Source organism: Parageobacillus thermantarcticus, assembly GCF_900111865.1.
Classification (GTDB): Bacteria; Bacillota; Bacilli; order Bacillales; family Anoxybacillaceae; genus Parageobacillus; species Parageobacillus thermantarcticus.
In genome coordinates, this window is the sequence record NZ_FOJS01000024.1 from 1 (window position 1) to 47722 (window position 47722).

A 47722-nucleotide genomic window follows, 5' to 3' on the forward strand; every position below is an offset into this window, starting at 1 on the left:
AACAACGTTGGACTGTTGAGGTCTTTTTCCGTTGGGTGAAGCAATATCTGAATGTCCCGACCTTGTTTGGCACGACGGAAAATGCGGTATACAACCAACTGTTTGCGGCGTTCATCGCGTATGTGTTGCTGCGATGGCTGTATGATCAAACCAAAAAACAGACGAACGTCTCTCTTTCCTTCATTTCGTTCGTTCGCCGTTTTTTCTCTGGGCAGCTTCCTCTCGATTGGAAATCCGGGATGGCCGCTGCTTTGTTTGAGTATGCCCAAATTTATGGAAGGCGTATGTATAATTTTGGATAATCAACACTCGTGTATCTCATTAAACGACTGATAGTAATGCTGGCGAATGCGCCCTTCTATTCCCATCAATTCTTGAATGTCCGTCGCTGTTCCCATTTTTTCCGCTTCTAATTCTATTTGCCTTACATATTCTTCCGTTTTCTCTTTATACCGGCGAATATTTCGCAGCATATGATGTACCGCGCTTTGCAAAAACATTTTTGCCAAATATAAGCGTTTGGCTGCATCAAGATAATGGGCGCTTTGCTGGACAACCGTAAAACCTGATACTTTTTTGTTTCTTGGGCAAAACGTTCCCGCATAAAAGCCATAGTAATTGAAAATATGCATATGGACATTATGCTGGCTCAGTAAATTCAATAACGACGAGTTTAAATCCACTTCCCCAAATACATACAAATTGTCCACTTGATGAACGGGAAGGGATCTTTTTGTCTCGTTTTCGTCCAAAAAATAAATTGTATTATCTTTTCTCTTTAAGCGTCCATTTGAAAAAATATAGTGATCCCGCAGCATTATTCATCACCTTCTAACGCATAGCAAAATTCATAATAAGCGCACTTCGGACAATACGTTAATTTCTTTAGCGGTGGAGGCGAAGGCAGTTGCAAAACCCGATATATTTCCTTGATTGCTTGTTCTATCTCTTTTTCATCATTCTCCGTTAAAACGACTTCTTCTGTTTTGCGTTCTTTTGTGTAGCTAATCAATCCTTTTTTGATGATTCCTCGCTTTTTTAACTCATATAAGTAGTACAGCATTTGAAAACGGTCAGCGTCCGCCATTTTGCTGGAAATTTTGATTTCCCGAATATACTCGCCATCTAACGCATCCAGTTTAAATGTGTGATCCACTAAAATTTCCCGTTCGTCTAAACGTGGGTAAGCGCGCTCGTGCAGAATTTTCCCTTCGACTACGCGGTCATGTTCTTCTTCCATCGCAATTCCTTTCGAAAATAACCACAATTTTCGCTTGCATACTTTGTAATAGTGCATTTGCACACCGCTTACCATAAACCCAACTCCTTTAGTAAATGGTGGACATCGGGGTATTTAACAAAATTCCTTTTCCTTTCCATGTTTCTCGCTGAAAATCGTATTCCACATCAATGATGTATATATGTTCAAACGGTTTCGGCAGCCGCTCTGATACGTATTTTTCAGCAACAAAACGAGGAACACTTACCGTTTTCTTTTCTATTTCCATCCGCAGGAGCAGCCGCTTCTTCACATCGCGGCAAGCGGCATACGCTTCTAACAAATCAATTATTCCATCATATATTCGTCGAGGAACGACTTGAATATTTTGAATATCCCGCAATTTTCTCTGTGCTTCCTTCTTGTTCATTCCATACGGATCAAGGTTGTCAAACATATATAAGGCATCCTCAAATTCTTGTAAAAACGCCGTTCCGATTAACCGTTTCCGCTCGTACAACTGCTTTACCATTTCTACTTTAGTGCGTTCATCGAGAATATGGCCGTCATACGGCTGCAACAGCTTTATGCTTTCATTGACGAGATGTTCGTTGTATACTCGCGGCACACCAGAAATGTTTTCAGTAAAAATATGTACATTGCATCGTTCCTCGTCTAATATGCGTTTGCGATAACAGCGCCCGAGCCGCTGAAATAAGCTGTCCAAGGTGGACATTTCGGTAAATAAATAATCAAAGTCAATGTCAATGCTTGCCTCCACTAGTTGTGTCGTAATCCAAATCCCGTTTATTTTTTCCTCATTAAATTCTTTTATTTTCCGCTCCAGCAATTGCCGATCCTCTTGGGTAAATTGTGAATGAAGCAAATAAACCGGAATATGTAATTCTTGTTCTAATAAGTTTTGATACAATTCAATGGCACGGCGCACCGTGTTGACAATGACAAGCACTTGCGATGTTTGCGCCTTACGGACGATATCCTCTAAACCTTCTGTTATTTCTTTTGCGTGCAATTGAATGCGATGGCGGTGCTTACTTGTATCGATAAATTCGCCAAATGCGCTATGTTCCTCAGCAATAATGTTTCTCTTCTTTAATTCATCGAGATATAACGTCGGCAATGTTGCGGTCATAATCATAAATTTACCGCCGACATTATGAATCATTTCCAACGCTTTAATAAGCATGGCGGCGATTTTCGGATCATACGCTTGAATTTCATCGATCACGATTTTGGCGTTCGCCATCGTCGCCAACTCTTTTTCAAACCCGCGATAATAAAACGGAAATTTCAAAATTTGATCAATCGTTGTCATCAGCAGCTTCGTCGACAACTGTTGGGACTGTTGTTTCAGCGCTTCCCAATTTTCTTCTCCTTTTTCTGCCAAATAATGAACACTCGTTGAATGCAATAATCCGACCGCATCATATCCCATTTTGTCCCGAATTCGTTCGTAAATGGCGTTAATGCTTACACGGAGCGGCAGTGTGAAAAACGCTTTATCCTCTCCGACCCATAATAAAGCCGCTTCTGTTTTCCCCATGCCTGTCTGTGCAACCACAACAACATTTTTGTCTTGGTTGGCCTCGGTAAACTGCTGCAAAGCGTTTTTGCGAAATCCTTGCTTTTTCATATAGTTGCGCACGCTTGCGCCAATGGACTGATCGATATCGATCTCTACAGGAAGATGCGCGGATGCTGCGTGGTCTATGCGATGAAGAAGCCCTTTTAACAACACGTAGTTCCAAAACTGATCGCCGTCATGAATGGTGTACCGTTTTAACAGACGGTCTACAAAGCGAAATGATAGTTTCTCGGCAAGCGGCAATTTCATGTGCTCGGAAATCGCGTTTCGTTGGTTCATCACATCCGTCTCAAGAATATGGCGTATCATCTCTTTATCGGGAAGCTTGTCCCGCTCATGATGGTAGCCGACGGCATGAATGAGAAGGCGGCTTTCTTCTTTCGTCAAATCAAGCTGTGAAAACGGAATCAACCCAACAGACAAATAGTTATGCGGCACATCTGCGTCGCAATCGGTTTCAAGCATCTCCTCATGAATCGCGCGGCGTATTTTATTTTGAAATACGGTGTTCGCTTTGCCAACGTCGTGATATTCCGCCGCGATCCGAAGCAATTCCCACATTCTTTCATCCATGCGGACGAATTTATGCCCATAACTGTCCTTTAATAATCGCAAATTATCAAGGAGACGATCCGTATGTTCACGGATCGTCTCTTTTGTTTCCGATTTCGCATAAAACGTCATCGCCATCTCCCCCTATACATGGTAAAACACCAGTTCTCCATCTTCATCCACCATTGCTCCTTCCGGGGCGGTCGTCCCTTTTAACACATAACCAACATGAACGGTTTCCCATTGGCGAATGCCGTTGATAATTTCATATTTCCAATTTACCTCGTAAGGAATATGCCTAATTTGTTCATCCAATAAATGTTTCGGAATATACGCGTTATACTGCAGTTCCTTCTCTTCATCTAGTTCATGGACGTGAACAAGCTTATATTCGTCGATTCGGACTAAATCTTCCCATCTTCCTAAACTGTAATGGCCGCTGCCGGCTTCGATCGCTTGAATGATGTTCTCGAGAACTTCGTCTTCCGCCTCGACATGAATCAGCAGATTCACCCGATATAAGAGATGGGTGTACATCGGCATCGTTGTCATTTCGCCTTTATCATAGGAAAAATCAATGCCCTGCACCCCGTCTAGAATCAGCGGAAAACTTTTCATTTCTTTTTTCTTGAAAAAATAGTATCTTTGATAGTCTAACAGCTTTGCTTCGTACTGTCCTTGGACGCTAAGGCGCATCGGGATAAATGCATCAGCGCGAATCAGCGCATGTAGCATTCCTTTGACCGTTGAATAAGGGGGCAATGGATACGTCTCTGCTACTTTTGACGCAAACGGTTTTTTATAACAAGCCGTTTCTTGGAATAATTTCATGCGCAACGCTTTCATCGTTATACACCGTAATATGCTTGAATTTGTTTAGAAATGTATTGGAAAAACTGTTCGATCGAACCGACTTTATCGGCAAACAAATCCGCAAACTCCCCTTCATTCGCGAAAATGCCGCGTAAAAACCCGATGCGCGTTTGCTCTCCGACGGTTTGTCCTGCAAAAGTTTGCTCCATTGTTTCGGCAATTGGTTGAGGTTGAATTTCCCATCCTTGCGAAGAAGAGAGGAAAATTTTCCCAAGAAAAAACGGATTCGCGACATCATAAACTCCGCCGATAATAAATAGCGGCGCTAAATTTTCGCGGCGGCCGCGAATATCGCGGTTTAATATTTTGACAATATCAAGCAGCTGCTGGACGCGTGCTGCTTTTTCCGCATTGGAAAGTTCGACGTCGCCGTCCACACCGACGCGCTTTAAATCAGCAGTTAACGTATAAGTGTAAAAGCTTTGATGCTGTTCGATATTGGCAATGTTCGCATCCTGCCCAATGCGGCTCGCCAGCCCCATATTGTTCAAAAATTCGAGATCGCTTTTGTACGGTTCGAGCGAAATGGCATGGCTTAATCTAACAACAGCAGCGCGTTTTTGCGAATTTTTGTCTGTTTTTAAATAGCCAAATAAATCCATTTCTACAGAATCCTTGATTGTTACGTCTTTTTTAAACTGCACTACCCCGCTTGCTTTATCGACCGTATTTAAATTCCAGCCGAATAGCTCATTTCCTAAACGAACAATGTCGTAGCGCAAGCTTTGCCGCGATGCGTACGTATACACTTCTCCATTGCCGCGATGAAATTTTTTCAGCTCAGAAATATTGGCAATTCCTTCCCCGTAGTTTAATGAACCTGCTTGAAATACCACTGTCATCGTTAATGATTTTGTCATGATACGACATCCTCCTGTTCTTCTTGTAATCCGCTAGATAACAATCCAGCAATAAAGGCGTTGGCTACTGTCGCAAAGTCCAAATCGCGTTCATGCAACGCATTCAAGAAAATAGGAGATATTGGCTTTTCCGCCGACATGTGCAGCCGGAACAATGTATCCATAAAGCTTTTTTGGTTTCCTGCTTTCGCTGCATTTAATAGACGGTACGCAACCGCATTCACTTTTTTATTCGAACTGGCGGAATATTGCTCCGATGCTTTCGACGCGGCCGCTTGCTCAAGTGCTTTGCGAATTTCCTGGCCGCTGCGAAACACCGCATATACGCGTTTATCCGTGCTTGACATCTCTTTCACTCCTTTTTTCAACTGCATAATTCGATTCCGCTCGCGAACGGCGATGTAAGGGCCGATGTGCGAATAGCCTTTTTCGATGTAATAACGCAAATAAGGATAAATAACAATGACGGGATCCGCCCCGCGAAGCACATACTGGACAAAATGCTCGCGGTATTCATAAGGTTGGATATAATCGAGTTTTCCCTTGTAGATTTTAAAATAATGCGCCAAATACATTGGCAAGTGGTAGTAGTGCAAATGCGTTTTTTTACTGTCATAGTCAGAAGAAAACTCTATAAAAAATAAGTGATCTGCCACATACTCCGCTTCTTTTGTGACACCTTGAATCAGTTTGCTGACAATGCGGTCAAACGGTTCTCTTTGTTGTTTTAACTGTTTGAAGTGATTATTTTTTTGCAATATTTCGGAAAAAGCGGCATCGGATTGGACAAACCCCGCATATGTACGATATTCTCCTTGGTCATTGAACCCTTCTTTTTTTAAATAAATAGCTGCACCAGCTGGAGCGAAAAACAATACTAGTTTTGCTAAAGAAGAAATTGGTTTAGGCTGATGATCTTCCAAGTTCCAGTTAAAATTAAACGCGTTGTTTTTTGCCACTCCAATTGGGGAAAATACCATTTCTTCAAAATTATAAAAAGCGAGGCGATTCTGTAAAAGCAAACATTTCGTTACCGTATTGTTCACATAATATCGAATATCCTCTAATGTTTTGTTTTTCCACGCTCTTTTCAATGACTTGAATGGCTGATAGTCTTTATGATTGTCTAAAAATGCGATGATTTCCTCTGAAGATTTGGCATTCGCTAATACATGTTCAAATTGTAAGTCGTATTGAACAGGAGCGATATAGTCTTTTTGAAATTCTTGGATATGCCCTTGTAAATCCAAATTATTTTTCGAAACGTTTAGAAAGGAAACTTGTCCAAAAAATGCTTTTAATATCGCCGCTTTAAAATAGTTAAGTGTCAATTTCTCATTAATCTTTGGTTCACGCAGCGCCGTTTCGAATGTATCGACGCAAGTCGCTAGAAGTTCAAAATTCTCCGGCTTTTTTACTTGTTTTAAAGTTTCTAAAGCATGTGCTAGCGGTTGATGGGAAAAATATTTAAGCACTTTTTTTCCTGTATCTGTCATCGTTTTTTTGATGGCTGATAAAGCATTGGGAAACTGCCCCTCTTTTTCCGCTTGCTTCATATAAAGCCGCAATTTTTCGCTATCGCGCTTCGCTACGCTGTATTCGTCGATTAAATACAAAAAATAGGCTTTTGGCAATTGCGGCAGCACGTCCACATCCAGTTCCAATCCCCACGGCCGAATGGAAATGCTTTGCCGGTATTGCTGGTCAATGATTTCGTTTTTCAGTCCATATTCAAACACGCGGTAAAGCCCGACAAGCCCCATCGTTATCATCCATTCTCCCATACGGAGTTGTACTTTCATCCCCTCACCTCCTCGATTTCTAGTTGCCCGAACCCTTGGTTTCGCCGTTTCGACAACCCGAGCTGGTACAATAGCTGCAAATCTTCCGGATGCCCTTTGACCGCAAATCGCCCATGATAAGCGGTGAAATATAAATATTCATCATCTCCGTAAGCTGCGGCAAATTCGTGATTTGACTCCTTCACTACGACTTTTCTAAAATATATTGGCTTAATAGAAAGAGGTGCATATAGCCCTTTGCCGCGATACTGAGATAAAATCATGTTTGCTATATAGTTCACATGCTCACCATAACTTGCATCATCTGGAGAAACCGGGTTTCCTTTTTCATCCTCGATCAGTATTGGAGAAAGGGTGCGAAAAACAACAGCCGGGCTCGTCACTTGCTTCTCATTGACAACCACTATTTTCTCTTTTACAAAATGATAATCTTTATAAGAGAAAGTCCGGTTTTTTTGCAAACCGTTATATAAATGCAACAAAAACTCGTGGTCAGGGGAACTGACGGTTAACGTAATCCCATCTAATTTAATCTCATGATCAATAATGCGAAAATTCTTTAAATATGTAGAAAAGACAAACGGCTTTGTCCATTGCCCCCTTTCATACAGACGGCGATAATACGCTTCATCAGATGTCCGTAACGCTTCTTTGACAATGGACACCATTGCCATTCGATAATGAATCGGAATTTTAGCAATATGAAAGGAACAAGAAATTCTCATAAGGCACCTCCTTTTTTCTACACTTATTTTAGCCTATAAATTTAGAAATTTTTGTCGAATTTTGTCAGTTTTTATGATAATCATTCAAACTTTGTCCCAAAATTGCCCTGGAATAGTGAGAATTTATTTAAAGAAAGGTTGCACGGTCATCGCACTTATGGTGGCAGATGCGGAAAACTTATTTGCGATGCCGTGAAAAGAAAGAGGCTAAGCCGTTTGCGAAAAATACAGCATAGTAGGCTCCTAATGTAGCGTGAATATGTCTCAACCATTTGACTGCGGAACAGAAAAGGTCGTTGTGGTTGTCTTTGATCCCTGTAATGAATAATCCCCTCATCTGCCTTGGTGCATATAAAGCCTACTTTCTTCGTTCGCGGAATGGGAGAAAGGTGCTGCAAACTAAGCATCTTTTTTCCAAACAGAAGCAGTCTCAGCGTGAGACTGCTTTTTTCTTGCTCCCTTTCTGCATTGCTGGAGAGAGATGAATTGCTTCCGCCTGCAATGATTCTACTGCTTCTAACAAACTTTCATTGCTACTCGGGTGCGGGTAAAAGGGAAATTTCATATCTTCCTCACGTGCGGCCATTTCCAATCCAATAATTCCGCTCGAAATAAGCTCAACCGCTCCAACACCGATCATATGAACGCCTAGTATCACATCATTTTTCGCATCACTGATGATTTTTACCAATCCATCTTTTTGACCAATAATACCGGCATATCCGTTTCCAGCCACCGGAAAACTTCCGACACGAATGTCCTCATACTGCGCTTTTGCTTCGTCTTCCGTCAATCCGACGCCCGCTATCGGCGGAATGGAATGCACAATCGTGGGAAGAAAGGTGAGATCGATTTCGGACTGTTTTCCAGCAATTGTTTCGGCGGCGACTTTTCCTTGTTTGATCGCTTTCACTGCAAGCATCGGCCCGCCTGTTACATCTCCCACAGCGAAAATATGGGGAAGCGATGTTTGCGCTTGATAGTTGATCTCAATAAATCCTTGCTCCGTACGCTGGATGCCAAGACGGTCGATGCCTAACCCATCAACGTTCGCTTTCGCTTCGCATGCTACAAATATATGCGACCCCTCCACCGTCACCGTTTCTCCTGTTGCAGTTTTTAATGTGGCGGCAACAGCATCTGGCGATGACGTGACGCTTTCTACTTTGCAATGCTGATAAAGTTTGATTTTCCTTTTTTTCCATATTCTCTGCAATTCCTTAGCGACCGCTTCGTCTAGCCCAAAAGTGCCGTCATTCGTAATGACGGATACTTGTGAGCCAAACATTTTAAAGCTCATTGCCACTTCAATCGCAATATAGTCGTCTCCATATACGAGCAAATGGCTCGGCAACGTTTCCAATCCATATATGGAATAAGCGTTTAAAATGCGTTCATGGTCAATGTTGATGGATGGCGGTGAAACGTACGATGCCCCGGTGGCAATGATGGCGTGCCGAAAGCGGTACACGTCAAACACTTCTCCCGATTCAACGCCGATTCGGTCTTCCGCTAAAAAGGACGCTTTGCCGCAGATGACCTCGATACGGTTTGCTTTACAAAGCGCTTCAACGCCTTGGCGAAGCTGAGTAACTACTTTTGTCTTATAGTTTTGTAGTTTGCCTAATTGAAACGAAGCATGCCCCAATTCAATCCCGATTTCCTTTATGTGAGGAAGCTCTGCCATTTTCTGTGCAGCATGAGCGAACACTTTTGACGGAATACAGCCTTTGTTCAGGCAAACACCGCCGAGCTCCGCTTTTTCGATGAGTGTGACAGACAGCCCAAGCTGGGCGGCGCGAATCGCGGCATTATATCCGCCTGGTCCTCCGCCGATGATAACGACATCCCGTTCATGGGCAAGTTCTCCGACTACCATTTATATCAACTCCATTAACATTAGCTTTGGATTTTCGATCAGTCTTACGAAATAGTTTGTAAACGCCACAGCCGTCGCGCCATCGGCGACGCGATGGTCAAATGACATCGAGATGTTCATCATTGAACGCACCGCGATTTCATCGTTTTCCATGACAACAGGACGTTTTTTTGTTTTATGGAACGCCATAAGCGCCACTTCCGGATAATTAATAATTGGTGTTGCGCCAATGCTGCCGCCGAGCGGACCTACGTTGCTGACGGTGAACGTGCTTCCCGTCATTTCTTGGAGCGTCAGTTTGTTTTCTTGCGCTTTTTTCGTGAGACGTTTCGCTTCTTCATGAATCTCCCGCAATGACTTGCTTTCGACATGTTTGATGACTGGCACGATTAATCCTTCTTCTGTGTCGACTGCAATGCCGATATGATGCTCTTGCTTAAGATGGATCACTTCGCGTTCTTCATCAAGCCTAGCATTAAATATTGGAAACTGCTTTAACGCGAGCGACAGCGCTTTAATGAAAAACGCCGTTGCGGAAATATGGAAATTTTGCTGCTTCAGCTCTTCACGGAACCGGATGAGCTCGGTGACATCGGCTTCTTCAAAATGTGTGCAATGAGGAATCGTATATAATGATTGCGCCATTTTTTTCGCGATTTGCTTGCGGCGGCCGCGGAACGGGATGACAGAAAACGATGGTGCATTGTCATCCGCTTTTTCGAATGATTGAGATTCCGTACCGCCGCCTGCAACCGACGAATGATTCGTTTGCTTCGCATTGTTAGTTTCGATAAAGCGGTACACGTCTTCGTCGGTAATTCGGCCGCCTCGTCCTGTGCCAACAACTTGTTCTAAATCCACCCCATGTTCGCGGGCAATTTTCCGTGTATATGGAGAGGCAAGCACGCGCCGTTCTATCATCCGCTTGGCGCAAACAGTCTCTTCTTTTTTAACAGCAAACAGGTGAACGGATTCCGCTGTCACATTTGGCTGATTGGACATCGTTTCCACAAGGGGCGGTGATTTTGCTTCTAACGTAAGAATCGTCGTGCCAACTGAAATCGTCTCTCCCTCGGGAACGAGAATATCTTGAATAATACCTGCGGCTGGCGCAGGTATTTCCGCTACCATTTTATCTGTCTGCACTTCGACTAGCGGCTGGTCTGCTTTTACATAGTCCCCTTTTTTAACGAAGTAACTTAATACGACAGCTTCGGTCATTCCTTCACCGATATCATGAAGCTTCACTTCCATCGTTTCTCCCCCTTCTGCTAGAAGTTCACTGCTTTTTCGATCGCGTGTAAAACTCGTTGCGGCGTTGGTAAATAATCATCTTCATAGGCGAAAAACGGCACGGGAACGTCAAATCCGGTCACCCGTTCTACTGGCGCTTTTTGATATAAAAATGACGTATCATTAATAACAGCGAGAATATCATTCGCCAATCCACCAGTGGCGTGTGCTTCCTGCACAATGACCGTTCGCCCCGTCTTTTGAACCGAATCAGCGATGATATCTTTGTCAAGCGGATAGAGTGTGCGCAAGTCGATAACATCAGCTTGAATTCCTTTCTTTTCGGCAGATTCGGCTGCTTTCACCGCTACTGGCACCATCGCCCCCCACGCGATGACGGTCACATCGCCTCCTTCGCGCAATTTTTTTCCTTTGCCGATTTCAACAGTATATTTTCCTTCTGGCACATCCTCGCGAAATGCGCGATAGCTGCGCATTGGCTCTAAAAACAGCACCGGGTCAGGATCTTCAATGGCGGCAATAAGTAACCCTTTTGCATCATATGGCGTGGATGGGCAGACGACTTTGATGCCCGGCATATGGGTAAACAGTGCTTCGGTGCTGTCGGAATGAATCTCCGGAGCGCGCACCCCCGCACCATATGGGGCGCGGATGACCATCGGCACAGTAAAATGCCCCATCGTCCGTGCGCGCATCCGTGCGGCATGCGTCATAATCTGCTCGTATGCTGGATAAATAAAGCCTAAAAACTGAATTTCCACGACAGGACGAAGTCCGTTGATCGCCATCCCGATCGCCGCACCAGTAAATCCTGCTTCGCTTAACGGTGTATCGATAACCCTATCCTCGCCGAATTCCTCCTGTAATCCTTCCGTGGCGCGGAATACACCTCCGTTTTTTCCGATGTCTTCTCCAAGCAAAATGACATCTTCTCTCTCCTTCAACATCGTGCGAAGCGCATCATTAACTGCTTGCACAAGCGTTAGCGTCTTGGTGTTTACCGCTGTCCTCATCCTTCGATCCCCCGCTTCCATTGAAAATACGCGTTTTTCTGTTCGGCAATCGTCCACGTTGGTTGAGCAAAAACATAATCAAACATGTCAGCTGGGTTCGCTTTTGGATATCGTTCCATTTCGGCTACCGCTTGCTCGATTTCCACACTCGCTTCCTCCTGTACTTGATTCGCCCATTTTTCATCCCACCAGCCTTCCTGCTGCATGAATCGTTCCATCCGCTTGATTGGATCGGCCGTTTCGCGTCTTCGCTTGCTTTCTTCTTGATCGCGGTATTTCGATGGGTCATCGGAAGTAGTATGGGCGCCATAACGCCATGTGACCGCTTCGATTAACGTCGGTCCTCTCCCGTTTCTTGCCCGCTCTAGCGCTTGCTGTGTTTCAAAATACACTACAAAAATATCGTTTCCATCGATGCGAATGCCAGGAATATCGTACGCCATTGCTTTTTGCGCAATCGTTTTTGACTTCATTTGTCGAGTAATCGGTACGGAAATCGCGTATTGATTGTTTTGATTGAAAAAGACCACAGGTACATTGAAAACGCTTGCAAAATTGAGCCCTTCGTGAAAATCTCCTTCCGATGTCGCCCCATCTCCAAAATAAACGATGACAGCATTTTTCGTTCCTTTCCGCTTCTCAGCGTATGCTGTCCCTGCTGCGTGCGGAATCTGCGTAGCAATCGGAACGCTCGGTGGAACGATTTTTCTCCCTTCAGGCGGAATACATCCTTCCGTTCGGCCTTTCCAATATAGAAGCGTTTGAGTTAAGGAACGACCAAACGTCATCATCGCTCCATGATCGCGGTATGTCGGAAACATCCAATCACCGTCACGCAATGCAAGAGCGCTTCCAACTTGACACGCTTCTTGGCCCTCGTACGGAACATACGTACCAATGCGACCTTGCCGCTGTAGACTGATACATTTTCGGTCAAACATTCTGGTGCGAATAAGATGACGGTACATCGTCATCACCAGTTCTTTTGTAATTTGTTCTCGATATTCACTTCGCACAATACACCCTTGTTCATTCATAATTTGTATAATAGGAAACTGAGATTCCATCGAACCCCTCCCTCACCATTATCTTCGAATATCCCATTTTGGTCGTTTATGATGCGTAAAAAAGTTATTGCGACGACTGCGCTGTTGTAATCGTTCTTCACAAAAACGATTCGCTGCTTCAATCGTTGTGATATGGTCCGCTTCCGCTCGGGAATAAATATGGAGGAGCGTTGAATAAATAGTTTTTGTTTTTTGTAGTACACGCTCTTTATTTGGTCCGTACAGTTCATCGGCTACTTGAATGAGTCCTCCAGCATTCACAATGTAATCTGGCGCGTACAAAATCCCTTTCTCTTTCAACATACGACCGTGACGCACATCAAGCAATTGATTGTTTGCGGAGCCGACAATCGCTTTTACTTTCAATACATTAATCGTATCATCATTCACGACATTTCCGAACGCACACGGAACAAATATATCCGCGTCCGTTCCGTAAATTTCCGTCCCTTGTACCACTTTTACGTTCGCTCCCAGTTTTTTTGCATACGATACAATGGCTTCAATTGCCGTTGGATTAATATCGCACACATATAAGTCCGCTCCTTCTTCCAATAAGCGTTCCGCTACTTTCCTACCTACTTTCCCTAATCCTTGGATGGCGTACGTTTTTCCATGAAGCGCATCGCTTCCCCAAATGACTTTGTTGGTCGCCTTAATGCCGTAAACGACACCTATTGCGGTCGACACCGAAGAATCGCCGCTACCTCCATATTCTTCCGGAACGCCAACGATGCAGTTTGTTTCTTTCATCGCGTGAACAAAATCATCCGGCGTTGTTCCCATATCAGTACCCGTGTAAAACCGACCATTCAACGATTCGACAAACTGGCCGAACGCACGGAACAATTCCGGTGTCTTGTCTTTGTGTGGATCACCGATAATAACCGCTTTGCCACCACCAAAATCGACGTCCGCTGCAAGACATTTATACGTCATTCCTTTGGAAAGACGAAGCACATCAAACAGTGCATCTTCGACCGTCGCATACAAGTGCATCCGACAACCACCAAGTGCTGGGCCTAGCGTTGTGTTATGAATGGCAATAATTGCTTTTAGTCCCGTTTTTTCATCATTACAAAACACAACTTGTTCATGTTCACGAATTTGCGTAAATATATCAACTGATTTCCGCTGACGTGTGACAGTACTCATATTCTTTCACCCCCTATGAATACAACTGTTTTTGTAACATTTGCGTGATTTTTCGCTTCGGTAAAATTACTTGTTTCACTTCGCCGATTCCAATTACTTGCGTCTCATTTTTTGCTTCCACTTTCGTGACGACAACATTGTCACGAATCTCGGTCACTGTCGCTGTCACCGTCACGGTCGACCCTTCCGCTGTCGGGGCAATATGTTTCACGGATACAGCCGCACCCATTCCTTCTTCGTGCTCTTCTAAATAAGGTAAAATAATTTTACGGGAAGCCCATTCCATGTGATACACCATCGATACGGTGGAATAAGCTGGATGGACGACATTCCCTTCAAACTGGGCAAACATATCAGGAGTCACGACTGCTTCCACCACAGCGGTGTCCCCCACTCTCATTCCCGGTTTCATCTTGTTTCACCTCTTTTTATCACTTATAAATATATATTCGTTTTAAAAACGTTATATTATTTTTTGTTTTAATTTAAAAAAAGGAGATAAGCTTGAAAACGCTTATCCGATTTTACTTATTGTTCAACTTAACACCGCTCGATCGCTCGCTAGTTGTGTGCCACGAATACGCTGAAATTCCGCCAATAATTTTTCTACCGTTAATCCTTTCTTTTCGTTTTCGTCCACTTCCAAAATGATTTGCCCTTTATCCATCATGATAAGACGATTTCCCAAATCAATGGCTTGCTGCATGTTATGGGTAACCATCAATGTCGTTAATCCATACTGCTTAACAATATCTTTCGTTAAATTGGTAATCAGTTCTGCTCTTGCCGGATCCAAAGCAGCCGTATGTTCATCCAGCAACAAAATCGATGGTTCTGTAAACGTCGCCATCAGCAAAGACAGCGCTTGCCGTTCTCCTCCCGAAAGCAAGCCGACTTTCGCTTGAAGACGGTTTTCTAAGCCGAGATGAAGCGTCGCAAGCACCTCACGAAAATAATCGCGCCGTTTTTTCGTTACTCCGCGGCGAAGCGTACGTTTTTGATTGCGCGCGTACGCCATCGAGAGATTCTCCTCAATCGTCATACTCGGTGCCGTTCCCGCCATCGGGTCTTGAAACACTCTTCCGATATAGCGGGAACGAGCATATTCTGGCATCATTGTCACATCCTGGCCGTCAATATAAATCGTTCCTTCATCAGGAAATAGTACACCTGAAATCAAGTTCATCAGCGTCGACTTTCCTGCACCGTTGCTGCCGATGATCGTGACAAAATCTCCTTTTCGAAGCGTCAAATTGACACCTTGAAGTGCGATTTTTTCATCAGACGTTCCTTCATTAAACACTTTATAAATCTGATTTAACTGCAACATCGCTTTCACCCTTTCCGCTTGTGGAGATCGCGATGATCTGCGCTCGCTTTCGTCTTTTTTCCTCTTTGCGCTTTTTCTCTTTTTGCTGGCGGACGATTTGCGGCATGACAAGCGCTAAAATGACAATGAATGCCGTGATTAACTTCACATCCCCTGTTTCTAAAAACTGCGCGCGCAAAGCAAGGCTAACAACAATGCGGTAAATGATCGATCCGCCGATGACCGCGAGTGTCGTTCTCGCAATCGTTTTTGTTCCAAATATCGCTTCTCCAATGATAACGGAAGCGAGACCGATAATAATCATGCCGATTCCCATACCGACATCAGCAAACGAACCGTACTGCGCAATAAGCGCTCCTGAGAACGCAACCATTGCATTTGAAATCCCCAGACCTAAAACGATGAGCAAATTCGTATTTGCCGACAAGCTACGAATCATACGCGGGTTATCGCCCGTGGCGCGAATCGCAAGCCCGATTTCCGTCTGTAAAAACCAGTCCGTGAAAAATTTAAACAAAAGAGTAAGAATCGCCATCGATACGAAGATTCCCCACGTTTTCGCCGCTGCTGAATCAAGGCCGAGCTTTGTCCCCCATTCTTGAATCATCGTAAATATTGTTTTTTGATTTAAAAGTGGTACGTTAGAACGTCCCATAACACGAAGATTGATAGAGTACAGGGCAATCATCATTAAAATCCCTGATAAAAGAGCGTTAATTTTTCCGACCGTGTGAAGAAGTCCAGTCATGCATCCAGCAGTAAACCCAATAAAGAGCGCTAGACATGTAGCAACAAACGGATTTACTCCGCCAACAATAAGCGTCGCCGCAACAGCAGCCCCCGTAACGAAGCTACCATCCACCGTTAAATCCGGAAAATCTAAAATACGAAACGACAAATATACTCCTAACGCCATAATGGCATAAATAATTCCTGATTCGATCGCACCTACCATCGCTGTTAACAAAGGCATTCATCCTTTCGAATTATTCGATGTACTCCGCCATTTGATCCCATTCAGGCTTCAGCTTTATTCCTTGCTTTTCTGCTGCTTGTTTATTGATAACAAGCTTTAATTTGCTCGGGTATTCTGGTTTAATTTCTGATGGCTTTTTCTCTCCTTTCAAAATTGCAACTGCCATTTCTCCAGCTTGATAGCCAATGTCATAGTAATCAAACCCATATGCCGCAAAACAGCCACGTTTTAATGAATCTAGCTCTCCAGCAAAAACGGGGATTTTTTTCTCATTAGCAACACTCACAACTGACTCGATTGCTGATACAACCGTATTATCGGTTACGATGTAAAAAACGTCTGCTTTACCAACTAACGACTCTGCTGCCTGTTTCACTTCTGCCGTTGTTGAAACGGACGTTTCAACCAACTTCAAATCAGTGTTCTTTGCAGCTTCCTTCACCTTTTCGATTTGTGCCACCGAGTTTTGTTCCCCTGCGTTATAAATGAGTCCAACCGTTTTGGCATCGGTTTGTTCATCAATAAATTGAATCGTTTTTCGAATCGCATCAGGATGGCTATCCGTTGTTCCGGTAATGTTTTCACCAGCTTGATCCATCGATGGAACTAAACCAGCACCGACTGGATCAGTAACAGACGTAAATACAATGGGAATTTCTTTCGTTGCGTTTAGCGCGCTTTGTGCACTCGGAGTAGAGTTGGCGAAAATAAGATCAACTCCATCAGACACAAGGTTGTTAGCAATCGTTTGACTGTTGTTCATGTCTCCTTGCGCGTTTTGTACATTGTACTTGACGTTTTCCCCTTCTTTAAATCCACCATCTTCCAGTGCTTTCTTAAACCCGTTGAAAGCAGCATCCAACGACGGGTGCTGGATAAATTGCGTGACGCCAATCGTTACAGTTTTTCCCTCCGTCTCATCCCCTTTAACACCGTTTGTCGCTGTCTCCTCTTTCGCACAACTTGAAAGCGCTAACATTCCAACAAGCATAGGCACTGCTAGTTGTTTGATTGTTCCTTTCATTCTTACTCCCCCTTGTTTTTTATCAAAATTGGCATAACGCCAATTTTTTAGCTGTTATGCATATTTCGCAAACGCTTACAAAAAACATCATAAAAATATTTAATAACGTTAAAATAACGTTATACTAAATAAATATTATCAATCACAAAGATAGAAAGTCAATAATTTTCTAAAAAATAATAAATTATAAAAATAGAACATCTTGGAGGAAGATGTTCTTTATTCATCAAATAAGATATTTATTTATGAACGGAAAAAAAGGGTATGTAGTTTATGCAGTTGTTGTTTCGCCTCTTTTACCATTTGTTCAAATAGCTCTGCTACCGTCGGCATGTCTTCGATGAGTCCGGCAATTTGCCCCGCATTGACAAATCCCTCATAAAAATCTCCTTGAAGAGCTCCGCGGCGATGACGATCTTCAGATGTATATTCATTGAACGTTTCAAGCGACACTCCTTCCTTTTCATATTGCAGCAATTTCTCTGCATACGGAGTGCGCATAATCCTCCGCACTCTTCCGACTGAGCGACCAACAATCACTGTTTCGTTTTCACCAGCATTGGTGACTAACTGTTTATACGCCTCATGAAACGGTGCATCTTTTGTAGCGATCAATCGCGTGCCTAGTTGTACTCCTTGAGCTCCAAGTGCGAACGCAGCAAGCAATCCCCGTCCATCTCCGATTCCTCCGGCAGCTACAACAGGAACACGGACAGCGCTTGTGATTTGTGGAATCAGCGTCATTGTCGTCAACTCTAACGTCGAATTGATTCCCGCTGCCTCATACCCTTCAGCAACAATAATATTCGCTCCTGCTGCTTCCGCTTTTTTCGCTTGTTTCACTGAAGCGGTCACGACAATTATTTTCACTCCTTGTTCCGCAAGACGTGGAATAAGCGGTGCCGGATTCCCCGCTGATAACGAAACGACAGGAACGCGATGTTTTAAGACTAACGATATCATTTCGTCTACATACGGGGTTACCTGAATAGGAATATTAACGGCAAATGGCTGACTTGTTCTTCGTTTTGTTTCAATGATGATTTCCTCCACTTCATCGGGCGGCATTGTACCAACACCAATTGTTCCAAGTCCTCCCGCTTCGGATACGGCACTGGCCAGCTGCGCGTTACTAATATTGCCCATTCCCCCTTGAATGATCGGATAACGAATATGCAACAAGCGGCAGACATCATTCATAAAATTCCCACCTCGTTAAAATTGTGTTATACTTATCATAACCTTACCATACTTTGAGGGGGGATGGGAATGATTTATTGTTACAATGGTAAAATGCCGAAAGTGGACGATACAGTATTTATCGCTCCTGGTGCTCATATTATCGGCGATGTTACGATTGGAAAAGAATCAACAATCTGGTTTAACGCCGTGTTGCGAGGCGATGAAGCACCAATTGTCATCGGAGAACGCTGCAGCATTCAAGACAACTCGACATGCCATTTATATGAAGGATCACCGCTTGTTGTAGAAGACGAGGTGACGGTCGGTCATAATGTCATTCTTCACGGCTGTACAATTCGAAAACGCTCTATTATCGGCATGGGTTCCACGATTTTAGACGGTGCCGAAATCGGCGAAGAATGCATTATCGGGGCAAACACGTTAATTCCTTCTGGCAAAAAAATTCCACCACGCTCTCTTGTCATGGGCTCTCCAGGAAAAGTTGTTCGTGAAATTACTGAAAAAGATTTAGCACTTATTCAATTGTCGATCGATACGTACGTTCAAAAAGGGAAAGAATATCGTCAACTGCTAGCAGACCGAAACAAATAAACAATAAAAGCACTGCTTTCCATCAGCAGTGCTTTTATGCTTTTCAGTAAAAAAGCGTTATTCCACAATAAAAGGATGATTATAGACATCATATTCCTCATCTTTTTTCTCCAATTCATTTCCATCCATAAACACGGATTCAAAAAAACGGTTAGCCGGAACAGCTAATTCCTTGTAATATTCACTAAATAACGCGGCAGCATGGCTTCCCATCCATCGTTTCGGAAGCAATTCTTCCGGTAGTCCCGGATCGATAAACAGAAACTTGCGATATTCGTGCACGAGCTTCGTTCTCTCGACAAAACACTCTGCATCCGACATTTCACCGCGCTGGATTTTATGTTTATCAATAATGTATTTTTGGCTATAAACAGAAATAAACTCCTCATACTTTTGGTTAATTTCATCCAAGTTCCAACATTTCTCTACTAATCGCTTGTTCGTGTGTGGTCCGTCATATTGCGCGATAAAAAAATCGACGTACGGTTCAATCTCATATTTATCGATTAAATCATACACCTGCTTTTCTAAATTATTCGGAGAAATCCAGCAACTGTTGGAAATCGTGCCAAAACCGCTCCAAACGAGCTCTTTGCGCAATTCGTCTCGCACATTCCGTATTTCTTCTGGAATTGTATACACCAAAATACGCCACTTGCCGTCCCATTTTTCTGGGCGAATTTTATAAATGCGTTTTGCTGCTTCTTCCATACGTTTGATTCCACGTTCAGTCAACGAATAATAGCTTTTATTTCCCTTTTTTTCAGCCTTTACCCATCCTTGCTTACTCATTCGCGAAATCGCAGCGCGAACCGCTTGGTCATTATGTCCAAACTCTTTTAATAAGCGGATTAGACTGCCAATCCAAATTTTGTTTCCGTAATGACGGATATAATCACCGTAAATGGTAAAAATCATCGATCGCGTATTCATACTCATTATGGACACCCTTTATCTCGTTTTCAAGACATAATCGTAGCAAATTATTATAACGTTGGCAAGACGAGCAAAAAAAAGCGTTAAGTTGTCATTCCAGATGAAAAGAGGGAGGACCATGAGTGAGTCACTCCCCTGTAAATTGTGGTTTGCGCTTTTCACTAAATGCAGCTAACGCTTCTAAACGATCTTTTGTCGGAATCGTTAACTCATACGCTTTCATTTCAATGGCAAGACCCGTCTGTAAATCAACATTCATTCCTTGTTGAATTGCGTACTTCGCTTGTTGCAAAGCAATTGGACCATTTTGCAACATTTCGTGTGCTAACGCTTCACAGCTAGGTATTAAATTAGCTTTTTCTACTACCTTTGTTAACAGACCGTATTCATACGCTTGTTCGGCGGTAATTTTACGTGCTGTTAAAATTAACTCTTTCGCCTTCGCTTCGCCAATTAACCTAGGAAGCCGTTGCGTTCCGCCAGCTCCTGGGATAATCGCCCAGCTCACTTCGGTTAAGCCCATGACTGCTCCTTTCACTGCAATTCTGAAATCACAAGCAAGCATTAGTTCAAATCCGCCACCAAATGCATAGCCATTTACGGCTGCAATCGTCGGCTGCGGCAAGTTAGCTACAGCATCGAAAACATCACGAATTTTTTTCACGTTGCGACGCACTTCCATTTCGTTTAACGTCTTTCGTTCTTTTAAATCCGCGCCTGCGCTGAACGCTTTGTCTCCCGCGCCAGTGAAAACCACAATGCGAATGTCGCGGTCAAGGTGAATGCGCTCAACCACTTCTCCAAGCTGGCACAACGTGGCGTAATCGAAACAATTCATCACTTCTGGACGGTTCAATGTCACGTAACCAATATGATTTTTCTTTTCCAGCAATACGTTTGACACTGTCATTCCCATTGTTCTTCCCCTCGTCATTCATCGGTATTTTCAACGATCGTTGCAATTCCTTGCCCTACGCCGACACACATCGTTGCAAGGCCATATTTTACGCCCCGTTTTTTCATTTCGTAAATGAGTGTCGTTAAAATACGTGCGCCGCTTGCCCCAAGCGGATGGCCAAGGGCGATCGCTCCGCCGTTGACGTTTACTTTTTCCCTGTCAATGCCAAGCTGTCTAATGCATTCGATCGCTTGGGATGCAAACGCTTCATTCAACTCTACTAAACCGATATCATCAATCATTAAGCCAGCGCGAGCAAGCGCTTTTCTCGTTGCGTAAATCGGACCGATCCCCATCACCGCAGGCTCGACTCCCGCAACCGCTGACGTTACGTATTTTGCGAGCGGTTTCATTCCAAGTTCCTTCGCTTTTTCCGCGCTCATTAATAAAAGCGCCGCCGCTCCGTCATTGATCCCTGAAGCATTTCCAGCTGTGACGGTGCCGTTTTCAAATAGCGGACGCAGTTTTGCGAGTTTTTCCAACGTCGTGTCTGGACGAGGATGTTCATCTTTGTCCACGACAACTCTGTTTCCGACGCGGTCATAGTATATGACCGGAACTAATTCGTCGGCAAATCGATTTGATTCGATCGCCTTTTTCGCTTTCATTTGGCTCTCATAGGCAAATTCATCTTGTTCTTCCCGGGAAATGCCGAACCGTTTTGCGACATTTTCCGCTGTTTGCGGCATGCTGTCAGTTCCATACATTTCCTCCATCTTTGGATTGATAAATCGCCAGCCAATCGTCGTATCAAACATTTCAATATTGCCGCGTGGAAAGTCGGCACTTGGTTTTGCCATGACAAATGGCGCGCGCGTCATGCTTTCCGTTCCGCCGGCTATGACTATTTCCGCTTCTCCTGTCATGATGGCGCGCGCCGCGTAGTTGACAGCATCAAGCCCTGAGCCACATAAGCGGTTCACCGTCGTCCCCGCCACTTCGACCGGCAACCCGGCCAATAACGCAGACATACGAGCGACATTCCGGTTATCCTCACCAGCTTGATTGGCGTTGCCGAGAACGACTTCTTCAATTTCATGGACCGGAAGATTTGGGTTGCGTTCAACGAGAGCGTGAATGACAGTTGCCCCGAGATCATCAGGACGGACGTCTTTTAGCGCTCCTTTATATTTTCCTATCGGCGTCCGCACGGCATCGACAATAACTACTTCTTTCATGAGATTATCGCCCCTTTTATTATTCTTTATCGGTGTAATCATACACACCTTTTCCTGTTTTTCTGCCGAGCCGCCCCGCTTTGACGTATTGCTCAAGCAATGGTGCTGGGCGATATTTTTCCCCTAATTTTTCATACAAATATTTCAAGTTATTGAGTCTTGTATCCAATCCGACTAAATCCGCTAGTTCAAACGGCCCCATCGGATAATTGAGACCGAGTTTAATTGCTTTATCAATCTCTTCTGGTGTACCAACTCCTTCTTGAAGCATATAAAATGCTTCGTTTCCAACTAAGGCGCTAATCCGACTTGTCACAAACCCTGGAAATTCATTAACAACAACAGTTTCTTTCCCCATCTGTTGCGCAACCTTTTGAATAACATCGGCTGTTTCATCGCTCGTCTCTAAACCACGGACTATTTCAACAAGCTTCATTTTATGAACTGGGTTGAAAAAGTGCATTGCAATCACTTTTTCTGGCCGCTGCGTAAAAGATGCGATTTCCGTTGGGCTCATCGTTGACGTATTCGTTGCGAAATAACAAGATGCCGGCGCATGATGATCAATCGTCTCAAACACTTGTTTTTTAATTTCCAATTTTTCTGGCACGGCTTCAATGACCAAATCCGCCTCTCTGACTGCTTCAATTAAATTTGTCGAGTAACGCAATCGCGCTTCGGCTTCCTGCTTCTCTGAATTTGTAATTTTACCGCGGTCTATTCCTTGTTCAAAAATAGACGAAATTTCGTTTTTCGCGCTTTTCAACTGTTCTTCTTTCACATCGATGAGCGTCGTTTCAAATCCGCCGACAGCGCTGACATAGGCAATTCCTCTTCCCATTACGCCTGAACCAACTACCACAATATGGCGAATCACAAAAATCCCTCCTTGCTACATTCTATATTGGCCAAACAAAATAAGCACTCCATCCGCAAGATAGAGTGCTTCACCAACAACTTTCACTTTACACACCGAAAGGATTGAGCGGACGGCTTCCGTAATAAGAAAGGATGCTTTTCGTTTCCGTATATAAATCAAGTGTTTCGATGCACAGTTCGCGTCCGAATCCGGACTGTTTATATCCACCAAACGGTGTTCCTGGGAACGCGGAGAACGGGCTATTAATCATGACAATACCAGCTTGAATTTGTTTCGCCACACGAATCGCGCGTGCATGATCTTTTGTCCAGATAGCCGATCCCAAACCATATTCACTGTCATTAGCCAATTTAATGACTTCTTTTTCATCGTTAAATTTCATCACGACAACGACTGGACCGAAAATTTCTTCTTTGACGACTTTCATTTGATGATTGACATCCGTAATAATGGTCGGTTCGTACCAAAAACCGTTTTCAAACCCTTCCACTTTCGCTTCTTTCCCACCAGTGACAATCGTAGCTCCCTCTTCGATGGCAGATTTAACATAGTCGTCAATAACTTCTAGTTGTTCGCGGCTAATGATGGCACCGACATGGGTATCTTGCTCAAACGGATTGCCAAGCTTTAATTTTTTTGTTTTTTCTACAAACTTTTCCATGAATTGATCGTAAATGCTCTCATGTACGTATAAACGGGAGCGTGCTTCACAGGATTGTCCAGTATTATAGAAAATTCCGAATAATGAGCCGCTAACAGCTGCATCAATGTCTGCATCCTCGAAGATGATGTTCGGCGATTTGCCGCCAAGTTCTAATGTTACTCGTTTTAACGTTTTCGACGCTTTTTCCATAATATTTTTTCCTACCGGAGTCGAACCAGTAAATGCAACTTTATCAACAAGCGGATGCTCAACTAAATAATTACCGACTTCAGAGCCAGACCCGGTAACCACGTTGACGACTCCTTCCGGGACACCAGCTTCATGACAAATTTCTGCAAGTACGATACATGTCAACGGCGTTAATGAAGCCGGTTTGACAACAACGGAGCACCCCGCTGCAATTGCTGGGGCAATTTTCCACGCTGCCATCATTAACGGATAATTCCATGGGATAATTTGCGCACATACCCCGACAGGCTCTTTTTCTGTAAAATTATGAAACGTTCCTGGCATATTGTTGACCGTACCGCGATGGCCGACAATGGCACTGGCGTAAAATTCAAAGTCTTCAATCGCCTGCATCACTTGCCCTTGTGCGGCGGAAAGTGCTTTTCCTGTATCTAAAATCTCTAATTCTACTAACTCATTAAAACGGGAACGCATAATCGAAGCAATTTTGTTTAAAATACGCGCCCGTTTGTTGACAGGAAAATGGCGCCATTTTCCATGATCAAATGCCTGACGTGCCGCTTGAATTGCGCGTTCCGCATCTTCTTTCGTTCCTTTCGCTACTTTCGCAATCGGCTCTCCTGTTGCAGGGTTGTATGTCGTAAACGTTTCTCCGGAAACGCTTTCGACGCGTTCTCCGTTAATAATCAGATGATACATTTCACGTTTTGTTTCGAGTTTCTCCATTTTTTGTTCTTTTACTGTTGCCATTTACTTTCCACTCCTTTTCCTTAACTTACTTTCCTTGAAATGATGGTGAGCGTTTTTCAAAGAAAGCGCGAATGCCTTCTCGGTGGTCTTCCGTCAGTCCGGCAATACGCTGGCCGTATGCCTCTTTTTCCAAATAGTCTTCGAAAGTACAATGCCAGCTTTCGCGCAAATAGCGTTTTATCAAACCAATCGCTTTCGTCGGCATGTTGGCAAGCCTACCAGCAAAGCGCTGTACTTCTTCTTCCCAAGATTGTTTAGGAATAACAGCAGTGGCAAGTCCGAGTTCAGTCGCTTTTTGCGCAGAAATTTTTTCGCCGAGAACCGCCAATTCAAGTGCTTTCGCATGACCAACTAGGCGCGGCAAATAATACAAATTTCCCGCATCCGGAATGAGACCAACGTGAATAAACGCTTCGACAAAACTCGCTTTCTCTGAAACAAGCCGAAAATCGCACGCGAGCGCCAAGCTCATTCCCGCGCCGGCCGCAACACCATTCACCGCAGCGACTACTGGTTTTTCAAAATGATAGAGCGCTTTCATCATCGGCGCGTAGCGCGTTCTTAGCACCTCCCCGTGATCCATTTCCTCCGTAACACCGCCGAGATCTTCACCGGAACAAAACGCCCGTCCTGCCCCAGTAATCACAAGGCAGCGAACGTTTTCATCATTAGCAGCTTGCTTCAGTGCTTTCGTAATTTCCTTGTTCATTTGTTCTGTAAACGCATTCAGCTTGTCAGGACGGTTTAGAGTAAGCCATGCTACACGGTCGCGCACTTCATAATGAATCGTTTCGTACAATCGACAGCACCACCTTTATCTTCCTTGAAAACGCGGCTTTCGTTTTTCGATAAATGCCGCCATTCCCTCTTTTTGATCCTCAGACGAAAAAAGGAGATAAAAATTTTTCCTCTCAAACTGCATTCCTTCATATAGTGAATAGTCTACCGCCTTATTAACGGCTTCTTTAATTAAGCGAACGGATAAAGGAGGCTGTTTCGCCAGTTTTTTCGCAAACCGCATTGTTTCTTCATACAATAACTCTGGCGCGATAACACGGTTGACAATCCCTAATTCATACGCTTCCTTTGCCGACATACGCTCGCCTGTCCAAAGCCACTCGAGCGCTTTTGTTTTGCCGATTAATTTGGTAAGACGTTGCGTTCCACCTGCACCTGGCATCACACCAATATTCACTTCTGGAAATCCGAATTCCGCCGTATCGGCCGCAAATAACAGGTCACAGCTAAGCGCGAGTTCAAATCCGCCGCCTAATGCAAAACCGTGTACAGCAGCAATCGTGGGCTTTTTAATAAGCGCAAGGCGATCCCATTCGGCAAATTGATTAAGCAATTCCAGCGTAATGGAATCATCGTTTGCCATTTCGTCGATATCCGCTCCTGCTGCAAATGCACGACCGCTTCCTGTCAAGACGATGACGCGCACTTGTTCATCGCGGTCGTAAATTTCCATTGCTGTGACGATTTCCGTTACCATTTTCCTGTTCAATGCGTTCAATACATCTGGGCGATGCAGTTCAATCACAGCAATATTCTCATCAATATGTGTACGAATGTTAGCAAACTCAGCCATTTTTCACTTCCTCGCCTACCATCAATGTTACGATATCGCCTGCAAACGACATTAAATCTTTTCCCGACGCTTTCGCTTCACTCGTTTTCATTGCTTCTTTGAACGCTTCATAACTGTCATAGTACATTTCGCATAATAAGTAATATTCACTTTCTCCTCCCATCGGCGTACCGGTAATTTTCGTTACCTCCATTTTGCGAAGCCCTGGAATTTTCGCGGTAATTGGGGCATGCGTACCAAAATAATGTTCATCAAATTTTTCTTTATCTTTTGGTTGTCTGTAAAGGGCAATCATTTTAATCATCGTTCTCTTCTCCTTTTTTATAAATTTTTTACATCCATGTTGAGATTGGTTTCATCACTTCAAACGGATTTTTGCATTGTTTACAGTAGAAAATGCTTCTGCAAGCGGTAGGTCCAAACAAGTTTTCTATTACCGTAAAGGAAGAGTGACAATAAGGACACTCGACGTGCCACTCGCCGTTTGAATCGATTTGCCGAGGCGGTGGCGCAATGCCAAATTCTTTTAACTTTTCCCGTCCTTTCTCTGTGATTCGGTCAGATGTCCATGGTGGATGGCGAATAAATTCTACAGTAACGCGCTCGATTCCTTCTAACCGTAAAAGAGTCTGTTCGACACGTTGTCGAATAATATCGAGCGCCGGGCAGCCGATAAATGTCGGAAGTAGTTTGACTGTGACTTCGCCGTGTTGAACCTGAACGTCTTCGACCATTCCTAAATCGATGACACTGACGGAATCAATTTCAGGATCTTTGACAGCATCTAATGTTTCTATAATTTTTTCTATCGCAAGATTGGAGTCCATCGTTACCCCTTCTTTCTGAAAAACTTATAGATTACCACGTTGCTAGTGGGTCGAGGCGATATACTTCCGACAATGTCATAATCGCTTCGTCTAAATCTGCCGTATGTTCCCCGTTTCGTCCGTTGCCTCGTTTCATACCGAACTCGCTTGGCAAATCGAGGTTTACCTCTGCAAAAACCGGTTTCATCGCTTGAACCCAACGCTGTTTTAATATCTTTTCGCTTTCAATAAGTCCAAATTCTACCATTCTATCTCCTTTCACTCCGAGCGTCAGCACGCCTCCAAAATCTTCAAATACTTTCGCAACCGCCTTTTTCATACGTTCACGAGCCTCTCCTTGAGCATTCGTAAGCTGAATGAACCATGTTCTCCAATGCATAAGGTGGTAATAAAGTTCCATGTTGATTTTAACAGCAACTTGAGCAAGCGGTTCATACGAACTATGTTTCAACGAATCAATACGCACTTTTTTCGCCTGTGTGTAAAAATAGTGGCGGACAACGGCAAACGCCCAATCATATCGAGGCTCGCTCAAATAATGACCAGGGCCGTTTACTTCCTCAAGCAAAACAGCATTTCGGCGTTCGGATGATGGTCGCTGATGCGCCAAATCATCTGCCTTTCCAATACCAATGTCTTCTAGCAATTGATAATACATTGCCGCATGTCCCATCGTATCTTGATTAATGGAAGAAAATGCGATATCCTCTTCAATGTGCGGCGCAAGCCCAAGCCATTCCGAACCGCGATAAGAGAGAATAAAATCATCATCCGCTAGCTGAAACAATAGTTCAACGAGCACTTCTTTATATTCGGGATGTTGCTGTAGTTCCTCAGGTTTCGTGATTTTCATCGTTGGATCTCGCCCTTCCATGAAAGAATCTCTTTTTCATCAAGCATTTGCTGTTCGTATTGACGCCATTTCTTTTTCAAGTATCCATACCCTTTTGTAGTGCGATAATCTTTGTTATCGAGCCTCTTTAACGATTCTTTTTCTTCTTCCGTCATCATGCGGATATCCGATCGTTTCACGACCCATATGTCAGAAACAGTTTCGCGCCGCATAAAATTTTCTTGCGCCATCACTAAAGCGATTTCATGGTTTGGGGCAAGCAGGCTAAATTGATGCTGAAGCGGTGCTGTGTCATTTTTCCTGCTAAATACCTCAAACACTTGATAAAATCCTTTTCCGCTATCACTCATTGCCATTCCTCCACTTCTCACACTGCTGCTGATTGACCGCTTAACGCTTCACGAACCCAAGCGTTATTGTGGTACGATAACTCACGAAGACGAAGCCGCTCTTTCGATTTCGGCCCATTGTTGCGAATAATTTCTTTAAACCTGTTCCAATCTGGCTGCTTGTAAACCCATTTCCCTTTCGATTCATCAAAATGCATCGTTTCATCTGGGAGCTTTAATCCTATCGACAAAATGCGCGGTACATATTTCGTAAAGAAATCTTGACGCAATTGTTCATTTGTTTTCGTCCGTATTCGGTATTTAATCGTAATATCTTGTTTCGACGTTCCAGTTGTTGCTGCACTACCAGGGCCAAAGAACATTAACAACGCTTCCCACCAGCGATTCAACGCGTCTTGCAACATCTCTTTTTGCTCTTTCGTTCCTTCCGCAAGCGCCAAAATAATCGATTCGCCGTGCTGGGCGTGGAACACTTCTTCCGCACAAATCCGCTTTAACGCCCGGGCATATGGCCCGTAAGAAGCATCAAGCATGTTTGTCTGCGTAATAATCGCTGCCCCGTCGACAAGCCAGCCGATTAAACCGGCGTCCGCCCAAGTAGGTGCAGGCATATGAAACACGTTATGAAACTTTAAATCTCCTTTGAATAAATCTTGCATAATTTCCTCGCGCGTTTTTCCAAGCGGCGCCATCAAATCTTCGGCAACGCGGAGAAGAAGCTGTCCATGCCCCATTTCATCCTGCACTTTCGCCATAATGCCAAGCTTTCTTCTTAGCGAAGGCGCTTTCGGGACCCATTCCTTCTCCGGAAGCGCTCCCATAATTTCGCTGATGCCATGCATCGCAATAAGTTTAATCAACGTCATTCGATAGTCTTCCGGCATCCAATCATCTGCTTCGATTTTTTCCCCCGCATTAATTCTCTCCATAAACCGCTCGTATTTTTCCTCTTCAGATAGCCATCTAAACGATGTTACTACAGGCATTTTCCTCCACCTCCTAGTTAAATATATAACGTTTATTTAACGTAATTATAAAATAACGTCATAAATATTGCAATAATAAAATCGCTAATTTTCTTACAATACTGCCTTTTCTTTGCGGTAATCCACGATGCGAATCGCTTTCCCTTCTGAACGCGGAATAGATTTTGGTGGATGAATATTGACATCGATAGACACAAGGCAGTGGTTTTTCAACAAATGCTGTATTCGCTTCATTAAATTGCGGACTCGTTCATCGTGAAGATCGCCTCTAATTTCTTGATAGAAGCGATCGCTTACCTCAACTTGCAATTCAACGACATCAAGCGTTCCTTTTCGTAAAATATGAACTTGATAATGTGGCGCAAGTTCTGGGACCGTCAATAAATAATGTTCTATTTCTGAAGGGAAAACGTTAACACCGCGTATAATGAGCATATCATCAACACGCCCTTTAATTCTCGACATTCTAGTTGTTGTTCGTCCACAGACGCACGGTTCTTTCGTAATCGAAGCGATATCACCTGTGCGATAGCGAATGACTGGAAACGCCTCTTTTGTCAAGCTAGTAAAGACAAGCTCTCCTTCTTCACCTTCACCCACTGGCTCGAGTGTATCTGGATTAATGACTTCTACAAAGAAATGGTCCTCGGCTACATGCAATCCGTTCTGTGCTTCATGACACTCCATGGCAACCCCAGGTCCGATGACCTCACTCAATCCATAAATATCACACGCTTTAATGTCGAGTTCCTCTTCTAACGTTCTCCGCATCTCCTCCGACCACGGTTCCGCTCCGAAAATCCCGTATTTTAGCGACGTTTTCCGAGGATCTTTGCCAAGTTCTTTCATTCGTTCAGCGATGTTCAATACGTAGGAAGGGGTACCACAAATAATATCTGGCTTAAAATCTTCAATAATCATAATTTGTCGATCCGTATTCCCCCCTGATACCGGCACAGTCACCGCACCTAACCGCTCGCTTCCATAATGGAGACCTAATCCTCCAGTAAATAATCCGTATCCATATGCATTATGCACAATATTTCCTGGAGCTCCACCCGCAATTGTAATAGCGCGTGCCACAATGTCTGCCCAATGGTTGATATCATTTTTTGTATACGCTACCACCGTTGGTTTTCCACTCGTTCCGCTGGAGGCGTGAACGCGGACACAATCTTGGATTCTGACAGCAAGCAGTCCAAACGGATAATGTTCCCGCAAATCTTTTTTCGTTGTAAACGGCAACTTCTTCACATCATCCAGCGTGCGAATATGCTCCGGTTTTACACCATGTTCATCCAGCTTTTGACGATAAAACGGCACATGCTCGTATACCCGCTTGACCGTTTGCTGTAGTCTCTCAAGCTGCAACGCTTCCATCTCTTCTCTGGAAGCGATTTCAATATGATGTAAAATCATACTCCCACCCTTTCTTTTTTAAGCGCTTTCATTAATAATTTAAAAAATAAATATATATTACGTTTATACAACGTAATATATATTTATCATCATACTTAAGTTTAAAATATATCTAATATTCAAAATTGTCAACTATTATTTTTATTACTTTTAAGTAAAAAAGAAATTATGTGCTGGGATGGTCACCTACAGTTAGACAGTAAAAAAGGACATTGGATAGAATGCTCTTAGACTTCTGCCTGGGAGGAGATTTTATATTACTGATAAAGAAAGGACAAACTTTTAGCGAGGAAAAGTTATTCATTTGAAATTGAATACCCCCAAACGCGACCAAACAAGACGTATAAGGCTATTCAAGAGTATATACATTTTTACAATCACAGCCGCTTTCAAGAAAAACTAAACGGCCTTTCTCCGATTGAATGCCGAGAAAAGGCCAGAACTTCGTCTTCTCATGAACATTTGATCCTGCTCGCTCCCCAAATAAAGTGACACTCTCCATAGTGCATCAAGCTGTTAGGGGGCGTCTGCTTATTGTCCCATTTGAAACCATCTCTGTTCACTTTTTACTAAGTATTTTCCACAGTCATTAGGCATCTTTTCTGTTCTAGACAAAATATTGACTGTTTTTAAACACTCCCTGGAACTGCTCTCCATCTCTCTTCCTTGAGGATCATGGAACAAATTTGTCTTTCTTACGATATACCATTCCTTCGGCCAAAGCGATCAACTCTTCTTTGTCATTTAACACCTCGATTCGATATACCCCAAGACGGTTTGGTTTCGTTTCTTCGCTTGCGATGGCCACTAACCTATCGCCCATTCCGCTGGCTTGCATATAATACATTGTCATCGCGATACCAACTGCCGCTTGATTATGAGAATTGCTAGCACAAGCAAAAGCCACATCAGCCAAAGAAAAAATAGCTCCTCCATTGGTACTGCCGTGAAAGTTCAGCAAATTTTTCTTTACTTCCATTGATACTTTTGCATATCCTTCTCCGACATCTTCTATAGTGATGCCTAAATAATTAGCAAAGGGATCTCTCTTCATTTTCCGAATAAAATCATCCATCTTCTCCACCCCTAATTGTTTTTGGGTATTGTCAAAAGTTTATCCTCCACACTCACTGTTTTTCGTTGAGTTTCAACGGTTGGAATAAAAAAAGCTTGCCACCCCCGTTGTTTTAGGCCATCATTGAGGTAACCCCACACCCAACACCCAAAACAAAGGAGTGACAAGCTTGTTACCTCAATTATTAGCCTATTTGCTTGAAATAATCAAGTCCCAACATCAAATCATTGTCTATTTAATTGGTGCCTTATTAGGAAAATCCTTAAGCCGCAAAGACATGGACGAACCGGTTCGAAAACCGTACCGAAAACTTCAAGTCGATGACCTTCCCATCATCGATGTCCCAGAAACACTTGACTATCGGCAGCTTTTAGCCGACTACGAAGCCCGGCACGGCCGTCCGTTGCCGCCGATCCAACGCCGGGCCAACGCTAAACACCGTGTCCCGGATTCGTTGACGTGTCCCCGTTGCCAGGCGCCGTCATCCTACCTGTACGCCAACAACGGCGGAAAAGGGCAGTACCAATGCAAAGTGTGCCAATGCCGGTTCAACCATCGAAATCGGTTCAAAAAGCAAGCGGTCTTTCGTTGCCCGCACTGCTTCCAAACGCTTGAGAAAATCAAAGAACGCAAGGACTACTACATCTACAAGTGCAAGAACAACGACTGCCCATTTTACCAAAAGAACCTTCGCCGGATGAGCCAAAAGGAACGCCAACAATTCCAGCAGAACCCTCAAGCCTTCAAGGTGCGGTATCTGTTCCGTGAGTTTTTGTTTGACTTTCCACCGTTGGCCCCATCGTCGCCGAAAAAGCCAAAGGTCGATTTGTCTCGTCTGGCGGTGTCGTCGCACACCCTCGGACTCGTGTTGACGTACTACGTTAACTATGGGATGTCCTCCAGACAGACAGCCGGAATCATGAAGGATGTGCATGGCGTGTCGATCTCCCATCAGACGGTGCTCAACTACGCCAATAGCGTCGCGCTCATGATTCAGCCGTTTGTCGACCGGTTCCCGTACGAGCTGTCCGGCTCGTTCTGTGGGGACGAGACGTATATTCGCGTGAAAGGACGCTGGCATTACCTGTTTTTTATGTTTGATGCCGTGAAAAAAGTGGTGTTGTCGTATCGCGTCTCGCCCCACCGGGATACGTTGTCGGCCATCCGCGCCATCGATGACGTCCTGCGAAAGCTGCCGTCCATCCCGGACGATTTGTCGTTCGTCGTCGACGGCAATCCCATTTACCTGCTGGCGCAGCACTTTTTTGCCCAGCACGGGATTCCGTTTGACGTCCGCCAAGTGATCGGACTGACCAATGAGGATCCGGTGTCCGAGGAGTTCCGCGCGATCAAACAAATCATCGAGCGATTCAACCGGACGTTTAAAGGCAACTATCGGCCGACTCACGGATTTGGAGCGGAAGAAGGCTCGGTCTCCTTTGTCACGCTGTTTGTGGCGTATTTCAACTTCCTGCGCCCGCACGGTGCACTCGAAGGCCGGGTTCCTGTCGTCATCCCGGAGCTCGCCGATCTGCCCCATATGCCGGCCCGGTGGACGAAGCTGATCGCCATGGCTCAAGATTTCCTCCAACAAGAGGCGGCCTAACTTTTTTGTCCACCGGAGCCCATGGATCAGAAGACCAGCCGGATTCGGCGAAGCGAACCCTTGACCAACCGAACCTCGTCAAAGGTAAAATTCGGTAAGGGCGAGGGCGGCTTTCCTATGCCCTCTTTTTTGTCCCCGTCGCCCTTGACGTCCCTTTCGCACCTTTGGCGGGTGTTGGTCAAGGGCGAATCCGGCTCCAAGGATGCCTTACGATGCTCCATGGGATGGCGGATGTGGAGTTTTCATAAAACTTTTGACGCTACCTGTTTTTGATAAATAGTTCTTTTAATTAGTGTGCTGCTTCACTTTCTCCTATTTCTAAAAGGAATAACTGCTTCGATATCTCTACTTTTCTTCTGATCAGCACGAAAAAATATCATCACATTAATTATAATATAACGATTCTATAACGATCCGGATATTATTTATTATATTGAAACCAAAAATATATAGAATATTATAAATTGTCAACTGTTATTTTATTGCTTGCACGTGAAAGAGAAAAACTTCAAAAATAATGATCTTTCCTAAACCGAAGTACGTGCAAATATCTTTATTAACCTAATATCCCTACTATATTTCTATCACATACAGTTTATGTTCGTTTTGTAGGTACTTTCTTTTTATCTTCCCAATATAAAAAAAGACCTGTTCGCTTCGGTCGCAAAACCGTTGAACAGGTCTTTTGGCAACATCTCTTAAATTTTCATAATCCCGCCCGTGCTCGCGGAAGTAACGAGCTTCGAGTAGCGCGCGAGGTAACCTGTTTTCACTTTTGGTTCAAACCCTTTCCAGTTCGCTTTTCGTCTTTCTAATTCTTCGTCAGAAAGCTTGACGTTAATCGTTCTGTTCTTAATATCGATTTCAATGATGTCACCGTTTTCGATAAAGGCAATCGGACCGCCTTCCGCCGCTTCCGGGGAAACGTGTCCAACCGATATGCCGCGCGATGCCCCCGAGAACCGTCCATCCGTCACGAGCGCGACTTTCGTGCCAAGCCCCATGCCGACAATTTGCGAAGTTGGCGCGAGCATTTCCGGCATTCCCGGTCCGCCTTTTGGCCCTTCATAGCGGATGACGACGACATGTCCTGGCTTGATTTTGCCGCTTGCGATTCCCTCGAGCGCCTCTTCTTGCGAATCAAACACGATCGCTGGCCCTTCATGACGCGTAATGCCATCTTGCACGCCGCCCGTTTTAATGATCGCGCCGTCCGGAGCGAGGTTTCCGAACAATACGGCAAGACCTCCCGTTTCGGAATACGGGCTATCGATTGGGCGAATGACGTTATAGTCTTTAACTTCACAGCCAGCGATGTTTTCTCCAAGCGTTTTTCCCGTCACAGTCAACGTATCGAGATGCAGCGTTCCTTCTTTTTTCGCTAACTCATGCAACACCGCGGATACGCCGCCCGCTTCATGCAAGTCTTCGATATGCACATCGGAAGCTGGCGCCAGTTTGGCAAGGTGCGGCACCTTTGCAGCGATTTCGTTAATTCGTTCGAGCGAATAATCGATGCCCGCTTCATTCGCAATCGCCAGCGTATGTAATACGGTGTTCGTCGAACCGCCAAGCGCCATGTCGAGCGCAAACGCGTTGTCGATCGCTTTTTCCGTGACAATATCGCGCGGCTTAATGTCATGCTCAATCAAATACATTAATTGTTTTGCCGATTGGCGCACTAATTCTTTCCGGGCCGGATCTACCGCCAAAATCGTTCCGTTACCCGGCAGCGCAAGCCCTAGCGCTTCCGCCAAACAGTTCATCGAGTTTGCCGTAAACATTCCTGAACAGGAGCCGCACGTCGGACAGCCGTATCGTTCTAATTCCATTAAGCCTTTTTCATCGATTTTTCCAGCTTGATAAGCGCCGACCCCTTCAAATACGGAAGAAAGCGAAATTTTTCTTCCATCGCTCGTCACGCCGGCTTTCATCGGCCCGCCGCTAACAAAAATCGTCGGAATGTTTAGACGCATCGCCGCCATCATCATCCCCGGCGTAATTTTGTCGCAGTTTGGAATACACACCATTCCGTCAAACCAATGTGCGGAAATGACCGTTTCGATCGAATCCGCGATAATTTCACGGCTTGGCAGCGAATAGCGCATACCGATATGCCCCATCGCAATTCCGTCGTCGACGCCGATCGTATTCATTTCAAACGGGACTCCGCCTGCTTCGCGAATCGCTTCTTTGACAATTTTTCCGAACTCCTGCAAATGAACGTGTCCCGGAATAATATCAATGTATGAGTTCACTACGGCGATAAACGGCTTGTCAAAATCTTCTTCCTTTACGCCCGCCGCGCGCAACAAACTGCGGTGCGGCGCCCGGTCAAATCCTTTTTTGATCATATCGCTGCGAAGCTTTCTCAATCTTAATCCCTCCATGAGTAGTTTTGTAATCTCGATGTTTTTAGTATTGTACCATTTTTTTAAATAAAATGACAATTATATTTATTTCGATAGCAATTATCATCCTCGCTATCAAAAACGATCAAGTCCTGATTATTGTGTAAATTTTCATTTCTTGGTCCAGCGAATGGACGTTTTGGAGAAATCAAACTGCTTTTTGCCGCTTCTTTTTACACAAATCCCCAGACTTGATCATCAAAAACAGGCAAGCCCCGCATGATTACACAAAATTTTCTCGCCGTCTCGTAAACTTAGTCATCGGAAAACAAAATCGCTTTTTGCATGATTTTTATGGCTATCTTTGAAGAAAACTACTTGACAATTTCCCAATTTGTATGGATAATTTCTAACAAATCGTTGATACGGAAAACGGCACGGGACTAGTAAATCGATGGAACGTGCAAGAGAGTGGAACCCGCAGGCTGGAAGGTTCCTCACGGGAAGTCGATTGAACCTGCCCTACCAAGGCCGCTTATGCAAACATAAGCCGTCCGCCCTCGTTACGGGCAAGAGGTGGGCGCACGATGCGCCAAAAAAGGTGGTACCGCGGAACGCTTTTTCCGTCCTTTTGCAAGGAGGGGAAAAAGCGTTTTTTGTTGTCAAGCAGAAAGGAGGAAGCGCGTGAAAAAGCAACGAATCGTCGTAAAAATCGGCAGCAGCTCATTAACGGATGCAAAAGGCGCGCTTTGCCACGAAAAACTGTTCGACCACGTCGAAGCGATCGCCTATATGAAACAACTGGGCCATGAAGTCATTTTAATTACATCAGGCGCGGTTGCCGCTGGATTTGGGCCGCTCGGCTATCCATCGCGGCCTACTACCACCGCGGGAAAGCAAGCAGCAGCGGCGGTCGGGCAAGGGCTGCTCATGCAAGGCTATATTTCCGCGTTCGAAAAGTTCGGCATTACGATAGGGCAAATTTTATTAACAAGAGAAGACTTCTACAGCCGCGAACGGTTTCATAATTTATTTTCCACGATCACCACATTGCTGGAATGCGGGGTTTTGCCGATCATCAACGAAAATGACTCCGTATCCGTCGAGGAATTGACGTTTGGCGACAACGATATGCTTTCTGCGCTCGTGAGCGGTTTTTTGCACGCGGATGCGCTCATTATCTTAACCGATATTAACGGGTTGTACGATGATAATCCGAAAACGAATCCAAACGCGAAAAAATATGTGTTTTTGCCGGAAATCACAAAGGAAATGATCGAGGCGGCGGGAGGCAGCGGCTCCGCGGTCGGAACAGGCGGCATGAAATCAAAGCTTCTCGCCGCGCAAAAAGCGCTATCTTTCGGCGTAAGCGTCTTTGTCGGAACGGGTAAAGGAAAAGAAAAGCTATATGACATTTTGGAAGGAAAAGGAGACGGGACGTATATCGGCGCGCCGTTTCACGGGCATATGCAAATGCGCAAACAATGGATTGCGTACCATGCGCCTGTAGCCGGGAAAATCGAAATTGACGAAGGCGCGGAAACCGCCTTGCTGCAGCGCGGAAAAAGTTTGCTTCCCGCCGGCGTCACCGCGGTGTACGGAAACTTTTCCGCCATGGATGTCGTCGAGGTCGTCAATCGAAAAGGAACCGTCATTGGCCGCGGGCAAGTGTATTACTCCTCTGACGATTTAGAAAAAGTAAAAGGACTTCCTAGCAATGAAGCGAAAAAATATTCGATTAACCATCGTCCGGAAGTGATCCACCGCGATAATTGGGTATCATTGCGAAAGGAGAGTGTTATCAAATGAACGAACTGCTTACAAAAGCCAAGCAGCTGCAACAAGCAGCGAAAGCGCTAGCCCTCCTGTCCACCGAAGAAAAGAATGAAGCGTTAACGCGCATCGCCGACGCCATTACGAAACAAAAAGACTGGATTTTGCAAGAAAACGAAAAAGACGTTGCGCTTGGAAAAGAACAAGGTCTTTCTCCTGCCTTAATCGACCGATTGCAGCTCACCGACGAACGAATTGAGCAAATGGTTGACGGCGTCCGGCAAGTCGCTGGGCTTCCTGACCCAATCGGCGAAATCGTCGAAGAATGGACGCGGCCGAACGGGCTGCGCATTCAAACGGTGCGCGTGCCGCTCGGCGTCATCGGCATGGTGTACGAAGCGCGCCCGAACGTCACCGTTGATGCCACAAGCCTTTGCTTAAAAACGGGAAACGCCGTCTTATTGCGGGGCAGTTCGTCCGCGCTTCATTCGAACAAAGCGCTCGTCCATATTATGCAAGAAGCGTTGCGCGATTCCGCCGTTCCTGCCGATGCCGTTCAGCTACTTGAAGACACGAGCCGCGAGACGGCCCAGCAAATGTTTCGTTTAAACGGATACTTAGACGTATTAATTCCGCGCGGCGGGGCAGGGTTGATCCGCTCCGTCATCGAAAACGCCACCGTTCCCGTTTTAGAAACGGGAGTCGGCAACTGCCATATTTTCATCGATGAATCGGCGCAAAAACAAATGGCGATCGATATCGTCTTAAACGCAAAATTGCAGCGCCCGTCCGTCTGCAACGCCGTGGAAACCGTGCTCATTCATCAAAACTGGCCGTATATCGGCGAACTACTTGAAACGCTGCACGCTCGCGGCGTCGAACTGCGCGGCGATTCGCAGCTTGCTTCATCGTATTCCTTTATCCAGCAGGCCACTGAAGCCGACTGGAGCACCGAGTATTTGGCGCCGATTTTAGCTGTTAAACTCGTGCAAGACGTCAAAGAAGCGGTCGACCATATTAACCGCTACGGCACGAAACATTCTGAAGCGATTATTTCCGAGCAAAACGACAACGTCCGTTTCTTCTTCCAAGCGATTGACGCCGCGGTGCTTTATCATAACGCCTCGACCCGCTTCACCGACGGCGAGCAGTTTGGCTACGGAGCGGAAATCGGCATCAGCACGCAGAAACTCCACGCCCGCGGCCCGATGGGGTTGCGCGCGATTACAACGACGAAATCGCTCGTCTACGGCACGGGGCAAATTCGCTCTTAGACAAAGAAAAAGCCGAATCCAACAAGACGGATTCGGCTTTTTTTTCGATTGAGTCCCGTGAATTGGATCAAAAGAAGCCGGCAAGCAAACAGTGATTCCAATTCACTTTAATGGTAAAGGAATAGGAATTTTTACCCAATAAACTGAGTATGATCTACCCAATAAACTGAGTATGATCTGTTACTCTGTCATTTGTGATGTTCGCGTAAACGGCAAGCGCTATATGCCCAATGTGGAATATCAAAGACTATCCAATCTAAATTCGTCGTATACCCATGTTAAGAATGGAACGGTTTCGAGGTAAATACCCAAAAGCGGCTGCCGGCAAAATTGACGGCAATCCCTCCTAACGTCGCGATCAGTTTTCCGACAAACAGCGGCCAATGCCAAACGTCCCGGCAGAGAAAGAGGAGAAGGAGCGTCATTGCCAGCGACATTACATTGACGATAAGAAAACGAAAAAACTCTCCGATGTTCGCTTTTCGTTTTACCTGAAACGTCCACATCCTGTTCCACACATAGCTATTGACCACGCCGGCAGTATAAGAGCATACTTGCGCCAATAGCACGGAAACGCCAAACGAGGTAAGAAGGAAAAAGACAATAAAGTCCACAAGCGTATTTCCGACCCCGACGAGGCAAAAGCGCCATAACGTTCGTATGTTTTCTCGCTCATTCCATATAAAACGGTGCTTTTTCATATTTCGTTCTGACTCCCCATGTCTCTTTGACAATATTACAGCAGACGCCGCTTTCCTTCATCAATAGATGCAGACAATAAAACGTCATAAACATAGCACCATTGCATAATAAGGTCGCCATTAAGGTTAAGTCCAAGATTTTGTGTAAAAAGAAACGGCAAAAAAGTAGTTTGATTTTTCCAAAACCTAAATTTGCTAGACCGAAAGCGAATTTTTACACAATAATCAGGACTTGATCGCCATTAACAGCGACGCTCAGCCTGCCACCATCGAATGCGTAAATAGCTTTAGATATGAAGTGATAATGCCAAGCAAGCTTGATGCCGAAAGAAAAAAGCCTAACAGACTGGCGAGTTTCAACGGCTTGTATGAAAACGAAGTGATTCCGTCGAGCGAAAAGCGAATCATTTTCTTGAGCGGATATTTGTTTTCCCAGCAAACCGCTAATATTTTCCCATACATCATAACGCCTATCCTTTATATTTGTAAAGCTTCACACCGCGCTCCATCGGCAACGTCATCCTCCACTGTTATCGCTCACTCTAAATACAACCCGCTTAACGTTTGAAACTATATGCGACAGGCGGCTTTTCAACGGTAAAAAACCTGCTAGATCAGCGATGCAAAGAAAGACACCTCCCAATTCGCCACTGTGTAATATGCACTTAAACCTGCATTGTCCATATGAATAAATGGATAAAAACAAATACAATTAACAATCGGCCAGTCCTCGTCTGTCCATTTCAGCTTCTTCCCGCTCTCTTTCTTGGTTCATCACCGCCTTTTGTCGTGTTTCCAATATACAAAAAACAGTGAAAATGGAAATAAATCTCATCCACTGCATACGCCAATTCGAATGACATACTAAAAATAAAAAATAGATTTTTCGTTTCTATTTTTTCTTTTATAATAGAAACGAAGGAGGTGAAAGGATGGAACAGGAAACGATGCTAAAAGAAATTTTGAAGGCATTGGAACTACATTCTGACCATATTCATATAGAAATGCAAAAAATAAGCAACCAGCTGAGAGCGGAAATGAAAGAGATGGGCAGCCAGCTGAGAACGGAAATGAAAGAGACAAACGACCAATTGAGGGCAGAAATGCAAAAGATGAGCGACCAGTTAAGAACAGAAATGAAAGAAATGAGCGACCGGCTGAGAGCAGAAATGAAAGAGATGAACGACCAACTGAGAGCAGAAATGAAAGAGGTGGTCGGAAAACTAGAAGAAAAAATGAATGAGCGATTTCATCGTTTAGAAACAAAAGTGGACGGCCTGCGCATCGAATTATCAGAAACACAGGAAACGGTCGATTTCCTCTCAAGCAAAACGCTCCAGCATGAACGGAAAATCCGCAAGTTGTATCGGCAGCAATAATCTTCTTACTTCCTCTCCCGTTGTCTGCCATATAAAAAAGCAAGCCTGCCATCGCAGACTCGCTATCTCATTTTACATCATAAATAAGCGATCAGCCGGTTGTCTGAACAATAGCTCCCCACATTCAGATCGTGGTTGAAACAAAGCTTGCTTTACTCATTCGGTTCGTACACTTCCCATGTCCACTTGATCGACTCGACAATTTCATTTGCGGCTGTTTCCGGATCAAGATTGTTGGTTAACACACGAGAATTATGGATGGAATAGACATTTCTCCGCTGGAAAAATAATTGTTCGACTTCTTCTAATGTTTTATTCTTTAGCACAGGACGATTATCAACAATTAATGGAAGGCGCTCTTTCCAACACTCCCACGATAAATCTAGGAAAAAGACGATGCAGTGGGATAAACAAACATTTCTAACTTCTTCTTGCAAGTACGCGCCTCCCCCAAGGGAAATAATCTTTAATCGAGTATTCGTGCAAAGATCCACAATCAATTCTCTCTCTATTTTGCGAAAATAATTTTCGCCCATTTGTTCGAAAATGTCTGGAATCGACATATGATGCCGCTTTTCTATCTCTTGGTCTACATCAATAAAATCACGATACAACTTTTTCGCTACAAGCTGACCGATCGTTGTCTTCCCTACTCCCATAAAACCGATTAGCACGATATTTCTTTCGCGCAGAGGAATGTTCGAATATGCCCCCATATTAGTGTCCTTCCTTTTAAAGCAATCTAAAAATTCAATGAACTTGATTCTCGTACGACAAGTTCCGGTTTTAAAATAAGGCGTTTCGGTTCACTTGTGTCACCGGTTATGCGCCGATGCAAAATATCCGCCGCATGAATACCAATCTGTTCCGGAAACGCCGAGACCGTCGTTAAAGGCGGGTGAAACAGGGCGGACTCTTGAATATTATCAAAACCGACAACCGCTATATCGCGTCCCGGAATCATTCCCGCTTCCTTTAAACCGAGCAATGCACCAAACGCAACCACATCGTTATAGCAAAACACTGCCGTTGGCGGATCGGGATGTTGCAAAACCCGTTTGATTGCCTCCATTCCTCCTTGCCTTGTCGCAAACGTCTGTATGAACAGTGACTCATCTATTTCGATGCCTGCTTGTTCCAAGGCTTCGCAATATCCTTGTTTTCGATCTCTCCATACGGATGAATTCGAAAAACCGCCTAGAAAAGCGACGCGACGATGTCCTTGCTGAATTAAATGTTCCGTGGCTAACCTACCGCCTTCTACATTATCAACTCCAATATAATCAAATTGTTCCCCAGATGGCAATTCCCTCGCTATTAATACAACTGGAATTTCCCACTGTTTTAGTCGCTCGACCATGTCCACCGAACAGCCAGGCACTGGACTTATGATGACACCGCCCACCCGATGTTCAAGCATTGTTGACAAAAGCGCATCTTGTTTCTCTGGAGAATCAAACGTCGTTCCCAAAATGACAGTATATCCTTCTTTATCTAGCGCCTCATGGACACCGACTAACAATTCAGAAAAAAATGGGTTGCCGATTTCCGTAATAATCAATCCCACCGTAGAAGAACGCTGCGACCGTAAATTTGCAGCCACCCGATCATACACATACCCTAATTCTTTCATTGCCTTTAATACTTTTTCCCGCGTTTCTTTGGAAATAGCTGTACTCCCACGAACAACAAGGGAAGCTGTCGCCCGCGACACACCGGCATGCTTAGCTACTTGCTCTAAAGTAACGCGAGAGCGCTTTTTTTTTGTCATCCATCAACACCTGCTTGCCAATTAGATGCGTCATTATCTTTCTTGCTTCACAATCTACTCCTTATGTATAAATTAGTCAAATAAGAGTATAAACTTTATTGACAAACGTTGTCAATTAGTAGTGAATGAAAACGAACTAAGTTCATTTCATTCATAAAACAAGCCCCTTCTATTTGGTCATTCCAATTTCTAAAGACGCATTTGATCGAGTGCCAACTTGCCAGGTGGGCTAATATACAATGTGCTATAAAACAACTATATACGTTCTTTTCTCAAGTTTTTGTATTTCTTCCTGTGACAATCCCATCATTTCTTGATTGTGCTCTCCTAAATCTGGGCCAATATAACGAATAGTCCATGGTGTTTTCCCAAATTTCGGAACAATCCAGGAACTTTTATTTCCCTAAGTCTCGGGTGTTTTACCTTGATGTTATTCTCACGATCCTGATAAGGGGGGATATTCAAAAATACCTTTAATATTCGAATCGGACTGGCAGGATATTCTCTCCCTATTCTCGATATCCTAACTTTTCTGAAATCACTTTAGCGCCTTCTTTGACCAATAGCTTATATTTTTCTACTACTTCAGGAGTGAATCGATTAGTAGGGCCTGAAACAGATAAGCATGCCCTAACTTCTCCATTGATATTGAAAATAGGCGCTGCAACCGCTGCAGAACCAACTTCTCGTTCATCTATACTTAAAGCACAACGTTGTAACTTAATCTTTTCAATTTCTTCTTTTAAACAATTTAATCGTTCTTTAGATGGAACTTGCTCAAAAATTTTCTGTTGAAAAGAAAGGGATTGATAAGCCAAAATCACCTTTCCTTCAGCACCTGTCCACAATGGCAATTGTTCTCCAATTTTAACGATATGTCGAATGGAATGAAGTCCTTCGCATTGTTCCACACAAACTCGTGAATTTTCCTCCAAAACATACAAATTTACCGTTTCGCGAGTCTTATCCCGTATTTCTTCCATGATTGGCCTGGCAATTTCTCTGATTTTCATCGACTTTCCAGCAACATATCCAAGGTAGTATATTCCTTCGCCAAGACGGTACTTTAAGGTAAGCGGATCTTTGACCACTAGATTATTTTGTTCCAAAGTAGATAACAATCTGGTAGTAGTAGATTTCGCAAGCGAAATTTTATTAGCGATTTCTGTTAAGGACAGTTCCTGTTCTTCCAAAGTAAAGCAGTACAAGATATCGATCGCCCTTTGTACGGTACGTAACCCTGTTTCTGTTTTTTTACTATCTTGCTCATTAGAATCTTTTATCATAAAAAACCTCCCTTTATAAAGGTTGATATATCAACGATTGTAGCCGTTTCAGGGGTGTCAAAAAATGTTTTTCGACAAAGTTCCTCCTTTTTGTTCCATTAACCGAAAATAAATTCCTTTATATGGAACTATTCAAGTACATTTTACATTCGTTCTTTTTTGTTTATCAAGAGCTTTCAGATATTTCCCTTGGCCTAAACTTAATAAAGTTGGAGTGCCGAAACATTATCGTATTCTTCATTATTCCGTTAGAAAGACGCAAACAGGAACTTCCCGTTTTATCAATTGAAATAATGCTGTTATCGTTGTGGAAGATCTCGCAATGCCATGCAAATCCAACAAATATGCATAAGCACGGATTGATTTAGAAAAGTTGAAAAATTCTTGTTTATATCTAGACAGATAGCAAAAAAATTGCTATAATTCAGTCAAAAGTTGTTCCGTATAACGGAATATAGTTACATATAACGGAATATACTGACGATCTTTCTTAGACATTTACGTATAGGAGGTGCCATAAAAGTATAGATTCATAAATACATACGCTTACAAATAACCATAAATTATTATGGATGGTGAATACGCAGTGAAAAAACGACGCTGGGCCATAGCTTGTTTAATTGCGGTTGGGGTCATTGTCAATTATTTTGACCGCATCAATATGTCTGTTGCGTTAAAGCCATTGTCAGAAGAATTCCATTTAACTCCTGGACAACTTGGGATTCTTTTATCCGCCTTCGCATGGTCTTATGCCATTCTTCAAATTCCTGCGGGCACTTTGCTAGATAAAATTGGTGTCAAATGGGTGGCGCGAATTGGTACCATTATTTGGTCAGCCGCTTGTTTTCTCACCGCGATCGCCAGCGGTCAGGGACTTGTCATTTTATCGCGAATTTTACTAGGAATCGGGGAAGCTCCATATTTTCCAGCTGCTACAAAAGCGATTGGTTACTGGTTTCCCCGTAACGAACGAGGGACAGCCATTGCACTTTTTGATGCCCAATCCAAACTGTCCAACGCAATCGGCACCCCTATTATCGCTTGGGTTGTATCCGAATGGGGATGGAGGACAGGTTTTTATGCCACTGCGATTCTCAGTCTGATTTATGCCGTTGCGTTTTGGATTTCATATCGGGATCCGCATGAAGACAAGCGACTTTCGAAAGAAGAGTACACATATATTGTAGAGGGCGGCTCTCAAAAAATCGGTGAACCACCAGGAAATGTATGGGAAAATCTTCGATACTTATTGACAAAGCGGAAAGTCTGGGGGGCGCTCATTGGTTTTGCCGCGTACGGTTACTCATGGTTTCTTTTTCTCACGTGGCTTCCTGGTTATCTTGTCACGGAAATGCATATGTCCATATTAAAATCTGGATGGTATTCGTCAATTCCTTGGATTGTAGGAACTATTTCAGAGCTTGTGATAGGAGGATGGCTAATTGACCGTTTAGTAAACAAAGGCTATAATCCGACACGTGTACGTAAAACATTCCTTGTAATCGGCATGCTTCTTGGTATGTCTGTCATCGGAGCAGCATTTACAAGCAACCCAAACATTGCGATACTCTGTATTTCCATTGCTCTTGGCGGTCTTGTCATCACTTCATCGATCGCTTACAGCATTCCAACCTTCATTGCTCCACAGGGAACGGTAGGTACACTTGTAGGAATTTTAACGTTTGGAAATAACTCTATGGCCATTCTTGCTCCTATTATCACTGGATTTATTGTACAGGCAACTGGATCATTTATGTACGCTTTTCTAGTAGCAGCGGTAATTTTGATTATTGGTATGTTCAGCTACGTATTTTTGCTTACTGATCTTGAGCCAATCGAACCGATGTTGGAGAATTCTACGAGATACGACAAGAAAAACATAAGTACTCAATAAAAAGACATTAATGAAGGTCGGCTTTCTCGATGAAAGATACGTGAAGCCGGCCATATTTTATGATTGCCTCAATCCTATTACATCTTGTTTCATAACGTTGTTCGGTTAATGCCTAATTTTTCCTTAACACTTTCACATTTCTCTCTAAAGCTGTAATACAGAGATGTTCGTATGACCACAAATCCTAAAATTATCTTCTACACCTCAATTTTCTAAATTTTAAACATTTTACTAATTTATAGGAAACAAGTTCTTTCATCCGTCATACCTTCTTAAAACTTAGAATGACCTTGCCGGCATTTCCCGAAGCCGCTAGTTCGTAAGCTTGTTGATAATCAGCGACTGGCAAAATTTTTGAAACAATAGGATCAATAGAAAAGGAAGGATCACGCAAATATTCGATAGCTTGTAAATAATCATCTGGGAACTGATAAATAATCGTTCCATGAATTGTCAATTCGCTGCGCACAATATGAATTACCGGAAAAGTAGCTTCTGTCGCTAATCCTATTAAAATGACATCACCGCCAGGATTCGTTATTCGAATCGCTTGTTCCACCGCGCTTTTTGTTCCCGCTGCTTCAAATACGACGTCAAACGTTTCATCTTGCAGTTCATAAGGGTAAAGTGTGCGAATATTCCCGACCTTTTTTATAAGTTCAAATTTGTTTGGGTTAATATCAATCGCAGTAACTTTTGCGCCTAAATGATGTGCCAACGCCGCTGCTAGCATTCCCTCATTGCCACAGCCAACAACTGCGACTGTCGTATCCTTCGCAATATTTACCTTTTTGAAAGCGTGAACAACAACGGCAAACGGCTCAATTAACACTGCTTTTTCATCCGGTAGATCATCAGGAACCGATAAAACATATTTAGAGGAAATGATAAACTCTTGAGAAAAACCACCGTCCACATTAACGCCCAACGATTTTTTGTTTCGGCATATATTCGTATAGCCTTTTACGCATAAGTCACACGTTCCGCAATACGTGTTAGGAAGAACAACAACGCGCGTTCCTACGTCATACGCTGCATTTTCTCCTTTTTCTATTACGACACCGAGCAGTTCGTGCCCGGGCCGTACAGGATATGTTGCGTGCGGAAGCTTCCCTTTGAAAACACTTAAATCAGAGCCGCAAATTCCGCCGTAAATAAGCTGAATTTTCACTTCATCATCCTTAGGAGCGCGTAGAGAATCTACATGACGCAATTCGAGTTCGTTTGGTTTCGTTACATATAGTTCAATCATTAAGTCCACCACCATGTTTTGACAAGACATATGAATCTGAAAGACAATCATCTTTAATTCCTGTTATCTCTCGATCGCATAGCGAAAACCTTCACGGCTAATTCCGCCCAGCAAGCTTATATATGTTTCGGCTTTCGACAATTCCGCTAGTAAACGAATTACGTTGACGCGGTCATCTTTTCGAATTTGCTGGCCAACTTCCGCCCTGCCAAGCACCATGTTCACGCCGCGTTCAGGAAATCCCGCTTCCAGCAATAATTTCAGCAATTCAACTGCGATCAACGGAGTCTGCGGAGCAGGTTTCAAAACGACGCTATTGCCCGCGGCAAACGCTGAACCAATTTCTAGATGCGCATTAAAGAGCAACCCTGTTTAAAACAATACATCGCCTTTTCTACCGCTCCTCCATGCACATCGCCAAGCAATAAATAGAAATCACGGATATGATTATTTTTCGTTCCAACATCTTGTTAGATCGATCTAGTAAATTTAGAAAGTTCAACCATTCACGAACATTATATGTTTTTTTGTAAACATTGTCAACTCCTACAAACATTTTGCTCACACTCGTTCGTTGTGTGAGTAAAATGTTTGTGGGAGAAATTCTTAGAATTCCCCGATGAGGGGGTTGGGAACGTAGGTTCGCAATC

Annotated in this window: 44 protein-coding genes and 3 pseudogenes; 8 read left to right on the plus strand and 39 right to left on the minus strand. The window is 44.0% G+C overall.

Features of this window, described 5'->3' with window-relative positions; all coding sequences use genetic code 11:
* Nucleotides 1–302: transposase (locus BM278_RS11655; protein ID WP_143093442.1), on the plus strand; the 302-nt coding region annotated here is incomplete at its 5' end.
* Here the strand turns inward: BM278_RS11655 and cas1 are convergent.
* From cas1 to BM278_RS11740, 17 genes are all read right to left on the minus strand, one after another.
* Nucleotides 303–818 (minus strand): CRISPR-associated endonuclease Cas1, encoded by a 516-nt coding sequence (gene cas1, locus BM278_RS11660; protein ID WP_244151152.1) that lies wholly within the window; start codon nucleotides 816–818, stop codon nucleotides 303–305.
* On the minus strand, nucleotides 818–1315 hold the full coding sequence (gene cas4, locus BM278_RS11665; RefSeq protein ID WP_090949905.1) for a CRISPR-associated protein Cas4: 498 nt from the start codon (nucleotides 1313–1315) through the stop codon (nucleotides 818–820). Before cas4 ends, cas1 begins: the two co-directional genes overlap by 1 nt.
* A gap of 13 nt (nucleotides 1316–1328) precedes the next feature.
* The gene (locus BM278_RS11670; RefSeq protein WP_090949907.1) at nucleotides 1329–3509 is read right to left on the minus strand and encodes a CRISPR-associated helicase/endonuclease Cas3; all 2181 of its coding nucleotides are present in this window, start codon (nucleotides 3507–3509) and stop codon (nucleotides 1329–1331) included.
* A 12-nt stretch (nucleotides 3510–3521) separates the two neighbouring features.
* Nucleotides 3522–4223 (minus strand): type I-B CRISPR-associated protein Cas5b, encoded by a 702-nt coding sequence (gene cas5b / locus BM278_RS11675; protein WP_090949909.1) that lies wholly within the window; start codon nucleotides 4221–4223, stop codon nucleotides 3522–3524.
* A 2-nt stretch (nucleotides 4224–4225) separates the two neighbouring features.
* Entirely contained in the window at nucleotides 4226–5110 is an 885-nt protein-coding gene (gene cas7i / locus BM278_RS11680) for a type I-B CRISPR-associated protein Cas7/Cst2/DevR (RefSeq protein ID WP_090949910.1), read from the minus strand.
* Nucleotides 5107–6912: a type I-B CRISPR-associated protein Cas8b1/Cst1 gene (locus BM278_RS11685; RefSeq protein WP_090949912.1), complete on the minus strand. Its 1806-nt coding sequence runs from the start codon at nucleotides 6910–6912 to the stop codon at nucleotides 5107–5109. The genes cas7i and BM278_RS11685 overlap by 4 nt, the downstream gene beginning before the upstream one ends.
* A complete protein-coding gene (gene cas6 / locus BM278_RS11690; protein ID WP_090949914.1) occupies nucleotides 6909–7637 on the minus strand; it encodes a CRISPR-associated endoribonuclease Cas6 in 729 nt (242 codons plus the stop codon). Before cas6 ends, BM278_RS11685 begins: the two co-directional genes overlap by 4 nt.
* 430 nt (nucleotides 7638–8067) lie before the next feature.
* Entirely contained in the window at nucleotides 8068–9516 is a 1449-nt protein-coding gene (gene lpdA / locus BM278_RS11695) for a dihydrolipoyl dehydrogenase (RefSeq protein WP_090949916.1), read from the minus strand.
* Entirely contained in the window at nucleotides 9517–10770 is a 1254-nt protein-coding gene (locus BM278_RS11700) for a dihydrolipoamide acetyltransferase family protein (protein WP_090949917.1), read from the minus strand.
* A gap of 17 nt (nucleotides 10771–10787) precedes the next feature.
* Entirely contained in the window at nucleotides 10788–11783 is a 996-nt protein-coding gene (locus BM278_RS11705; RefSeq protein ID WP_064551578.1) for an alpha-ketoacid dehydrogenase subunit beta, read from the minus strand.
* Nucleotides 11780–12850, minus strand: a complete 1071-nt coding sequence (pdhA, locus tag BM278_RS11710) for a pyruvate dehydrogenase (acetyl-transferring) E1 component subunit alpha (RefSeq protein ID WP_090949919.1) — start codon at nucleotides 12848–12850, stop codon at nucleotides 11780–11782. Before pdhA ends, BM278_RS11705 begins: the two co-directional genes overlap by 4 nt.
* Before the next feature lie 18 nt (nucleotides 12851–12868).
* Entirely contained in the window at nucleotides 12869–14005 is a 1137-nt protein-coding gene (locus BM278_RS11715) for a Leu/Phe/Val dehydrogenase (protein WP_090949921.1), read from the minus strand.
* Nucleotides 14006–14018: 13 nt separating this feature from the next.
* A complete protein-coding gene (locus BM278_RS11720; RefSeq protein ID WP_090949923.1) occupies nucleotides 14019–14417 on the minus strand; it encodes a thioesterase family protein in 399 nt (132 codons plus the stop codon).
* A gap of 123 nt (nucleotides 14418–14540) precedes the next feature.
* Nucleotides 14541–15335, minus strand: a complete 795-nt coding sequence (locus tag BM278_RS11725; RefSeq protein ID WP_090949924.1) for an ABC transporter ATP-binding protein — start codon at nucleotides 15333–15335, stop codon at nucleotides 14541–14543.
* The gene (locus tag BM278_RS11730) at nucleotides 15310–16302 is read right to left on the minus strand and encodes an ABC transporter permease (RefSeq protein WP_090949926.1); all 993 of its coding nucleotides are present in this window, start codon (nucleotides 16300–16302) and stop codon (nucleotides 15310–15312) included. Before BM278_RS11730 ends, BM278_RS11725 begins: the two co-directional genes overlap by 26 nt.
* Before the next feature lie 19 nt (nucleotides 16303–16321).
* The gene (locus BM278_RS11735) at nucleotides 16322–17335 is read right to left on the minus strand and encodes an ABC transporter substrate-binding protein (RefSeq protein ID WP_090949928.1); all 1014 of its coding nucleotides are present in this window, start codon (nucleotides 17333–17335) and stop codon (nucleotides 16322–16324) included.
* Between the two features lie 243 nt (nucleotides 17336–17578).
* A complete protein-coding gene (locus BM278_RS11740) occupies nucleotides 17579–18535 on the minus strand; it encodes an NAD(P)H-dependent flavin oxidoreductase (protein WP_090949930.1) in 957 nt (318 codons plus the stop codon).
* 69 nt (nucleotides 18536–18604) lie between these two features.
* On the opposite strand from BM278_RS11740, the gene BM278_RS11745 reads away from it, so the two are divergent.
* Nucleotides 18605–19129, plus strand: a complete 525-nt coding sequence (locus tag BM278_RS11745; RefSeq protein ID WP_090949932.1) for a gamma carbonic anhydrase family protein — start codon at nucleotides 18605–18607, stop codon at nucleotides 19127–19129.
* A gap of 57 nt (nucleotides 19130–19186) precedes the next feature.
* Here BM278_RS11745 and paaX read toward each other — a convergent pair whose 3' ends face one another.
* The 13 genes from paaX to paaK all read right to left on the minus strand — a co-directional run bounded on the left by paaX (nucleotide 19187) and on the right by paaK (nucleotide 30710).
* Nucleotides 19187–20062, minus strand: a complete 876-nt coding sequence (gene paaX, locus BM278_RS11750; protein WP_064551952.1) for a phenylacetic acid degradation operon negative regulatory protein PaaX — start codon at nucleotides 20060–20062, stop codon at nucleotides 19187–19189.
* 130 nt (nucleotides 20063–20192) lie between these two features.
* On the minus strand, nucleotides 20193–20981 hold the full coding sequence (locus BM278_RS11755) for an enoyl-CoA hydratase-related protein (protein ID WP_090949934.1): 789 nt from the start codon (nucleotides 20979–20981) through the stop codon (nucleotides 20193–20195).
* A gap of 14 nt (nucleotides 20982–20995) precedes the next feature.
* Entirely contained in the window at nucleotides 20996–22201 is a 1206-nt protein-coding gene (locus BM278_RS11760) for a thiolase family protein (RefSeq protein ID WP_090949937.1), read from the minus strand.
* Between the two features lie 19 nt (nucleotides 22202–22220).
* Complete coding sequence (locus BM278_RS11765; RefSeq protein ID WP_090949940.1) at nucleotides 22221–23078, minus strand: 3-hydroxyacyl-CoA dehydrogenase; 858 nt, start codon at nucleotides 23076–23078, stop codon at nucleotides 22221–22223.
* A gap of 88 nt (nucleotides 23079–23166) precedes the next feature.
* On the minus strand, nucleotides 23167–24684 hold the full coding sequence (locus BM278_RS11770) for an aldehyde dehydrogenase family protein (protein ID WP_090949942.1): 1518 nt from the start codon (nucleotides 24682–24684) through the stop codon (nucleotides 23167–23169).
* A gap of 25 nt (nucleotides 24685–24709) precedes the next feature.
* Complete coding sequence (locus BM278_RS11775) at nucleotides 24710–25483, minus strand: enoyl-CoA hydratase-related protein (protein WP_090949944.1); 774 nt, start codon at nucleotides 25481–25483, stop codon at nucleotides 24710–24712.
* A 15-nt stretch (nucleotides 25484–25498) separates the two neighbouring features.
* Nucleotides 25499–26275, minus strand: coding sequence for an enoyl-CoA hydratase/isomerase family protein (locus BM278_RS11780; RefSeq protein WP_090949946.1), 777 nt, complete (start codon nucleotides 26273–26275; stop codon nucleotides 25499–25501).
* A complete protein-coding gene (locus tag BM278_RS11785) occupies nucleotides 26268–26579 on the minus strand; it encodes an EthD family reductase (protein ID WP_090949948.1) in 312 nt (103 codons plus the stop codon). Before BM278_RS11785 ends, BM278_RS11780 begins: the two co-directional genes overlap by 8 nt.
* 28 nt (nucleotides 26580–26607) lie before the next feature.
* Entirely contained in the window at nucleotides 26608–27102 is a 495-nt protein-coding gene (gene paaD / locus BM278_RS11790) for a 1,2-phenylacetyl-CoA epoxidase subunit PaaD (RefSeq protein WP_090949950.1), read from the minus strand.
* A 31-nt stretch (nucleotides 27103–27133) separates the two neighbouring features.
* Nucleotides 27134–27976 (minus strand): 1,2-phenylacetyl-CoA epoxidase subunit PaaC, encoded by an 843-nt coding sequence (gene paaC, locus BM278_RS11795; RefSeq protein ID WP_090949952.1) that lies wholly within the window; start codon nucleotides 27974–27976, stop codon nucleotides 27134–27136.
* Nucleotides 27952–28305, minus strand: coding sequence for a 1,2-phenylacetyl-CoA epoxidase subunit PaaB (gene paaB, locus BM278_RS11800; RefSeq protein ID WP_003249807.1), 354 nt, complete (start codon nucleotides 28303–28305; stop codon nucleotides 27952–27954). Before paaB ends, paaC begins: the two co-directional genes overlap by 25 nt.
* 17 nt (nucleotides 28306–28322) lie before the next feature.
* Nucleotides 28323–29291 (minus strand): 1,2-phenylacetyl-CoA epoxidase subunit PaaA, encoded by a 969-nt coding sequence (gene paaA / locus BM278_RS11805; RefSeq protein WP_090949954.1) that lies wholly within the window; start codon nucleotides 29289–29291, stop codon nucleotides 28323–28325.
* A 93-nt stretch (nucleotides 29292–29384) separates the two neighbouring features.
* On the minus strand, nucleotides 29385–30710 hold the full coding sequence (gene paaK, locus BM278_RS11810) for a phenylacetate--CoA ligase PaaK (protein ID WP_090949955.1): 1326 nt from the start codon (nucleotides 30708–30710) through the stop codon (nucleotides 29385–29387).
* 342 nt (nucleotides 30711–31052) lie between these two features.
* On the opposite strand from paaK, the pseudogene BM278_RS11815 reads away from it, so the two are divergent.
* A pseudogene (locus BM278_RS11815) lies at nucleotides 31053–31202 on the plus strand (IS3 family transposase); the annotation flags it as partial.
* Nucleotides 31203–31383: 181 nt separating this feature from the next.
* Here the strand turns inward: BM278_RS11815 and paaI are convergent.
* A complete protein-coding gene (paaI, locus tag BM278_RS11820) occupies nucleotides 31384–31785 on the minus strand; it encodes a hydroxyphenylacetyl-CoA thioesterase PaaI (RefSeq protein ID WP_090949957.1) in 402 nt (133 codons plus the stop codon).
* A gap of 169 nt (nucleotides 31786–31954) precedes the next feature.
* Between paaI and BM278_RS11825 the strand changes: the two genes are divergently transcribed.
* On the plus strand, nucleotides 31955–33391 hold the full coding sequence (locus BM278_RS11825; protein WP_090949960.1) for a DDE-type integrase/transposase/recombinase: 1437 nt from the start codon (nucleotides 31955–31957) through the stop codon (nucleotides 33389–33391).
* Between the two features lie 698 nt (nucleotides 33392–34089).
* On the opposite strand, the gene ilvD is transcribed toward BM278_RS11825, so the two are convergent.
* The gene (gene ilvD / locus BM278_RS11830) at nucleotides 34090–35766 is read right to left on the minus strand and encodes a dihydroxy-acid dehydratase (RefSeq protein ID WP_090949962.1); all 1677 of its coding nucleotides are present in this window, start codon (nucleotides 35764–35766) and stop codon (nucleotides 34090–34092) included.
* Nucleotides 35767–36426: 660 nt separating this feature from the next.
* Here ilvD and proB point away from each other — a divergent pair.
* A complete protein-coding gene (proB, locus tag BM278_RS11835; RefSeq protein WP_090949964.1) occupies nucleotides 36427–37551 on the plus strand; it encodes a glutamate 5-kinase in 1125 nt (374 codons plus the stop codon).
* Nucleotides 37548–38789 (plus strand): glutamate-5-semialdehyde dehydrogenase, encoded by a 1242-nt coding sequence (locus BM278_RS11840; RefSeq protein WP_090949965.1) that lies wholly within the window; start codon nucleotides 37548–37550, stop codon nucleotides 38787–38789. Before proB ends, BM278_RS11840 begins: the two co-directional genes overlap by 4 nt.
* 278 nt (nucleotides 38790–39067) lie before the next feature.
* On the opposite strand, the gene BM278_RS11845 is transcribed toward BM278_RS11840, so the two are convergent.
* Nucleotides 39068–39490 carry a GtrA family protein gene (locus tag BM278_RS11845; protein WP_090949967.1) on the minus strand — a complete coding sequence of 141 codons (423 nt, stop codon included), beginning with the start codon at nucleotides 39488–39490 and terminating at the stop codon, nucleotides 39068–39070.
* Between the two features lie 258 nt (nucleotides 39491–39748).
* Nucleotides 39749–39922, minus strand: a pseudogene (locus BM278_RS11850) (glycosyltransferase); the annotation flags it as partial.
* Between the two features lie 500 nt (nucleotides 39923–40422).
* Between BM278_RS11850 and BM278_RS11855 the strand changes: the two are divergent.
* Nucleotides 40423–40869, plus strand: a complete 447-nt coding sequence (locus BM278_RS11855; RefSeq protein WP_090949968.1) for a hypothetical protein — start codon at nucleotides 40423–40425, stop codon at nucleotides 40867–40869.
* 152 nt (nucleotides 40870–41021) lie between these two features.
* Here the strand turns inward: BM278_RS11855 and BM278_RS11860 are convergent, their stop codons facing one another.
* From BM278_RS11860 to BM278_RS11870, 3 genes are all read right to left on the minus strand, one after another.
* Nucleotides 41022–41585 (minus strand): shikimate kinase, encoded by a 564-nt coding sequence (locus BM278_RS11860; protein WP_090949970.1) that lies wholly within the window; start codon nucleotides 41583–41585, stop codon nucleotides 41022–41024.
* Between the two features lie 26 nt (nucleotides 41586–41611).
* On the minus strand, nucleotides 41612–42640 hold the full coding sequence (locus tag BM278_RS11865) for a LacI family DNA-binding transcriptional regulator (RefSeq protein ID WP_090949971.1): 1029 nt from the start codon (nucleotides 42638–42640) through the stop codon (nucleotides 41612–41614).
* Nucleotides 42641–43149: 509 nt separating this feature from the next.
* Entirely contained in the window at nucleotides 43150–43926 is a 777-nt protein-coding gene (locus tag BM278_RS11870) for an IclR family transcriptional regulator (protein WP_090949973.1), read from the minus strand.
* A 568-nt stretch (nucleotides 43927–44494) separates the two neighbouring features.
* Between BM278_RS11870 and BM278_RS11875 the strand changes: the two genes are divergently transcribed.
* Complete coding sequence (locus BM278_RS11875) at nucleotides 44495–45820, plus strand: MFS transporter (protein ID WP_090949975.1); 1326 nt, start codon at nucleotides 44495–44497, stop codon at nucleotides 45818–45820.
* 262 nt (nucleotides 45821–46082) lie between these two features.
* Here BM278_RS11875 and BM278_RS11880 read toward each other — a convergent pair whose 3' ends face one another.
* Both BM278_RS11880 and BM278_RS11885 read right to left on the minus strand, forming a co-directional pair.
* On the minus strand, nucleotides 46083–47072 hold the full coding sequence (locus BM278_RS11880; protein ID WP_090949977.1) for a zinc-dependent alcohol dehydrogenase: 990 nt from the start codon (nucleotides 47070–47072) through the stop codon (nucleotides 46083–46085).
* Between the two features lie 106 nt (nucleotides 47073–47178).
* Nucleotides 47179–47432 (minus strand): annotated as a pseudogene (locus BM278_RS11885) (aldehyde dehydrogenase family protein); the annotation flags it as partial.
* Between the last annotated feature and the right edge of the window lie 290 nt (nucleotides 47433–47722).

Coding starts and splice junctions, on each gene's coding strand:
- BM278_RS11870 (WP_090949973.1), bottom strand. CDS start 43,926: ATGATAAAAGATTCTAATGAGCAAGATAGTAAAAAAACAGAAACAGGG.
- BM278_RS11705 (WP_064551578.1), bottom strand. CDS start 11,783: ATGAGGACAGCGGTAAACACCAAGACGCTAACGCTTGTGCAAGCAGTT.
- paaK (WP_090949955.1), bottom strand. CDS start 30,710: ATGATTTTACATCATATTGAAATCGCTTCCAGAGAAGAGATGGAAGCG.
- BM278_RS11715 (WP_090949921.1), bottom strand. CDS start 14,005: ATGAGTACTGTCACACGTCAGCGGAAATCAGTTGATATATTTACGCAA.
- BM278_RS11780 (WP_090949946.1), bottom strand. CDS start 26,275: ATGGCTGAGTTTGCTAACATTCGTACACATATTGATGAGAATATTGCT.
- cas6 (WP_090949914.1), bottom strand. CDS start 7,637: ATGAGAATTTCTTGTTCCTTTCATATTGCTAAAATTCCGATTCATTAT.
- paaC (WP_090949952.1), bottom strand. CDS start 27,976: ATGGAAGGGCGAGATCCAACGATGAAAATCACGAAACCTGAGGAACTA.
- cas7i (WP_090949910.1), bottom strand. CDS start 5,110: ATGACAAAATCATTAACGATGACAGTGGTATTTCAAGCAGGTTCATTA.
- lpdA (WP_090949916.1), bottom strand. CDS start 9,516: ATGGTAGTCGGAGAACTTGCCCATGAACGGGATGTCGTTATCATCGGC.
- BM278_RS11785 (WP_090949948.1), bottom strand. CDS start 26,579: ATGATTAAAATGATTGCCCTTTACAGACAACCAAAAGATAAAGAAAAA.
- BM278_RS11735 (WP_090949928.1), bottom strand. CDS start 17,335: ATGAAAGGAACAATCAAACAACTAGCAGTGCCTATGCTTGTTGGAATG.
- paaA (WP_090949954.1), bottom strand. CDS start 29,291: ATGCCTGTAGTAACATCGTTTAGATGGCTATCTGAAGAGGAAAAATAC.
- BM278_RS11845 (WP_090949967.1), bottom strand. CDS start 39,490: ATGAAAAAGCACCGTTTTATATGGAATGAGCGAGAAAACATACGAACG.
- BM278_RS11875 (WP_090949975.1), top strand. CDS start 44,495: ATGGATGGTGAATACGCAGTGAAAAAACGACGCTGGGCCATAGCTTGT.
- BM278_RS11760 (WP_090949937.1), bottom strand. CDS start 22,201: ATGAAAGAAGTAGTTATTGTCGATGCCGTGCGGACGCCGATAGGAAAA.
- BM278_RS11745 (WP_090949932.1), top strand. CDS start 18,605: ATGATTTATTGTTACAATGGTAAAATGCCGAAAGTGGACGATACAGTA.
- paaX (WP_064551952.1), bottom strand. CDS start 20,062: ATGAATACGCGATCGATGATTTTTACCATTTACGGTGATTATATCCGT.
- BM278_RS11720 (WP_090949923.1), bottom strand. CDS start 14,417: ATGAAACCGGGAATGAGAGTGGGGGACACCGCTGTGGTGGAAGCAGTC.
- cas4 (WP_090949905.1), bottom strand. CDS start 1,315: ATGGTAAGCGGTGTGCAAATGCACTATTACAAAGTATGCAAGCGAAAA.
- BM278_RS11880 (WP_090949977.1), bottom strand. CDS start 47,072: ATGATTGAACTATATGTAACGAAACCAAACGAACTCGAATTGCGTCAT.
- BM278_RS11860 (WP_090949970.1), bottom strand. CDS start 41,585: ATGGGGGCATATTCGAACATTCCTCTGCGCGAAAGAAATATCGTGCTA.
- BM278_RS11670 (WP_090949907.1), bottom strand. CDS start 3,509: ATGACGTTTTATGCGAAATCGGAAACAAAAGAGACGATCCGTGAACAT.
- paaD (WP_090949950.1), bottom strand. CDS start 27,102: ATGGACTCCAATCTTGCGATAGAAAAAATTATAGAAACATTAGATGCT.
- pdhA (WP_090949919.1), bottom strand. CDS start 12,850: ATGGAATCTCAGTTTCCTATTATACAAATTATGAATGAACAAGGGTGT.
- cas5b (WP_090949909.1), bottom strand. CDS start 4,223: ATGAAAGCGTTGCGCATGAAATTATTCCAAGAAACGGCTTGTTATAAA.
- cas1 (WP_244151152.1), bottom strand. CDS start 818: ATGCTGCGGGATCACTATATTTTTTCAAATGGACGCTTAAAGAGAAAA.
- BM278_RS11865 (WP_090949971.1), bottom strand. CDS start 42,640: ATGACAAAAAAAAAGCGCTCTCGCGTTACTTTAGAGCAAGTAGCTAAG.
- BM278_RS11770 (WP_090949942.1), bottom strand. CDS start 24,684: ATGGCAACAGTAAAAGAACAAAAAATGGAGAAACTCGAAACAAAACGT.
- BM278_RS11740 (WP_090949930.1), bottom strand. CDS start 18,535: ATGAATGATGTCTGCCGCTTGTTGCATATTCGTTATCCGATCATTCAA.
- BM278_RS11840 (WP_090949965.1), top strand. CDS start 37,548: ATGAACGAACTGCTTACAAAAGCCAAGCAGCTGCAACAAGCAGCGAAA.
- paaI (WP_090949957.1), bottom strand. CDS start 31,785: ATGGATGATTTTATTCGGAAAATGAAGAGAGATCCCTTTGCTAATTAT.
- paaB (WP_003249807.1), bottom strand. CDS start 28,305: ATGAGTGATAGCGGAAAAGGATTTTATCAAGTGTTTGAGGTATTTAGC.
- BM278_RS11755 (WP_090949934.1), bottom strand. CDS start 20,981: ATGGGAATGACAGTGTCAAACGTATTGCTGGAAAAGAAAAATCATATT.
- BM278_RS11725 (WP_090949924.1), bottom strand. CDS start 15,335: ATGTTGCAGTTAAATCAGATTTATAAAGTGTTTAATGAAGGAACGTCT.
- BM278_RS11700 (WP_090949917.1), bottom strand. CDS start 10,770: ATGGAAGTGAAGCTTCATGATATCGGTGAAGGAATGACCGAAGCTGTC.
- BM278_RS11855 (WP_090949968.1), top strand. CDS start 40,423: ATGGAACAGGAAACGATGCTAAAAGAAATTTTGAAGGCATTGGAACTA.
- BM278_RS11685 (WP_090949912.1), bottom strand. CDS start 6,912: ATGAAAGTACAACTCCGTATGGGAGAATGGATGATAACGATGGGGCTT.